Source organism: Nocardia alba NBRC 108234, assembly GCF_001612665.1.
Lineage (GTDB): Bacteria > Actinomycetota > Actinomycetes > Mycobacteriales > Mycobacteriaceae > Nocardia > Nocardia alba.
In genome coordinates this window covers 225,636-283,306 of record NZ_BDAX01000019.1, presented here as the reverse complement: position 1 = coordinate 283,306, position 57,671 = coordinate 225,636, and the positions used below count along the sequence as shown (strand labels likewise).

The 57,671-nt window shown below is 67.6% G+C and carries 45 protein-coding genes, 1 tRNA gene and 2 pseudogenes (2 of these 48 cut by a window edge); 20 read left to right on the top strand and 28 right to left on the bottom strand.

The features are described 5' to 3' along the window. On the top strand, positions 1-2,591 hold the 3' portion of the coding sequence (locus NA12_RS22255) for a serine/threonine-protein kinase (RefSeq protein ID WP_067454726.1). The gene continues 949 nt to the left of window position 1, outside the view; the window shows 2,591 of its 3,540 coding nt (coding positions 950-3,540); its start codon lies beyond the left edge, outside the window; it ends in the stop codon at positions 2,589-2,591. 124 nt (positions 2,592-2,715) lie between these two features. On the opposite strand, the gene NA12_RS22250 is transcribed toward NA12_RS22255, so the two are convergent. Together NA12_RS22250 and NA12_RS22245 are read right to left on the bottom strand one after the other, a co-directional pair. Continuing rightward, a complete protein-coding gene (locus NA12_RS22250) occupies positions 2,716-4,041 on the bottom strand; it encodes a class I SAM-dependent methyltransferase (RefSeq protein ID WP_067454519.1) in 1,326 nt (441 codons plus the stop codon). Further along, complete coding sequence (locus NA12_RS22245; protein WP_067454516.1) at positions 4,038-5,465, bottom strand: FAD-binding oxidoreductase; 1,428 nt, start codon at positions 5,463-5,465, stop codon at positions 4,038-4,040. Before NA12_RS22245 ends, NA12_RS22250 begins: the two co-directional genes overlap by 4 nt. 193 nt (positions 5,466-5,658) lie before the next feature. Between NA12_RS22245 and NA12_RS22240 the strand changes: the two genes are divergently transcribed. Continuing rightward, positions 5,659-6,093 carry an SRPBCC family protein gene (locus NA12_RS22240; RefSeq protein WP_067454513.1) on the top strand — a complete coding sequence of 145 codons (435 nt, stop codon included), beginning with the start codon at positions 5,659-5,661 and terminating at the stop codon, positions 6,091-6,093. Positions 6,094-6,113: 20 nt separating this feature from the next. Here the strand turns inward: NA12_RS22240 and NA12_RS22235 are convergent, their stop codons facing one another. Genes NA12_RS22235 through NA12_RS22225 form a run of 3 tightly spaced genes read right to left on the bottom strand, consistent with a single transcriptional unit; the run spans position 6,114 to position 7,912 of the window. After that, positions 6,114-6,464: a VOC family protein gene (locus tag NA12_RS22235; RefSeq protein ID WP_067454510.1), complete on the bottom strand. Its 351-nt coding sequence runs from the start codon at positions 6,462-6,464 to the stop codon at positions 6,114-6,116. Next, positions 6,464-7,291, bottom strand: coding sequence for a MerR family transcriptional regulator (locus NA12_RS22230; RefSeq protein WP_067454507.1), 828 nt, complete (start codon positions 7,289-7,291; stop codon positions 6,464-6,466). The genes NA12_RS22235 and NA12_RS22230 overlap by 1 nt, the downstream gene beginning before the upstream one ends. A 45-nt stretch (positions 7,292-7,336) precedes the next feature. Further along, a complete protein-coding gene (locus NA12_RS22225; protein WP_067454504.1) occupies positions 7,337-7,912 on the bottom strand; it encodes a hypothetical protein in 576 nt (191 codons plus the stop codon). Positions 7,913-8,312: 400 nt separating this feature from the next. Between NA12_RS22225 and NA12_RS22220 the strand changes: the two genes are divergently transcribed. Both NA12_RS22220 and recR read left to right on the top strand, forming a co-directional pair. Beyond that, positions 8,313-8,630, top strand: coding sequence for a YbaB/EbfC family nucleoid-associated protein (locus NA12_RS22220; protein WP_067454502.1), 318 nt, complete (start codon positions 8,313-8,315; stop codon positions 8,628-8,630). Next, positions 8,630-9,238 carry a recombination mediator RecR gene (recR, locus tag NA12_RS22215; RefSeq protein ID WP_067454499.1) on the top strand — a complete coding sequence of 203 codons (609 nt, stop codon included), beginning with the start codon at positions 8,630-8,632 and terminating at the stop codon, positions 9,236-9,238. The genes NA12_RS22220 and recR overlap by 1 nt, the downstream gene beginning before the upstream one ends. A gap of 32 nt (positions 9,239-9,270) precedes the next feature. Here the strand turns inward: recR and NA12_RS22210 are convergent, their stop codons facing one another. Continuing rightward, on the bottom strand, positions 9,271-9,912 hold the full coding sequence (locus NA12_RS22210) for a hypothetical protein (protein WP_067454496.1): 642 nt from the start codon (positions 9,910-9,912) through the stop codon (positions 9,271-9,273). A 148-nt stretch (positions 9,913-10,060) separates the two neighbouring features. Here NA12_RS22210 and NA12_RS35145 point away from each other — a divergent pair. The 6 genes and pseudogenes from NA12_RS35145 to NA12_RS22180 form a co-directional block, all read left to right on the top strand. After that, positions 10,061-11,374, top strand: a pseudogene (locus NA12_RS35145) (transglutaminase family protein); the annotation flags it as partial. Positions 11,375-12,034: 660 nt separating this feature from the next. After that, a pseudogene (locus NA12_RS35140) lies at positions 12,035-14,092 on the top strand (transglutaminase family protein); the annotation flags it as partial. Between the two features lie 271 nt (positions 14,093-14,363). Then, on the top strand, positions 14,364-17,648 hold the full coding sequence (locus NA12_RS22195; RefSeq protein WP_067454493.1) for a circularly permuted type 2 ATP-grasp protein: 3,285 nt from the start codon (positions 14,364-14,366) through the stop codon (positions 17,646-17,648). Next, on the top strand, positions 17,645-18,541 hold the full coding sequence (locus NA12_RS22190; RefSeq protein ID WP_067454491.1) for a transglutaminase family protein: 897 nt from the start codon (positions 17,645-17,647) through the stop codon (positions 18,539-18,541). Before NA12_RS22195 ends, NA12_RS22190 begins: the two co-directional genes overlap by 4 nt. 3 nt (positions 18,542-18,544) lie before the next feature. Then, positions 18,545-19,606, top strand: a complete 1,062-nt coding sequence (locus NA12_RS22185) for a zinc-binding metallopeptidase family protein (RefSeq protein ID WP_067454490.1) — start codon at positions 18,545-18,547, stop codon at positions 19,604-19,606. Between the two features lie 125 nt (positions 19,607-19,731). Beyond that, positions 19,732-20,613 (top strand): bile acid:sodium symporter family protein, encoded by an 882-nt coding sequence (locus NA12_RS22180; protein ID WP_067454487.1) that lies wholly within the window; start codon positions 19,732-19,734, stop codon positions 20,611-20,613. Between the two features lie 16 nt (positions 20,614-20,629). Here the strand turns inward: NA12_RS22180 and NA12_RS22175 are convergent, their stop codons facing one another. From NA12_RS22175 to NA12_RS22145, 7 genes are all read right to left on the bottom strand, one after another. Further along, positions 20,630-21,421: an ABC transporter ATP-binding protein gene (locus NA12_RS22175; RefSeq protein WP_067454484.1), complete on the bottom strand. Its 792-nt coding sequence runs from the start codon at positions 21,419-21,421 to the stop codon at positions 20,630-20,632. Further along, positions 21,418-22,479: a taurine ABC transporter substrate-binding protein gene (locus NA12_RS22170; protein ID WP_067454481.1), complete on the bottom strand. Its 1,062-nt coding sequence runs from the start codon at positions 22,477-22,479 to the stop codon at positions 21,418-21,420. Before NA12_RS22170 ends, NA12_RS22175 begins: the two co-directional genes overlap by 4 nt. Further along, positions 22,476-23,342, bottom strand: a complete 867-nt coding sequence (locus NA12_RS22165) for an ABC transporter permease (RefSeq protein WP_371856014.1) — start codon at positions 23,340-23,342, stop codon at positions 22,476-22,478. Before NA12_RS22165 ends, NA12_RS22170 begins: the two co-directional genes overlap by 4 nt. A 164-nt stretch (positions 23,343-23,506) precedes the next feature. Next, the gene (locus NA12_RS22160) at positions 23,507-24,223 is read right to left on the bottom strand and encodes a type 1 glutamine amidotransferase (protein ID WP_067454476.1); all 717 of its coding nucleotides are present in this window, start codon (positions 24,221-24,223) and stop codon (positions 23,507-23,509) included. After that, the gene (locus NA12_RS22155) at positions 24,220-25,455 is read right to left on the bottom strand and encodes a Mur ligase family protein (protein WP_084472991.1); all 1,236 of its coding nucleotides are present in this window, start codon (positions 25,453-25,455) and stop codon (positions 24,220-24,222) included. Before NA12_RS22155 ends, NA12_RS22160 begins: the two co-directional genes overlap by 4 nt. 118 nt (positions 25,456-25,573) lie before the next feature. Beyond that, positions 25,574-27,205 (bottom strand): hydroxysqualene dehydroxylase, encoded by a 1,632-nt coding sequence (locus NA12_RS22150; RefSeq protein ID WP_243654798.1) that lies wholly within the window; start codon positions 27,203-27,205, stop codon positions 25,574-25,576. Between the two features lie 310 nt (positions 27,206-27,515). Further along, positions 27,516-28,436 (bottom strand): EamA family transporter, encoded by a 921-nt coding sequence (locus NA12_RS22145; RefSeq protein WP_067454472.1) that lies wholly within the window; start codon positions 28,434-28,436, stop codon positions 27,516-27,518. Between the two features lie 71 nt (positions 28,437-28,507). Between NA12_RS22145 and NA12_RS22140 the strand changes: the two genes are divergently transcribed. Further along, positions 28,508-29,407 (top strand): LysR family transcriptional regulator, encoded by a 900-nt coding sequence (locus NA12_RS22140; RefSeq protein ID WP_067454469.1) that lies wholly within the window; start codon positions 28,508-28,510, stop codon positions 29,405-29,407. 58 nt (positions 29,408-29,465) lie between these two features. On the opposite strand, the gene NA12_RS22135 is transcribed toward NA12_RS22140, so the two are convergent. Further along, the gene (locus NA12_RS22135; RefSeq protein ID WP_424453535.1) at positions 29,466-30,908 is read right to left on the bottom strand and encodes a MinD/ParA family ATP-binding protein; all 1,443 of its coding nucleotides are present in this window, start codon (positions 30,906-30,908) and stop codon (positions 29,466-29,468) included. A 576-nt stretch (positions 30,909-31,484) separates the two neighbouring features. Then, positions 31,485-33,281, bottom strand: coding sequence for a 2-isopropylmalate synthase (gene leuA, locus NA12_RS22130; protein WP_067454463.1), 1,797 nt, complete (start codon positions 33,279-33,281; stop codon positions 31,485-31,487). Positions 33,282-33,579: 298 nt separating this feature from the next. Here leuA and NA12_RS22125 point away from each other — a divergent pair, with 298 nt between their 5' ends. From NA12_RS22125 to NA12_RS22115, 3 genes are all read left to right on the top strand, one after another. Then, on the top strand, positions 33,580-34,347 hold the full coding sequence (locus NA12_RS22125; protein ID WP_067454459.1) for a sulfite exporter TauE/SafE family protein: 768 nt from the start codon (positions 33,580-33,582) through the stop codon (positions 34,345-34,347). Between the two features lie 119 nt (positions 34,348-34,466). Continuing rightward, positions 34,467-36,077: a GMC oxidoreductase gene (locus NA12_RS22120; protein ID WP_084473010.1), complete on the top strand. Its 1,611-nt coding sequence runs from the start codon at positions 34,467-34,469 to the stop codon at positions 36,075-36,077. Positions 36,078-36,194: 117 nt separating this feature from the next. Next, positions 36,195-37,028 (top strand): ion transporter, encoded by an 834-nt coding sequence (locus tag NA12_RS22115; RefSeq protein WP_067454452.1) that lies wholly within the window; start codon positions 36,195-36,197, stop codon positions 37,026-37,028. Here NA12_RS22115 and NA12_RS22110 read toward each other — a convergent pair. From NA12_RS22110 to NA12_RS22100, 3 genes are all read right to left on the bottom strand, one after another. Further along, positions 37,015-38,217, bottom strand: coding sequence for a low temperature requirement protein A (locus NA12_RS22110; RefSeq protein ID WP_067454449.1), 1,203 nt, complete (start codon positions 38,215-38,217; stop codon positions 37,015-37,017). The genes NA12_RS22115 and NA12_RS22110 overlap by 14 nt on opposite strands. Before the next feature lie 66 nt (positions 38,218-38,283). Next, positions 38,284-38,742 (bottom strand): SRPBCC family protein, encoded by a 459-nt coding sequence (locus NA12_RS22105; RefSeq protein WP_067454446.1) that lies wholly within the window; start codon positions 38,740-38,742, stop codon positions 38,284-38,286. A gap of 97 nt (positions 38,743-38,839) precedes the next feature. Then, on the bottom strand, positions 38,840-39,412 hold the full coding sequence (locus NA12_RS22100) for a TetR/AcrR family transcriptional regulator (protein ID WP_371856013.1): 573 nt from the start codon (positions 39,410-39,412) through the stop codon (positions 38,840-38,842). A 71-nt stretch (positions 39,413-39,483) separates the two neighbouring features. Here NA12_RS22100 and NA12_RS22095 point away from each other — a divergent pair, with 71 nt between their 5' ends. The 3 genes from NA12_RS22095 (at position 39,484) to NA12_RS22085 (ending at position 42,498) form a co-directional block, all read left to right on the top strand. Next, positions 39,484-40,059, top strand: coding sequence for a dihydrofolate reductase family protein (locus tag NA12_RS22095; protein WP_067454440.1), 576 nt, complete (start codon positions 39,484-39,486; stop codon positions 40,057-40,059). A gap of 135 nt (positions 40,060-40,194) precedes the next feature. After that, positions 40,195-41,460, top strand: a complete 1,266-nt coding sequence (locus tag NA12_RS22090) for an aspartate kinase (protein WP_067454437.1) — start codon at positions 40,195-40,197, stop codon at positions 41,458-41,460. Between the two features lie 3 nt (positions 41,461-41,463). After that, positions 41,464-42,498 carry an aspartate-semialdehyde dehydrogenase gene (locus tag NA12_RS22085; RefSeq protein ID WP_067454434.1) on the top strand — a complete coding sequence of 345 codons (1,035 nt, stop codon included), beginning with the start codon at positions 41,464-41,466 and terminating at the stop codon, positions 42,496-42,498. Between the two features lie 131 nt (positions 42,499-42,629). Here NA12_RS22085 and NA12_RS22080 read toward each other — a convergent pair whose 3' ends face one another. The 7 genes from NA12_RS22080 to NA12_RS22045 form a co-directional block, all read right to left on the bottom strand. Continuing rightward, positions 42,630-43,982 (bottom strand): serine hydrolase domain-containing protein, encoded by a 1,353-nt coding sequence (locus NA12_RS22080; RefSeq protein WP_067454432.1) that lies wholly within the window; start codon positions 43,980-43,982, stop codon positions 42,630-42,632. A 75-nt stretch (positions 43,983-44,057) separates the two neighbouring features. Continuing rightward, a complete protein-coding gene (locus NA12_RS22075) occupies positions 44,058-45,296 on the bottom strand; it encodes an APC family permease (RefSeq protein ID WP_067454720.1) in 1,239 nt (412 codons plus the stop codon). Between the two features lie 732 nt (positions 45,297-46,028). Next, on the bottom strand, positions 46,029-47,726 hold the full coding sequence (atzF, locus tag NA12_RS22070; protein WP_067454429.1) for an allophanate hydrolase: 1,698 nt from the start codon (positions 47,724-47,726) through the stop codon (positions 46,029-46,031). A gap of 10 nt (positions 47,727-47,736) precedes the next feature. After that, on the bottom strand, positions 47,737-48,441 hold the full coding sequence (locus NA12_RS22065) for a GntR family transcriptional regulator (RefSeq protein ID WP_067454426.1): 705 nt from the start codon (positions 48,439-48,441) through the stop codon (positions 47,737-47,739). 374 nt (positions 48,442-48,815) lie between these two features. After that, positions 48,816-48,889 (bottom strand) — tRNA-Pro (locus NA12_RS22060). A 67-nt stretch (positions 48,890-48,956) separates the two neighbouring features. After that, a complete protein-coding gene (locus NA12_RS33765; RefSeq protein ID WP_132369753.1) occupies positions 48,957-49,958 on the bottom strand; it encodes a DUF8017 domain-containing protein in 1,002 nt (333 codons plus the stop codon). Positions 49,959-50,547: 589 nt separating this feature from the next. Further along, on the bottom strand, positions 50,548-51,510 hold the full coding sequence (locus tag NA12_RS22045) for a metallophosphoesterase (protein WP_067454417.1): 963 nt from the start codon (positions 51,508-51,510) through the stop codon (positions 50,548-50,550). Between the two features lie 175 nt (positions 51,511-51,685). On the opposite strand from NA12_RS22045, the gene NA12_RS22040 reads away from it, so the two are divergent. Continuing rightward, positions 51,686-52,150, top strand: a complete 465-nt coding sequence (locus NA12_RS22040; RefSeq protein ID WP_067454414.1) for a GatB/YqeY domain-containing protein — start codon at positions 51,686-51,688, stop codon at positions 52,148-52,150. Positions 52,151-52,200: 50 nt separating this feature from the next. Here the strand turns inward: NA12_RS22040 and NA12_RS22035 are convergent, their stop codons facing one another. Then, positions 52,201-54,579 (bottom strand): penicillin-binding protein, encoded by a 2,379-nt coding sequence (locus tag NA12_RS22035; protein ID WP_067454412.1) that lies wholly within the window; start codon positions 54,577-54,579, stop codon positions 52,201-52,203. A gap of 383 nt (positions 54,580-54,962) precedes the next feature. Between NA12_RS22035 and NA12_RS22030 the strand changes: the two genes are divergently transcribed. Beyond that, on the top strand, positions 54,963-55,286 hold the full coding sequence (locus NA12_RS22030) for a WhiB family transcriptional regulator (RefSeq protein ID WP_056821932.1): 324 nt from the start codon (positions 54,963-54,965) through the stop codon (positions 55,284-55,286). A gap of 113 nt (positions 55,287-55,399) precedes the next feature. Here NA12_RS22030 and bagB read toward each other — a convergent pair whose 3' ends face one another. Beyond that, positions 55,400-56,533 (bottom strand): ATPase BagB, encoded by a 1,134-nt coding sequence (gene bagB, locus NA12_RS22025; protein ID WP_067454409.1) that lies wholly within the window; start codon positions 56,531-56,533, stop codon positions 55,400-55,402. Beyond that, a complete protein-coding gene (bagA, locus tag NA12_RS22020; protein ID WP_067454407.1) occupies positions 56,530-57,567 on the bottom strand; it encodes an ATPase BagA in 1,038 nt (345 codons plus the stop codon). The genes bagB and bagA overlap by 4 nt, the downstream gene beginning before the upstream one ends. A gap of 59 nt (positions 57,568-57,626) precedes the next feature. Between bagA and sp36 the strand changes: the two genes are divergently transcribed. Beyond that, positions 57,627-57,671, top strand: partial view of a Sp36 family protein gene (sp36, locus tag NA12_RS33760; protein WP_101464811.1) — the start only. 117 nt of this gene lie beyond the right edge of the window; the window shows 45 of its 162 coding nt (coding positions 1-45); its start codon is at positions 57,627-57,629; its stop codon lies off the right edge, out of view.

Here is a 57,671-nt window from a genome sequence, read left to right as displayed (position 1 = left end):
TGGACTCCGAGGAGACCACCGACTCTGCCCCGGAGGTTTTGAAGTCGGTGACCGGCCGCCGCAGCTGGCCGCTGACCCTCCAACCCGCGGGCGCCTCGGTACCCCTGACGAGCTCGACGACCGGTACTTTTCCGCCGACCGCCGCCACCAAATTCCGTCCGCCCACACCCGCGCGCGAACCTTTTCCGCGCCAGCGCCTGCTCGACGTGCTCCGCGAGGGTGGCGCGCGCCGACTCGCCCTGATCCACGCGCCCGCCGGTTTCGGCAAGAGCACCATCGCCACGCAGTGGCGCGCCGACCTGGCCACCCGCGATATCCCGGTGGCGTGGCTGGGGGTGGATCAGGACGACGACAGCGAGATCTGGTTCCTCGCCCACCTCATCCAGGCCATCCGCCGGGTACGCTCCGACGTCGGCGCAGGCCTGGAGCAGGTGCTCGAGGAGCGTCCCGCCGACGCGGTCGCCTATGTGATCGCCACTCTGATCGATGAGATCCACGCGAGCGGGCGACCGGTGGTCGTCGTGGTGGACGACTGGCACCGGGTGCGCGACCCCGGCGTACAGCGCGCGATGGCGACCCTGCTCGACAACGGCTGCCACCACGTGCGGTTCGTCATCACCAGTCGCGATCAGTCCGGCTTGCCGATCAGCAGGTTGCGGGTGCGCGACGAATTGGTCGAGCTGGACGCGGCCGCGTTGCGGCTCACCGAAGCGGAGACCCGCCAGATCCTGGTGGAGCGCAACGGTTTCGCGCTCACCGACGAGCAGATCGAGCAGATCCACGTCGCGACCGACGGCTGGCCCGCGGCGATCCAGCTGGTGAGCCTCACCTTGCGCGGTAAAGCGGATCCGACCCAGTTGCTCGCGTCGCTGGCCGAAGGCGGGCACGGGATGCGGGAGTATCTGGCCGAGAACGTGCTCGACGCGCTGGCGCCCGAGCAGCTGGAGTTCCTGATGGCGATCTCGGTGGTCGAGCGGGTGAACGGGTCACTGGCCGCGCTGCTCGCCGACGTTCCCGATGGCGCCGCGATGCTGGCGCAGGCCGAACAGCGTGAGCTCTTCCTGCATCGGATCCAGCATGATCCGGAGTGGTACCGCATGCAACCGCTGTTCGCCGAGCATCTGCGCGCCCGACTCGACCGCGAACATCCCGGCCGTTCGAAAATGCTGCACCGCAAGGCCGCTCGCTGGTACGCCGAGCACCAACTGCTGCGTAAGTCGGTGGATCACGCGCTGGCCGCGACCGATCTCAAGCTCGCAGCCGACCTGCTCGAGAGCGGCGGCATGGACCTGATCGACGGCTCCCGGCTCGCCACCCTGCTCGGCACCGTCTCGAAACTGCCTGTGCAGCAGGTGACCTCACGTTCGAAGCTGTTGATGGCGGTGGCCAGGGCGAATATGAACATGCAGCAGACCAGCACGGCCCGGAGCGCGCTCGGTCGGCTCTCGAACCTGCTGGCCCGCAGCTCGCCGGGTGCGCCGGAGCTGACCGAACAGCGTTGCGTGGCAACCATTCTGGACGCGGCGGACCGGGTGGCCCACGATGACATCGCTGACGTGGCCGACCGTCTGGCCTCGGTGCTCGACGAACCCGACGACCTGCCCGCCTGGACGGTGTCGACGGCCGCCAACCTGATGTCGTTCGTCCGGCTGTGCGAGTTCGACTTCGACGCGGTGGCGCAGCTACAGGAGTGGGCCGCCGACTATCACGCGCAATCCAAGGACCCGCTCGGTCCGGTGTTCGGGCTGTGCGCGCTGGGCGACGCCGCCTACGAGCAACTCGATATCGGCACTGCCACCGCCACTTTCGAGCAGGCCTACGAGACCGCGCGGACCAAGTCGGGGCCGCGCTCGGACGCCGCCCGGATCGCGGCTGCCCTGCTCGGCGAAGTGGCCTATCGGCGAGGAGACCTGGCGCAGGCCGATCGGCTCCTCGACGAGAGTCTGCAGCTCGTCACCAGGGTGGGTCCTGTCGACTTCCTGATCGCGACGTTCGTGATCGGGGCCAGGGTGAAAGCGGCCCTCGGCGACCAGTACACGGCCTCGGCCCGCCTCGACGAGGGTGCGCGAGTGGCCGCGGAGAACGGGCTGGCGCGCCTGGACGCCCATGTGCGGGCCGAGCGGTCCCGGCTCGGGTTCCCCACCGGCGACGACAACTTCGTCCCCGATTCCTCCGGCAACGGTGCGCGGCGCAAGAAGGGCGCCGCCGCGCTGATCACCGAGGCGCGCGCGATCGCCGACATCCGAGTGCTGCTGGCCGAACAGCGGCTGCGCGCCGATGATCGCGCGGCACGTCATGCCAGGGTGATCTACGCGAAAACCCTCGAACAGGGCCGCCCCCGTGCGGAATTGGACGCGACCCTGCTGCTCGCGGAGTGCCTGGCCTCGGCAGGATGGGTCGGGGAGGCGACCGGTCTGGTGCTTCCGGTCCTGCGCACCTGTGCCGAACTGGGCTGGACCAGGCCACTGCTGGACGCCGGGCCCGGGGTGGTCGGCCTGCTCCACGTGCTGCGTACGCAATCCCATGACGGGCAGGACCATCCGATACTGCGCGACCTGCCCCGCCACTTCCTCGACGAACTACTGCTGTGACATAGGCGGCCGGCGCCGCGGTTCTCGGCCCTGTGACCCCGGTTCTTCCCTCCCTGCGGGTACTCCTTCGTCGCACCCTTCGGTCAGTCCAGAACCGGGGGCGGGCCGAGAACACGGCACCGCGCTACGGCTGCCACCAGGGGCGCAGCGGGACATCCCAGGCACCGTTCGTATCCAGCTTCACGCCGAGTACGTGGTGCAGCTGGATCACGTTGCGCTGGAAGCCCAGTCGACAGCCCGCCATGTACAGGCCCCACACCTTCGCGGTGCCCTCGCCGACCTCGGCCACGGCCGCGTCCCAGTTGGTGACCAGGTTCTTGCACCACTCGTGCAGCGTCAGCGCGTAGTGCTCGCGCAGATTCTCCTCGTGCAGCACCTCGAGGCCGACGTTCTGGATGTCGGAGATGATGCGGCCGGAACCGATCAGCTCCCCGTCGGGGAAGACGTAGCGGTCGATGAAATCGCCGGCCTTGGTGGTGCGGGTGTTGTCGTGGCGGGTGATGCAGTGGTTGAGGAACAGACCACCCACCCGCAGCTTGTCCTTGATGTAGCCGAAGTAGAACGGGTAGTTGTGCACGCCGATGTGCTCGGTGAGGCCGATCGAGGAGACCGCGTCGAATTCGCCCTCGGGGATGTCGCGGTAGTCGCTGTGCCTGACCTCGGCGAGCTCGCTGAGCCCTTCCTCGGCGATCTTCTGCTGCGCCCAGGCGGCCTGCTCGGCCGACAGGGTCGCCCCGATCACCCGCACACCGCGCGCGGCCGCGTAGCGGACCATGCCGCCCCACCCGCAGCCGATATCGAGCAGCCGGTCGCCTTCCTTCAGCCGCAGCTTCTCGAAGATCAGCCGGTACTTGTTCTCCTGTGCCTGCTCGAGGGTCCAGTCCTCGTCGCCGTACACCGCGCAGGTGTAGGTCATCGACGGGCCGAGGACGTACTCGTAGAACTTGTTGGAGACGTCATAGTGGTGGTGGATCGCCTCGGCATCGCGGGTCTTGGAATGGCGCAGACCCTCCAGCGCGATCCTGCGCCAGCGCGGCAGCGTTTCCTGCGGCGGGGGCGCGATCGGCTTGAGCCGGTCCCAGCCGAGCGACCGGGCGATGGTCACCAGTGAGAGTGCCGAAGGACGATGGAACTTCATGTCCTGCATGGCTTTCAAGATGTCGTACGGGTCGCCGGGATGCACCCCCTCGGCGATCATGTCGCCGGCGATATAGGCCCGCGCCATACCGAGGTCGCCGGGGGCGCCTGCCAGGTAGTTGATGCCGCGCGGGGTCTTGATCTCGAGCGAGTAGGCCGCGTCCTCCGGTCCGGTCGCGCTGCCGTCGTAGGCGGTCAGGCGGACGGGGATCTCGCCGTCTACGAGGCTCTCGACGACCTCGGCGATGTTGAGCCGGGTCCCCAGTTCGGTCAGGCCTGTGGCCCTGTCAGCTCGGTCCTTGAATGTCGTCACTTGCGTTGCACCGCCTTCGAATACAGATTCAGCAGTCGTTGGTCCGGGTCGTAACGGGTTTTCAGTTCGGTGTAGATGTCGCCGCCGTAGAGTGCGGCGAACTCGGCTTCGTCGTAGTAGGAGTCGGAGTAGAGCGACTTGTGTCCGTCGAACGCGGACACGATCTTCTCGATGGCCCGGTTGGCCGCCCCTTCCGGTTGATCTCGCTCGGTCGGCACCGCCGACCAGAATCCGACATTGACGTAGGTGCGCTGTGGCTCGAGCGGATACAGCGGCCACGGACGCGCACCGTCCGCCGCCGGTGCGTCGCCGAGCGCGCGCAGGCGCAATGGGCACAACCAGATCGGCTCGATCGGTATTTCCCGCAGGAACCATTCGACGAAGTCGGCGGTGTGCTGGACCGGAACCTCGATGTCCTGCACGACGCGTTCCTGCGGCGGGTTGCCCTTGCGGGCCTGTCTGCGGTCATCGATGTGATATTTGCGGTCGAGGGCGACCAGTTTCCAGTAGAAGCTGCTGCGGCGGCGCGACTTCGGCCAGAACCTGCGGATCTTCGGGTTCTGCGCACCGAACGCGCGTGAGCACCAGAACCAGTCGGTGTCCCAGCGCCACAGGTAATCGTGGATGGTCAGCCGGTCTCTGGTCACCCCGTCTGCGTGTTGCAGGGAGCGGTAGAAGATGTCCATGCCGGTGTAGTCGCTGACCGGGCCTGGCTCGTCGGTCTGCCTGCCCAGGGTGAGGTAACTCTCGTTCGCGCTGAACACCACGCCGTCGAGGTAGTCGACAGCTTCGCCGTCGAAGCGGCGTTCGACGACGATCCGATCGAGTTCGGCTTCCAGTTCGCGCAGGTCGTGGAAGCGCACGTGCCGCAGTTCCACGTACGGCAGCACCGGTTCGAGTTCGATCTTCAGCCGCACGGAGTATCCGAGCGTGCCGTAGGAGTTGGGGAAGCCGTGGAACAGGTCGGCGTGCTCGCCGGTGGGTGTCGCGGTGACGATCTCCCCCGACCCGGTCAATATGTCCATTTCCAGCACGGATTCGTGCGGTAGTCCGTTGCGGAACGAGGTCGATTCGATGCCGAGACCAGTCACCGCCCCGCCCAGGGTGATGGTCTTGAGCTGGGGCACCACCAGCGGCGCCAGCCCGTAGGGCAGGGTGGCCGCCACCAGGTCCTCGTAGGTGGTCATGCCCGCGACGTCGGCGGTTCGGGCCCGCGGGTCCACCGCGATCACCTGGCCGAGGCCGGACACGTCGAGCCCGGGCGCATCGGGAGCTGCCCTGGCCCGGAACAAGTTCGATGTCTTCTTCGCCAGCCGGACGACGGCACCGGGTGGGATGGCGCGATAGCTTTCCAGCAATCGCTGTACTCCCGCTCGATGCGCGGCATATCCGGACTCGCGTGTGGCCGGTTCGTGACCAGCCATGCCCAAAAGACTCACTGCCACCCTTTGACGCTAGTACGACCGTGTCCGCCGGGCCACCGGATACTTGCGTGCCGCGACAAAAAGTCACGCATATGTTCCCGTACCGGCCCAACCTGGTCGGGTGACATGCGCGGGGACAGGGCAGGATGTAACCCGGTCGAGATATCGCCACACCCCCAGCAAGGAGTCAACAGTGGGACAGGTCAGCGCCAGCAGTTCGATCGTCGTCGCCGCGGATCCGCAGCGCACGCTCGCCGCGATCAGCGATTATGAGACGGTCCGGCCGCGCATTCTTTCCTCGCACTACCGCGACTACAAGGTTGTCGAAGGTGGCAACGGCGCGGGCACCGTGGTGGAGTGGACGCTGCAGGCCACCGAGAAGCGCACCCGCAACGTGCGCGCGACCGTGACGGTGGCGGATTCGGTCCTCACCGAGCGTGACGCCAACTCCACCATGGTCAACACCTGGACGGTTACCCCCGACGGCACCGGCTCGAAGGTCACCGTCGAGACCACCTGGAAGGGTGCGGGCGGCATCTCGGGCATCTTCGAGGGCATCTTCGCCCCGCTCGGCCTGAAGAAGATCCAGGCCGAGGTGCTGGGCAACCTCTCGGGCGAACTGGCCTGAGTTCAGTTCACCGTGGTGGATCAGTCCTTGCCGATGTCGAAGAGGTTTCCTTCGGGGTCGGCGAGGGTGGTCCACTGGAGGCCGTACTCGTCGAAGTCGCCGATGTGCTTGCCGCCCAGACTGATCGCGCGCTCGATGTAGTCGGCCCACTCGGCGGTGTGGAAGTCCAGGTGGACCACATTCTTGCCGGGTGTTTTGTCCGGGACCTGGATGAACATCAGGATCGGGGCGAGACCGGCGGATTTGCCGACCGTGGCGAAGAACTGCGAAGCCTCCGGGTCGACGGGTACGTCGAGTAGCCCCGCGTAGAACTCCGCCTGGGCGGTGGCGTTGTGGCAGTCCATGGTGATGTTGGACAGGGTGATGGTCATCAGAGTTCTCCTTCGGTGATCGGCCAGCACACTTCGGTGCGGTAATCGGCCGGGTTATCGGTGATATCCGGGCCGACGAGATAGCGCTCGCGGACCGGTTCGTCGGGTAGCGCGGCGCTGTGCTCGGCGACGTGGCTGCCGAGCGCGCCGTAGGTGCGGTCGAAGTCTTCGAACGGGCCTTCGTGCACGGCGACGGCGAAGTGGCGGGCGGGGAAGTCGACGACGGCGAAGCCGCGGGTGGGAGTGAATTCGACCCCGGGCGGCAACGGCACATACGCGGTGACCGCGCCGTTGTCGTCGGTGAAGAACTCGTTCGAATACGTCGCGCCCGCAACACCTCCTGGGTTCACCCCGGACTCGAGCAGGATCAGGTACAGCTGTTCGAACGCCGTGCCGCACCAGTCGGCGATGTCGGTGTGTTCGACCTGGTCGGTGACGGTGAGTGCCGTGAACGCGGGCTCGACCCGGTAGTCGATCTCGATCGGTGGTGGCGGCGCGGTGAGCAGGGCGCGCAGCGAGACCACCACCTCACGGGTGCGTTCCAGCGCCGCTTCCATCCTGGTGAGATGGGCCCGCAAGGTGGTGTCGCGCTCAGCGGGATCGGCCGTGGCGAGCACGGTGCGGATCTCCGGTAGTGGCATGTCCAGGTCGCGCAGGCGCCGGATCAGATGCGCCCGCTCCACCTGGTCGGTGGAATATCGGCGATAGCCGGTGCCCACGTCTACCGCGGCCGGTTCGAGTAGCTCGATCTCGTGGTAGTACCGCAGCGTCTTGACGCTCAGATGGGTGAGGCGGGCGAACTCGCCGATCGCCACGGTTGCTGTCATGAGGTCCAGCGAACACCCTCCAGCGGGTGGAGGGTCAAGAAACGATCAGGCGGGCGTCAGGACGAAGGCGGCGAGCAGCGGCCACGAGCCCTCGCGCCACCACGTGTAGCCGAACCAGACGCCCGGGGTGACCTCGCGAATCTCGTCGTAGACCTGCGGGGTGGGTGACGGCGCGTAGTTCAGCGCCCAGGTGGGCGCGCCATCGAGGATCGACGGCGCTCGATAGACATCGGCCGGGAACGCCTCGATTCCGGAGGCGGTGACCCGGTTGGTCAGGGTGCCGCCGTCGGGCCCGGTGCGGAACACCTTGCCGATCCACAGCGCCGGGGCGGCCGCCTCGAGCTGCGGTGGGCGTGTCACCCACCCGTTGGTGAGGCCCATCGGGACCGAGCCCGCCTGCGCGTCACGGTAGATCTGGTCCTGCTGGGTGACACTGCACCGGGACCGCAACGAATCGATGGTCGCCGCACGATTGCCCGGATCGAGTACGCAGCCATTGCCGTAGTTGGTGACCCCGCCCCCCGAATCGGCCGACACGGCGGCCGGTGTGAGAAGTAGCAGGCCGGCCGCAGCGAGGAAAACGGCCGAAACCGACGAAAGGCGCGCACGGGATACATCCATCTGATCTCCTAGAGATTGCTGAATCATTGCCCTATCGGCCCTGATGGTATGCCCAAGCCCCCGCGCAGCCGTAGTTTCAGCGCCCGTTTCCCACGACCGACCGGCAAACGGCAAGTGCCCCCTCCCCGCACACGAGGGGAACGAGACGGAACGTCGAGCCCCCGCGCAGCCGTAGTTTCAGCGACCATTCCCCACGACTAAACTGACGAACGGCAAGCCCCGATCCCCGCACCCAACCCACCCCCACGGTTTTCGGCCGCCTCGCACCCGAGGGACGAGACGGAACGCCGAAGGCGCAGTATCGTCCCTCGGGTGCGAGGCCCCCCGGGCCGAAAACCCCCGCGGCGCCAGCCGCCAAAATTACAGGAGCGTTGTGCAACCCGGTGATGGTCAGTTCGATATGCAGGCACTGCTCGCTCAGGCTCAGCAGATGCAGCAGGCAGTGATGCAGGCGCAGGCCGAGCTCGCCGAGACCGAGGTGGCCGGTCAGGCCGGCGGCGGTCTGGTGCAGGCCACGATCAAGGTCAGTGGCGAGGTGATCGCGCTGACGATCGATCCGAAGGTGGTCGATCCAGAGGACGTCGACGGGCTGCAGGACCTGGTGATCGGCGCGATCAACGACGCCATGAAGAACGCGCAGCAGCTCGCGGCCGAGCGTCTGGGCCCGCTGTCGCAGGGCCTCGGCGGCGGTTCGATGCCCGGTCTGCCCGACTTCTGATGTATGAGGGGCCGGTTCAGGATCTGATCGACGAGCTGGGCAAACTGCCCGGCGTCGGACCGAAGAGCGCACAGCGCATCGCGTTTCATCTGCTGGCTGTGGAGCCGCCGGATATCGACCGGTTGCAGGCCGCGCTGCAGAAGGTGCGCGACGGCGTTCAGTTCTGCGTGTCGTGCGGCACCGTCGCCGATGGCGAGCTGTGCCGGATCTGCGCCGACCCACGCCGCGACCGCACGATGATCTGTGTGGTCGAGGAACCCAAGGATGTGCAGGCGATCGAGCGCACCCGCGAGTTCCGTGGGCGCTACCACGTGCTCGGCGGTGCCCTCGATCCGCTCAGCGGGGTCGGGCCTGATCAGCTGCGGATCAGAGAACTGCTCACCCGCATCGGCAATCAGGAGGACGGCATCGATGTGAGCGAGGTGATCATCGCGACCGACCCGAATACCGAGGGTGAGGCGACGGCCACCTATCTCGTGCGGATGCTGCGCGATTTCCCCGGGCTCACCGTCACGCGATTGGCCTCCGGCCTGCCGATGGGCGGCGACCTGGAATTCGCCGACGAACTGACCCTCGGTCGGGCGCTGTCGGGCCGACGGACGCTGTAGCGGGCGCCGCGCCGGTCACGTTCGTGCTCGGATCAGAGTTCGACCCGGGTCCAGGCGACGCCGTCGGTGGTGGCGGGCTTGCCGTTGGCCCAATCCCAGATGATGCGGGCGACCTGCGCCGGGTCGTCCAGGGTGGTGCCGAAATGCCGGTCGGGCGCGCCATCGCGATATTCGAGGGTGTAGGGGCCGCCCGCGTCACGGTAGGTCTGGATGTAGCGCTGTTCGCCCTGCTCGACGATGAGGTACGGGTTGGGCGCGGCCAGCCCGGCGACCCAGTGATGCGCCAATTCCTCGGTGAGATAGGGGAATTCGCCCGCGCCGCCGTGAGTGACATTGATCGGGATGTGGTCGGCCGGGTCGATGAGCCAGCTCAGCTGTGGATCGTAGACGGCGTAACCACGCGGGGTCGCGAGGTCGAAGAGCAGATTGCGGACGAAGCCGATGGCGTCGTACGGGGAGGGGACGTAGAGCGTGTCGCCGCTGGGTCCGCCGACGGGTTCGACGCTGAGGAACGAGTCGTCCGCGGGCAGTTCGGCGTTGCGCGCGTTCAGCTCGGCCGCGATCTCGGCGATCGGCGCGGACTCGGTGAGGCCTTCCTGAGCGGCCAGGTACGCGTCGATCTCGTCGACGGAGCTGGCGACGCCGGACGGCAAGAGGATGTGGTCGTAGCTCACCCGGCCAGCCTACGGGCCGCGGGACCGGTCGTAATCGATGTGGTCCCCGCCCCGCGCTATTACCAGCGTGTTTCGAAAGGGGGGCCGGTCGGGAAACTCAGGTTTCGTCGACCCGCGCGCTGTCGGGGATATGTGGTCAACTTGGTGAATGGGCATCAAGGTGTCACTCGAGCACCGCACGGCATATTCCTTCGATCGTCTCGTCGAGGTGCATCCGCACGAAGTGCGGTTACGCCCCGCGCCGCACTCGCGGACGCCGATCGAGGCGTATTCGCTCGAGGTGTCGCCGGCTGAACACTTCGTCAACTGGCAGCAGGACGCGTTCGGCAATTTCGTTGCGCGCCTGGTGTTTCCGAACCCCACCAGGGAGTTGTCGATCACCGTCGGGTTGATCGCCGACCTCGAGGTGGTCAACCCGTTCGACTTCTTCATCGAGGACTACGCCGAGTTCTTCCCCTTCGAGTACGACACCGCACTCGCCGAGGATCTCGCGCCCTATCTGCGGCGCGTCGACGAGGCGGGGCCTGGCAGCGGTCCGGGGGAGTTGTTGCGGGAGTGGGCGCGGGCACACCGACCGCAGGGCCCCACCCGGGCCATCGACTATCTCGTGGAACTCAACTACGCGCTGCGCAACGCCGTCGACTACACCGTGCGTATGGAAGCGGGTGTGCAGACACCCGATCACACATTGCGCACCGCGCTCGGATCCTGCCGCGACTCGGCCTGGCTGCTGGTCGGCGTGCTGCGTGAACTGGGGCTGGCCGCCCGCTTCGTCTCCGGCTACCTGGTTCAGCTCACTTCGGATGTGCCGTCGCTGGACGGTCCGTCTGGCCCCACCGCCGACTTCACCGACCTGCACGCCTGGACCGAGGTGTATCTGCCCGGCGCGGGTTGGGTCGGGATGGATCCCACCTCCGGCCTGTTCGCGGGCGAGGGCCACATCCCGCTCGCCGCCACGCCGCATCCCGGCGCCGCCGCCCCGATCTCCGGAGCGACCGGGATCACCGAGGCCACCCTCGATTTCAGCAATGTGGTCCGTCGGATCCATGAGGACCCGCGAGTCACGCTGCCCTATACCGAGTCCCAGTGGGAGCGCATCGTCGCCTCCGGCGCCGCGATCGACGCGCGGATGGCCGCGGCCGATGTCGGCCTCACCATGGGCGGCGAACCGACCTTCGTCTCCATCGACGACCAGATGAGCGCCCAGTGGACCACCGCCGCCGACGGTAGGCACAAACGTGAGCGCGCCGTCGACCTCGCCGACCGGCTCCGCTCGATCTACGCGCCGACCGGCATCGTGCAGTACCGCCAGGGCAAGTGGTATCCCGGAGAACCGTTGCCCCGCTGGGAGATCGCGATCGCGTGGCGGGCCGATGGCGAGCCGATCTGGCAGCGTCAGGATCTGCTCACCGACCCGTGGACGCCGGTGGCGCAGCACACGCCGGAGCGGCCGGGCGCTGATGAGAGCACAGGGCACTCGAACGGCTACGCACCGGCCGGCGCCGAGGTGGCGAGCGCTGTTGTCGCGTTGGGTCTGGCGGACGAGTCCGACGGGGACGCGGCCGACACTGTGCCCCGCTCGGACGACGCGAGGTCGGTTCTCGACGCGCCGCCGCCCTCGGACGACATGGTCGCGGTCTTCGAAGCACGTCGCCGGGTCGGCGGCGACGACATCGCTGCCGCTGTTGTCGCGCTGGGCCTGGCCGACGACGACGATGTCCGGCGCGACGGTGAGCCGGGCGGTACCGATGCCGATGTGCGAGATCGGGTGGAGGTCGAGTTCCAGGACGGATCGGCGCTGATCGACGAGCCTGTCGAACTGATCGTCGCCGAACATCGGCGCGCCGCCGAGATTCAGCAGGCCTGCGCCGAAGCCGGTGTCCCCGCGGTCCCCGCGAAACCGGCCGAGGTGTCGAAGAAGGAAGCCGAGCAGTCGGTCGAAGCGGCCGCGAAGGCTGAGGCCGAACTGCGAAAGGCAATGCGCAAGAGCAGATTTCGCGGAAACAAGGACAGAGGCAGTGCGCCGCCGCCGTCGGCGTACCCGCCCATCCAGCTCGCCCGCTCGCAGCCGCTCAACTCCGCCGCCGGGGTGATCCCCGTCCGGGCGCCCGCTGCCGATATCGGCGCGGCCAAGGCGTTGGTCGCCGAGATCGCGGGCACCCTCGGGTTGCCCGATCGCCAGGTGCGCCCCGCGTTCGAGGATCCGTTGGCGCGGTTGGCGGCGACCGTGAACGCGCCGTACGGTGATCCGCCGCCCGCCGATATCGATCCGGCCGAGGACTCGCCCGAGGTGCGGCGCGTACTGCTCGAGAGCCTGGAGGAGTCGGTCGATCAGCCTTCGGCGTATGTGCTGCCGATTCACCGGCGGGCCGACGGCGTCGGCTGGGCCAGTGCCGACTGGCAACTGCGGCGCGGGCGGGCCGAGGGTGGGCGCGGCCGGATCGTGCTGGCCGACGGCGATTCGCCTGCCGGACTTCGCCTTCCGATCGGGTCGGTGTCCTGGCACGCGCCGCCGGTCCTGCCCGACAGCGACCCGCTCTACCAGCAACCGCTGCGCACGGAGCGGGTCGAACCGCCCGCCGCGGTGGAATCCGCCGATTTCACGCCGACGACCGCGCTGGTCGCCGAGGTGCGGCAGGGGCGACTGCACGTGTTCCTGCCGCCGGTCACCGAACTCGACGACTTCCTCGATCTGATCGCCAAGGTCGAGGCGGCGGCGGTGGCGATCGGGCAGCCGGTGGTGCTCGAGGGCTACGCACCGCCGAGTGACGCACGGCTGCAGACGTTCTCGGTGACGCCCGACCCCGGAGTGATCGAGGTGAACATCATGCCGACCAGCTCGTTCGCCGAGCAGGCCGAGGTGCTCGACACCCTCTACGAGCAGGCCAGGTTCGCCCGGCTGAGCACCGAGTCCTTCGACGTGGACGGCACCCACGGCGGCACCGGCGGCGGCAACCACATCACCCTCGGTGGGGTTACCCCGGCGCGTTCGCCGATGCTGCGCCGCCCTGACCTGCTGGTCTCCATGCTCACCTACTGGCAGCGTCATCCCGCGCTGTCATACCTGTTCGCGGGTCGTTTCGTCGGCCCGACCTCGCAGGCGCCGCGCGCGGACGAGGGCCGCGAAGGAGCGCTCTACGAACTCGAGATCGCCTTCGCCGAGGTCGCCAGACTCACCGCCGAGCAGGCCCCCGGGCCGACGCCGTACGAGATCCAGTCGGCCCCATGGCATATCGACCGCGCACTGCGCCATCTGCTCACCGATCTCACCGGCAACACCCACCGTGCCGAATTCTGCATCGACAAGCTGTACAGCCCCGACTCCGCGCGTGGTCGGCTCGGGCTGCTCGAGCTGCGCGGATTCGAGATGCCGCCGCACTTCCAGATGGCGATGGTGCAGTCGCTGCTGGTGCGCGGCCTGGTCGCGATGTTCTGGGACAAGCCGCTGCGCGCGCCGCTGATCCGGCACGGGGCCAACCTGCACGGCCGATACCTGCTGCCGCACTTCCTGATGAACGACATCGCCGAAGTCGCCGCCGACCTGCGCGCGGCGGGCGTCGACTTCGACACCGCCTGGCTCGACCCCTTCACCGAATTCCGTTTCCCCCGCATCGGCACCGCGATGATCGGTGAGGCGGAACTGGAACTGCGCGGGGCGATCGAACCGTGGCTCACCCTCGGCGAGCAGACCACCGGCCAGGGCACCGCCCGCTACGTCGACTCCTCGGTGGAACGCTTGCAGGTGCGCTTGGTCGGCGCCGACCGTGGCCGCTACGCCCTGACCTGCAACGGCATGCCGGTTCCCCTGCTGGCCACCGACAAATCCGACGTGCAGGTGGCAGGCGTGCGCTACCGCGCCTGGCAGCCGCCGAACTCCCTGCACCCCTCGATCACCGTCGACGCACCCCTGGTGTTCGACCTGGTAGACGTCGCCACGGGCATCTCCCGCGGTGGCTGCACCTATCACGTCGTGCACCCCGGCGGCCGCGCCTACGACGACGCACCTGTGAACGCCGTCGCCGCCCAATCGCGCCGCAACCGCCGTTTCGAGGCAGCCGGCCACACGGTGAACCCCATCGATCCGGCCGAACTCCGCGCGAAAATCGCGGCACAGTCGACCGATGTCGGCGCACCAGGCATCCTTGACCTACGCCGCGCGCGAACAGTGTGGGGCCAGTGATCGGGAGGTTTCGAAAAATCGCGGCACCAGCGCCGCGCGAACAGCCGGTCGGCTCGCGGTTGCCGGATCGACGCGATGCGTGCGGTGTCCGATCGGTGTTACCGACTCGACCAGGTAGGCAATGGAAGTCAGTGGCCCTGGGTTTTGCGGCCGTCCCGATTCTGGACTGACGGAGGGAGGGAGCGCAGCGACTGACCGGAGGAGGGAAGAATCGGGACAGCAGGGGCCGCAAAACCCCGCGGCGCCAGCCGCAAAAAATACAGGAGGCTCGGTGGCTCAGCGCGATGAAGCGCAACGGGGCGGGAATCGGCCGGGATCGGGTGTTCGCGCTCAGGTCGCCGAGCAGTTCGCGCGGTATCGGGCTGACAGTTCGGCGGGTGCCCGCTTCGACGAGTGCGGTCGGCCCACCAGGGGCTATTACGACGAATTGGTCGACGGCCGTGGGCGAGTGCGATCGATGTGGTCGGAGCTGTCGGCCGATTTCATCGACCAGGGGATCGGCGGGATCGATCGGATCGATCGCCGGGTGCGCAGGCAGATCGAGGACGACGGTGTCACCTACACCGAGGTGGGTCTCGGCGGCGAGGACGACACCGCGATACCGCAGCCGTGGCGCCTGGATCCGATTCCGTTGCTGGTGTCCGCCGAGGACTGGACCCGCCTGGAAACCGGCCTGGTGCAGCGCTCGCTGGTGCTCGACGAAGTGCTCACCGATGTCTACGGCCCTCGCAGGTTGTTGAGCTCGGGCCTGTTGCCGCCGGAGGTGGTGTTCGGCAATACCGGGTATGTGCGGGCCGCGCACGGCATCACCATCCCCGGCACCCATCAGCTTTTCCTGCACGCGTGTGACATCAGCCGGTGGAGCGACGGACAGTTCCGGGTGCTCGCCGATTGGGCGCAGGCGCCCTCGGGCGCCGGGTACGCGCTGGCCGACCGTCGGGTGGTGGCCTCGGCCATTCCCGAGGCGTTCGAGCACGCGGGACCCCGACCGCTGAGCCCGTTCGCGCGGGCCATGCGGTTGATGCTGGAGGAGGCGGCGCCCGAGCTGGCCGACGAGGAAGAGCCGGTTGTTGTCGTCCTGAGTCCGGGTTCGCATTCCGAAACCGCTTTCGACCAGGCTTATCTCGCGCAGATGCTCGGTTTCCCGCTGGTGGAGAGCTCGGATCTGGTGGTGCGCGACGGTGCGCTGTGGATGCGCTCGCTGGGCAGTTTGGAACGGGTCGATGTGGTGTTGCGGCGTGTCGACGCCGAGTTCTCCGACCCGCTGGATCTGCGCCCCGATTCGCGCCTCGGCGTGGTGGGGCTGGTCGAGGTGCTGCGCCGCGGTGCGGTGACGGTGGTGAACACCCTCGGGAGCGGGCTGCTGGAATCGCCCGCGTTGAGTCCGTTCCTGCCCCGCATCGCCCGCTCGGTCTTGGGGGAGGACCTGCTGCTCGGCGCCACCCCCACCTACTGGGGCGGCGACGACACCGAGCGTGCGCACCTGGTATCGCACGTCGGCGACCTGGTGATCCGTTCCGCTGTCGATGGCGCGACGATCTTCGGCCCGAGTCTGTCGGCGGCCGAACGCACCGACCTCGCCGCTCGGATCGAGGTCGAGCGGTGGAAATGGGTCGGGCAGGAACCCGCCGAGTTCTCGGTGGCGCCCGCCGTCGACGGTCCGGCGGGATTGGCGGCGGCCCCGGTGGGCATGCGGTTGTTCTCGCTGGCCCGACGTGGCGGCTACACGGCGATGACGGGTGGGCTCGGGCAGCAGCGCATGCGGCTCGAACCGACCCGCAGTGTGATCAAGGTGGCCGCCAAGGACGTGTGGGTCCGCGCGGCCCCGGCCACCGTGCCCGCGGTGGGTTCGGAAGCCCCGCACGAGGAACGGTTGCGCAGGGCGGTGCCTGTTGTCGAGGCGATCAGTTCGCCGCGCGTGCTCAACGATCTGTTCTGGATGGGTCGCTACAGCGAACGCGCCGAGTCGGTGGTGCGACTGCTCGCCGCCACCCATGACGTCTATCAGGACTATCGCTACCGCCCCTGGCTCGACGGCGGCGAGGCGTTGCCGATCCTCATGCGCGCGCTGTCGATCACCACGGGAACTCTCGCTCCACAGTCGGTGCTGCCCGACGGGATCGGTCAGTTGGTGGCCGTGCGGTCGGACGCCGCCACGACGGAGGGTTCGAATGCGGATGTCGAGCAGGGTGATTCGCCTGTCGGCATCGAAGATCGCACCCGCGCGTCCGACGTGCCGCCGCCGTACTCTCCGTCGAGCGACGAAATATCAACGGATGCGATAGATGACGACTCGATAGCAGATCTGCCGGCATCGCAGGCTGCCGAGCAGGACCAGCCCGCTGGGCAGGACCAGTCTGCTGGGCAGAGCCAGTTTGCTGGGCAGAGTCAGTCAGCCGGGCAAACTCAATCTGCCGGACAGAGTCAGTCGGCTAGGCAGGACGAGGTCGCGGGGCGGGATCAGGCTGTCGATCAGAGCCGGTCCGCTGGGTTTGATCAGTCACCCGTGGAGGAGGCGGAACTCGATTCCGGGGACGGTGAGGCGGAGGCGCCGTGGGAGCGGGCGGGGACCAGCGCGTTGGCTCGTGCGTTGCGCACCACCGGTGTCACGCCCGAGCGGGGTGCGGAGCCGATACCCGAGCCGGAGCCCGAGCCGGTTCTCGCGCGGTCGCGGCAGTCGCAGGGGCAGTTCACCCATCGCGCGATGGATTCCGGTGGCGACGGCGTGGGCGCGCGGCGAGCGGTGGCCGGTGCTTCCGCCGAGGGGTTCCAGTACCTCGCCTCGTTGACCGGTGATCGCGAGCTGGCCGGGTCGCTGGCGTACGCGGTGGATCACTACGGGTCCGCCGCGCGTGCGGTGCGCGATCAGCTGTCCAGTGATACCTGGATGATCGTCGGCGCCGTCGATCGCGCGCTGGCCGAATTCCGCAGTGCCGCTACCGAACAGGAGACGGCGCTGTCGTCGGTGCATTCGTCGGCGCTGGCGGCGTTGCTGTCACTGTCGGGGATCGGCGCGGAGTCGCTGGTGCGCGACACCGGCTGGTACGTCATGGATATCGGCAAACGGATCGAGCGCGGGCTGGCGGTGACCTCGCTGATCAATGCCGCCCTGGCGCGCAAGACGTCGGCCCAGGCGCAGGGCGTGATCGCGGAGGCCGTGCTCACCGCCACCGAGTCGGCGGTGAGTTACCGTCGCCGCCATCGTGGTTCGGCGCACGTCGCCGCGCTGGCGGGACTGCTGCTGTTCGATCCGGGCAACCCGCGTTCGCTGATCTATCAGCTCGACCGGCTCGAGGCCGACTTCCAGGCGCTGCCCGGCGGTTCCGGCGCCTCGCGTTCGCAGCGCCTGCTCGCCGATGCCCAGCGCATGCTGCGCCGCGTGGACCCGGCCGACCTCGAAGAGACCGACGACGAGGGCATACGCACCGAACTGGTGGAACTGATGGAGGGGGTGCACTTGCGACTGCGCAAGCTGGCCGAATCGTTCGAGACCACCAAACTCGCTGTCCCGCTGGGTATTCAACCGCTGTGGGGCAACACCAGGATGGTCGGATGACCCGGCGATACATGGTGGTGCACCGCACCACCTACAGCTACTCCGACGAGGTGACCAGCTCCTACGGTCGCGCGTACCTCACCCCGCGCGAATATCCGGGCCAGCGCCTGCTCGAGCACGAGATCTACATCGACCCGGTACCGTCGGACCGCTCGGTGGGCACCGACGTCTACGGCAACACCACGACGTATTTCCACGTGACCTCCGAGCATCGCAATCTCGAGGTGACCGGCGAGTCCCTCGTCGAGGTCGACAGCGAAGACCCGGCGGCGATACCGGGCGCCGAGATGGCATGGGAGTCGGCGCGTCCCACCGCCGCCACCGGTCCACTGGCCGTCGAGTTCACCCTCGATCTGCTACCGCCCGAGATCACCCCCGACGTCATCGCGTACGCCGCGCAGAGTTTCCCACCGGGTCGGGCGCTGCTCGAAGCCGTGACCGAGCTGAACACCCGCATCCACCACGACTTCCAGTACCGCTCGGGCTCCACCACGGTGAGTACCAGCGTGGCCGACGTGTTCGCCGCCCGCGAAGGCGTCTGCCAGGACTTCGCCCGAATCGGTGCGGCTTGCCTGCGCGCGCAGGGGTTGGCCTCCCGTTACGTGTCCGGCTATCTCGCCACCGACCCGCCGCCGGGCAAGGAACGGATGGTCGGCGTCGATGCCACCCACGCCTGGGCCGCGGTATGGCTGCCCGGTGCCGACGACTCCGATCGCACCGGTCGCTGGATCGCCTTCGACCCCACCAACGATCAATTCGCCGACGAGCGGTACGTGACGGTAGCCTGGGGCCGCGACTACCAGGACGTTCCGCCGTTGCGTGGCATCATTTACACCGATGCCAAACAGTCCACAATCAAAGTGTCGGTCGATGTAGCTCCGGTGGAGGTGTAGTCCGTGCGTGACTTCGTGTGTCCGAATTGTGGCCAGCAGCTGGCTTTCGAGAACTCGCTCTGCCTATCGTGCCGCAGCGCACTGGGTTTCAGCACGAATGAGCGCACGCTGGTGGTGATCGGCGACCCGCCGGGCGATGCGGCGGTGGATCACGCGGCGGGCGTGGTCGACGGCGATCGCTTTCGGCTGTGCGATAACCTGCATGTGGCGCAATGTAACTGGCTCGTCGACCGGGACGCCGATGGTCCGGCGCTGTGTGAGTCGTGCCGGTTGACCAGGACCAGGCCCAACGATTCCGACACCGTCGGTCTCGCCTCGTTCGCCGAGGCCGAGGCGGCCAAGCGTCGGTTGATCTTCGAGCTGATCGAACTGGGCCTGCCGATCGTCGGGCGCGAGGAGGATCCCGAGCGCGGGCTGGCCTTCGATCTGCTGTCGAGCCGCGCGAAAGACGTGCTCACCGGCCACTACAACGGGGTGATCACCCTGGACCTGGCCGAGGCCGACGACCCGCACCGCGAGCAGTTGCGCATCGAGATGGCCGAGCCGTATCGCACGCTGCTCGGCCACTTCCGGCACGAGATCGGGCACTACTACTTCTCGGTTCTGGTCGCCGACGACGCCGCGCTGCGGCGCTTCCGCGATCTGTTCGGCGATCCGTTCGCCGACTACCAGGCGGCGCTGGATCGCCACTATTCCGAGGGAGCGCCGGCCGGCTGGCACCGCGACTACGTCTCCTCCTACGCCACGATGCACGCTGCGGAGGACTGGGCCGAGACCTTCGCCCACTACCTGCACATTCGCGACACCCTCGACACCGCGGCGTCCTTCGGCCTCGCTCCCGCCGGCGCGACCCTGGACCGTCCGCAGATCGGTCGCGCCGGATTCGACCGGATCATCGAGCTCTGGCTGCCGCTGACCTGGTCGCTGAACATGGTCAACCGTTCGATGGGCCACGACGACCTGTACCCCTTCGTCCTGCCGGAGCGGGTGCTGGAGAAAATGCGGTTCGTCCACGACCTGTGCGCGGGCAGCCTTGCCACCACCTCGGAGGCTGTCGCCTCGTAGCGGTGACGCGTTGTCGATTCCGCTGCGACGAGCGTCACAGCTCGGTACTCTTCGTTGATTGAGACGTCTGCGTCTCAATCCGGTCGGCGTATCGATCCGGACTGCTCGACGAGAAGTGTGTGGCTATGAACTCTCCGCTGGTATCTGTCGGTCTGCCGTTGGCGCTGGCGGTGATCATGTTCGGCCTCGGGCTCTCGCTCACCGGCGCCGACTTCGCCCGCACCGCGAAAACACCGCGCGTCGTCGCCATCGCGCTGGCCTGCCAACTGCTGGTGCTACCGGTGGTCGCGTTCGGGCTGGTGCTGCTGTTCGGGCTGCCGCCGATCCTGGCGGTGGGCATGATGCTGCTCGCCGCCTCGCCCGGCGGAACCACCGCGAACCTGTTCAGTCATCTGTTCCGTGGTGATGTGGCGTTGAATGTGTCGCTGACCGCTGTGAATTCGATCATCGCGGTCGTCACCGTGCCGTTGGTGACGAACTTCGCCATCGGCTACTTCGAGCCGAGCGGCGAGGACGGTTCCGTCGGATTGCAGCTGAGCAAGGTGATCCAGGTGTTCGCGATCGTGCTGGTCCCGGTCGGTCTCGGCATGCTGGTGCGCCGCTGGTCGACGGAGTTCGCGGACCGGATGGACAAGCCGGTGCGCATCGGCTCGGCGATCACCTTGCTGCTGGTGATCGTCGGCACCATCGTGAGCGAACGGGATACCCTCGCCGGTTCGCTCGGCGACGTCGGCGCCATCACCGTCGTGTTCTGCCTGATCAGCCTGTTGGTCGGCTACTTCCTGCCGCGTCTGCTCGGCGTCGCCGACCGGCAGGCCATCGCCTGCTCGTTCGAAGTCGGCATCCACAACAGCACCATCGCCATCACCATCGCGATCAGCGTCCTCGACAGCACCGAACTGGCCGTGCCCGCGGCGGTCTACGGCGTGCTGATGTTCCCGTTGGCCGCGCTCGTCGGCTGGCTCATCACCCGTCGGCAGGTGCGCGCCGAGGTCGCCGCGAAGTGAGTCGCGCGCGAGGCCGTCAGGCGTGCGCCGCGTAGATGTGGCGTGCCAATTCGTCTCGCAGAGTAGCGAACTCGGGGAGCGCGCGGACCGTGGCGAAGTCCGCGCCGTCGTCGAACGACGGTGTCACGTCGTGCACGATGCGGCCGGGCTCGGTGCCCATCACCAGGATTCGGGTGCCGAGCAGAATCGCCTCCTCGATGCCGTGTGTGACGAACAGGACCGTCTTGCGACGGTCGCGCCACAGAGTGAGTAGTTCGCGCTGGAGCCGTTCCCTGGTGAGCGCGTCGAGGGCGCCGAAGGGTTCGTCCATCAGGACGATGCCGGGATCGTTGACCAGTACCCGGGCTATCTGCGCGCGCTGCTGCTGTCCACCGGAGAGTTCGTAGGGTCTACGGTCGCCGAGCTGGTCGAGACCGACCAGCTCGAGCAGCCGCTGGGCCTGTGCGCGCCGTGTCTGCTTCGGCACCCCTCGGACTTTCGGACCGAACTCGACATTGGCGCGGACCGAGAGCCAGGGATAGAGGTTCGCCTGCTGGAAGACCACGCCGCGGTCGGGGTCGGGCCCGTCGACCACGCGATCGCCGACCCGCACCTGCCCCGCCGTCGGTGCGAGGAATCCGGCGAGGATGTTCAGCAGGGTCGACTTGCCGCAGCCGGAAGGGCCGATGACACAGACGAATTCGCCGGGTTCGATGGTGAGATCGGTCGGCGCGAGCACCTGAACGTCACCGTCGGGGCCTGGGTAGCTCTTGCTCACCCCGGTCAGCGTCACCCGCTCGGCATCGCCGGTCACCGGCCCCGCGGTCACGAGCCGGCGCCCGCCGCGGCGGTGGCGGAGATGCCGTCGCGGTACTGCTGCACGGTGCCGACGGCGGCGATACCGCCCTGGCTCAACAGGAATCGCGCGGTACCGGCGAGATCGGCGCTGAAGCCGCCGCCCAGGTACTTCGCCCCGGCCTGCTCGGCAGCGGGCAGATACTGGTAGCCGGCGAGCTGCGGAACCACCTTGTCGGGAGCGATGCCCAGTTGCGCGCCGATCGACACCGCCGCCTCGGCCTGCTGGTTCTTCAGCTGCCCGACGGCATAGTCCTGCACCTTGGCCCATGCCTTCGCGAACGCGGCGTTGTCGGCGAGGAATTTCTTGTCGGCGATGGCGAGGTCATAGGTCGGCGCACCGGCCGCCGCGGTCTCGGCACTGCTGGTGAGCACCGTGCCGCCCGCCGCGGTGAGCTTGGACAGCGTCGGGTCCCAGACCCACGCCGCGTCGATCTGATTGCCCTGCCACGCACCGGGAATCGCGTCCGGCGCGAGGTTGATGAGTTCTACCTTGCCGGTGAGTCCGGCCCGGTCGAGCGCCGCGAGCAAGCTGTAGTGGGAAGTGGAGCCGAAAGGCGTCGCGACCTTCCTGCCGGCCAATCCGGCCAGCGTGGTGATCGACTTGTCCCGCACGACAAGCGATTCCGAGGTGCCGATCACGTCGTGGATCCACACCACCTGCACGGGCAGGTTCAGCGGCGCGGACAGCGCCTTGGTGGCCGGGCTCGAACCGAGCGTGCCGATGTCGAGGCCGCCCGCGCCGAACGCCTGCACCACGTCGGCGCCGGAGGCGAACTGGCTCCAGGTGATCTTCGCGTTCGGCAGGCACGCCTGGAGCAGGTTGCGGTCCTTCACCAGCAGGTCGCCGTTGGGGATGGCCTGGAAGCCGAGGCGGACGGTGCTGGTGACGCTCGGGTCGGCGGCGAACGGGCAGCTCGCGGCGGCGCCGGTGGCGTCCTCGCGTCCCGATTCCACGCAGCCCGCGGCCACGGCGACCACGGCGGAGAGAGCGGCCGAGGTCGCGACGACCCTGCGCAGTGCGGATTTCATACTTTGCCTTTCCATGGAACAGCTTTGGCGCCGATGAGCACGATCACCGCGTCGAGCAGCATCGCCGCCACGCCGATCACGATGATGCAGGCGATGGTGAGCGGCGTATTCAATTGCGTGCCCGCGATATACGCCAGGCCGCCGATGCCGGGGATGCCGTTGTTGAGTTCGGCCGCGACGACCGTGGTCCAGGCGAAGGCCGTCGCGATGCGGATGCCGCTGATCACGTTGGGCAGGGTCGCAGGCAGCACGACCAGCGAAACCACCTGTGCGCGAACGGCACCCAGGGAACGCGCGGCATTCAGGTAATCCTGTTTCACGCCGAGCACGCCGTCCAACGTCGCGATGACGATCGGTGGGAACGCGGCGAGGAACAGCAGCCAGATCTTGGCGGTGTCGCCGATGCCGAACCACACGATCAGCAGGCCGATGTACCCCAGCGGCGGCAGGGCGCGCAGAAAATTCAGAATCGGTTCGGTGACCCACCGCACCGGCGCGACCATCCCCATCACGAACCCGACCAGCGGCCCGACCACGATCGCCGCACCCACCCCGATCGCGATCCGCTGCAGGCTGGCCAGTAGGTGTTCCCAGAGGTAGTAGTTCTGCTCGCCGACCACGAACCGATCAACGCCATCGGCGATCCGATGGGTGGAATTGGCCCGCACGAAGGCGTCCCACACCGCTCTCGGCGACGGCAGATACAGCGGGTCGACCAATCCGGCCGCCGTCACCGCCGTCCAGCCGGCCAGTACGGCGCCGAGTGCCACCACGGCGGCCAGCGCCGATCCACCCCGCCGCGGCGCCTTGGCGGAACTGGGTTTCGCACCGGCCGCCGCGTCAGCTTTCACCGTCGACACCACTGCGGTCACCCAGCGCTCCTCACCTCCGGTGCCACGGCGGATTCGCCGAGCACCTGCGAAGGGAGACGCTATCGGCGCAGGTAGCCGTCGAGGGAGGTTAAAAGTCGCGCTGAGCGGAAGTCATGCGGCCACGTTCACCGGTCGTGATTCGCTGCGGTGCTGACTCAGGCGCGCAGGCGCTCCTTGCGCAGGCGCTCGACCTCGGGGAGGTCGAGGGGAGCCAGGTCGGTGGCGGGGATGCCGAGCGCCATGGCGATCAGGAGATCGGCCAGTTCGGGGTTGCGGGCCAGCGCGGGGCCGTGCAGGTAGGTGCCGAAGACCGAGCCCTGGACCACGCCCTCGGTGCCGTCGCCCACCCCGTTGCCGACGCCGCGGGTCACGCGCGCGAGCGGTTTCGCGTCCGAGCCGAGAGTTGTTCCGCCCCGGTGGTTCTCGAAGCCGGTGAGTGGCGCGGTGAGCCCGGGGACCAGCGGCGCGGTGGTGACCTCGCCGATGGCGCGCACCTTCTGCGGCGCGGTGGTGACGTCGAAAAGGCTCACGCCGTCGACCTTTTCGCCCGCCGAGGTCTCGTACCAGTTGCCGAGCACCTGGATGGCGGCGCAGATGGCGAGCACTGGTGCGCCCTTGGCGGCCGCCTGCTGCAGGCCGGGGTACTTCTGGAGATGGCGGGTGGCCAGGCGCTGCGCGGAGTCCTCGGCGCCGCCGAGGGTGTAGATGTCGAACGAATCCGGCACGGGATCAGCGAGGGTGATGTCGATGATCTCGGCGTCGTAGCCGCGCATCCGCAGGCGCTGGCGCAGGACGAGGGCGTTGCCGCCGTCGCCGTAGGTGCCCATCACATCGGGCAGGACGAGGCCGATACGAAGCGTCGACTCGCTCATTTGCGGCCTTCCAGGTCACGGTTGAGATCGCGGAACGCGGTGTAGTTGGCCAGCACCTCGACGTGTCCGGCGGGGCAGGAGGCGATGGCGCGCACCGGATCCGGGACGAGGGTGTGCTCCACGCCCGCGTAGGTCAGGCGTACGGCGAGGTCGGTGGCACGCTCGCCGGAGGCGACCACCTGCACGCCCTCGAAGTGCTCGAACCGCACATCCCACAGCCAGGACAGGTCCTCGCCGTCGGGCACCTGACCGTTCACCGCGATCACCAGACCGGCCGAGGACGGCTCGATCATCGACAGCGCTTCCTGCCAGCCCGCGGGGTTCTTGGCCAGCAGCAGCCGCGCGTCGTGGTCACCGACCGTGACGGTGCGGTAGCGACCGGCGATCTCGCGCACGGTGCCGGTGGCATCGGTCGCCTTCGCGGGCTCGGCACCAAGGGCAACCGCCGCCGCGACGGCCTGGGCCGCGTTGCCGCGGTTCGCGCGACCCGGCAGCGCCAGATGCAGCGGAGCGCGGAAACCGTCAGGGCCGCACAGGTCTTCGCCCTCGAGCCACCACTCCGGTTGCGGGCGATGGAAATCGGCGCCGGTCGAGCGCCAGTTCTCACCCTCCCAGACGATCGGCTCGCCGCTGCGCGGACAGCTCGTGGCGTCGACGGCCCAGCCGCTGCCCGCCGACACCCACACCACATTCGGGTGGTCGTAGGCGATGGAGGCCACCAGCACGTCGTCACAGTTGGCGATGACGACCGCGTCGGGATGACGCAGGAGCCCGGCCCGCAGCTTGCGTTCGATCATGTTGATCTCGCCGACCCGGTCGAGCTGGTCGCGGCTGAGATTGAGCAGGACCACCGCGGTCGGGTCGAGCGCGTCGCTCACGTGTGGCAGGTGCAGCTCGTCGACCTCGATCGCGGCCAGCGCCACCCCCGGATGCAGGCTGAGCGCGGCCACGATGCCGGCGTCCATATTGGCGCCATCGGCCTGGGTGGCGACGGCGCCGAGCGTGCCGAGCGCGGCGGTCGCCATCCTGGTGGTGGTCGATTTACCGTTCGTGCCGGTGATCAGCACTGTCCGCCTGCCGCGGCCGAGCTGCGTCATGATCGACGGATCGATCTTCAACGCGATCAGGCCGCCGATCATCGAACCCTTGCCGCGACCCGCCTTCTGCGAAGCCCACGACGCCGCCGCCGCCGCTCGCAGGGCCAAGCGCCCACGCACCGAGATGTCTGCCACGCCGCGAGTCTAGGTGCGCGGTGTTACGCGGTGTTACGCGCCGCGTGCGAGCGGGTGTCACTCGGTGCTACCCCACGCAGTCCGGACGCGTGCGACGTGCGGTTTCGGTGCCCGCCGGTCAGCTGCGGTCGTCGAACAGATTGGGTAGACCCTTGGCGTAGCGGTCGGCGTCGACGATGCGCAGCGGCTCGAGTTCGGGCGTGCGGCGCAGTCGGAAAGCACGGCAGCGCGGTGCGGACGAGCCCGCCACGTCCAGCAGCGCGTTCACCGCGGCACGGGCCGACTCGTTGGCGCCCTCCATGGTCGCCAGGTCCACATCGGTGCGCACGTAGTCACCGGCGAGGAAGAGATTCTCGATCGACCCGTGCGGCTCCGGGCGGGCGTCCCATGAACCGGCGGTATTGATGAGCAACGGGTCGGCATTCACGTTGTGCGTGCCCTGCCAGGTGATTCCCGGATCGAGAAACCAGGAATGCACGTCGGCGGGGCGCAGCAATTGTTCGCGATCGTTGAGATGGCTGCTCAACTGTGCCCAGACTTCGCGGAATATCTCCTCGTGGGTGCACGCGGTGGCGGGTTTGCCGTACAGCATTCCCGGCGAATTCCAGTCGGAGATATCGATCGAGAGGCAATCGGCCACCGAACCGTCGCCGAAAGAGGGCAGTTTATCGGTCCACAACTGATTCTGGCTGATCGAGGTGAGCGACCACGGCGAATCGACATAGGCCGTGTGGCCGCGCGAAATATTCAGGGGCGCACGGAAATAGATCTGCATTCCGTTCATCCAATCGACGAAGAGCCGATCGGTCGCGGCGAGTTCCGGCGCTGCGGCGAGCACCTGCGACGACCACAGTTTCCGCGCGTGCTCCACCGGCAGCGCCACCACGAAATAGTCGGCGTCGACGGCATGCGCGCCCGTCGCATCGGTGATCCTGGCCGCTCGGATGCGCCGGTCGCGCACCTCGAGTTCGCTGACCCGCGCGCCGAGCTCGAAACGCACTCCCAGCGCACGCAGGTGGCGCACCCACGGGTCGATCCAGGCGGCATTGGTCGAGTTGTTGAGCACGCGGTCGAGGCCGCCGTCGTTGCCGAGGCCGAGCGGGTTGCCGAGGAACTGTTCGCCCATGCTGCCGATGGTGCGCGTGCTGGCCAGGTTCTCCTTGGCGGCGACCATGATGGAGGTCAGCGAACGGGACACGACCGCGCGGAACTCGTGCGACCGTTCGTGCCCGTCGACGAAGTCGTACCAGGAGGTGTGCTCCCACTGACCGAGGCGGCGGGCATCGCAGCTGGTGTTGAACACCATCAGCCGGTTGGCGAAGAACAGACCTTCGGCCGCCGACATCTTGGCGGTGGTGGTGATGGTGGCGGCTATGGTCTCGCGGATCGAATCCGGCGTGGTCTGCGCCGCGGCGATGCTGCCGGGCAGCGCGAACGTGATGTCGTCGCCGTCGACACGGGAGAACCTGGCCTCCGGCACGGTGACGAGGTTGTTCCACACTCCGTCGGGATTGCCCGGATGCGGTATGCGGCGCATCGTGTCGGGCAGGTTCTGATAGAAGCCGGGGAAGAAGCGAAACCCGTGCTCACCGGGTAGATCCGGCCTGCCGTCACGGCCGGTGCCCGGCACGCCCATGCTGCGCGCCTTGCCGCCCAGCGCACGCGCCTCGTAGACGGTGACCTCGAATCCGCGTTCGGCCAATTCGTGCGCGGCCGTGAGCCCGGCGACTCCGCCGCCGAGGACAGCCACTCGACGCCCCGGTGGCGCGGCGAATCCCGGCGCTCCCGCTACGGCCCCCGCCGATATCACCCCCGCTGCGACCGTGCCACGAAGAAGGGTCCTTCGAGAAACGGGCCACCGCTGTTCCGCCATACGCTGTTCAGCTGCCTTGCTCGAGTATCGCCTGGGATTTGCTACCACTCTAGAGCGCGGTGAAGACCTGGCTGTATCGACCCATGCGTCGTTCACGAGCTCGAACTGACCGGGGTCGAACGGAAAACACCGCGTACGACCGGTCACATGTTAGCCAGCGCTCGCGCGATCGTGGTCGAAATCGGGTTCAGGCCCTGGCCAATGCGGGGGCGGGCAACGGCGCCTTCGGGAGGCCACGGCCGGTGGTCGCCGCGAACGCGCCCGCGATCACGACAGCCCCGCCGATCAGGGCGGCCGCCGACGGCTGTTCGTCGAGGACAGCCCAGGCAGCGCCGATGCCGACCACCGGCACGAGTAGCGACAACGGCGCCACGGTGCCCGCCGGATAGCGGCTCATCAGATAGGTCCACAGACCCGAACCGCACACGGTCGCGAGGACGGCGATGTAGGCGAGGGCGCCCAGCGCGGGCAATCCGTCGGCCGAGAACGCGGCACCGACCGCGCGAAAACCGGTGCCAGGCCCCTCGACGGCCATCGACAGCGCCAGCATCGGCAAGACGGGAACCACCGACATCCACAGGGTCAGGTGCAGCGGGTTGTAGCCGGGGGAATCGGCACCGGCCATGCGGGCGCCGAGATTGCCGAATGCCCAGCCCAAGCCGCCCGCCAAGGTGAGCAGGACCGGCAGCAGAGTGGCGTTGGCCATGCGGTCCGCGCCGATGATGACCATCCCGAATACGGCGATCGCGAGTCCGGCGACCTGGACCGGCCGTAGGCGTTCGCGCAGCAGCACCGCGCCGAGCAGCACCGTGAACGGTGCCGACGACTGCAGCACCAGGGAGGCCAGGCCCGTCGGCATGCCGGTGCGCATCGCCGTGAACAGGAACGCGAACTGCAGGATGCCGAAGCCGGTGCCGTAGAGCAGCAGCCAGCGGGTGCGCACGGCCGGGCGCGGGATGAAGATCAGCACGGGGATCGCGATGACGGCGAAGCGCAACGCGACGAAGAAGAAGGGCGGGAAGTGGTCGAGGCCGATCCGAATGGCCAGAAAGTTCAGGCCCCAGAGCACGACGACAGTCAGTCCGAACAGGCGATCACGGGAGGTCACGCCCTTATCGTGCGGGCCGCTAAAGATCAGCACAATCGAATAAATATGGATGGATAACGTAGTTTTACTTCATGTTCTCGATCGAGCGACTGCGGATTCTGCGCGAGCTGGCCGACCGCGGCACAGTGGCCGCGGTCGCCGAGGCGTTGTCGATGACGCCGTCGGCGGTCTCGCAGCAGCTGAAGGTACTGGCCAGGGAAGCCGGCGTGGCGCTACTCGAACCGGACGGCCGCCGGGTGCGGCTCACCGACGCCGGGCAGGCACTGGTGTTGCGGGCCGACGACGTGCTCGCCGCGATGAACCGGGCCACCGCCGAGATGGCCCACTACCGGGGCTCACCGCGCGGGCAGGTGCGGGTGGCGTCGTTCCCGTCGGGTGCGGCGCTGCTGCTGCCGCCCGTGCTCGCGGCCCTGGCGGGCACGGGGGTCGAGCTGGTCGCGGGCGACGAGGATCTCCCGCCGAGCGAGGCGTCGAAACTGCTGGCCGACTACGACATCGTGCTCACTCATCGCGATGAACGTGGGCCCTCGCCCGCCGGGCCGAGACTGGCGGCGCGCGTGCTGATGCGCGAGCCGATCGATGTCGTTGTCGCGCCGGATCATCCGCTGGCCGGGCGCTCGTCGGTGCGTCCGGAAGAACTCGCCGAGGAGACCTGGGTGAGCGTGCGCGGCGGGTTCCCGGTCGACGATGTACTAGAGTCCATCGCCACCGTCACCGGGGTACGGCCACGGATCGCGCAGCGGCTCAACGAGTTCCGGGTGATCGAAACGCTCGTGGTCTCGGGCTACGGCGTCGCGCTGATGCCGCGCTACGCCGTAGCCCACCCCGACCTGTCGGTACTACCGCTGGCCGGGGTCCGCGCGGCCCGGGTCTACGAGATCGTCACCCGGCCACAGGCACACCGCAGCCCCGCCATCGCCACTGTGCTCGACGCGTTCGAGGCCGCGGCGGGCGAAGTGATCAGCCGCTGACTGACCCGGTGCCTGTCCGCTCCAACGACGTTCGGTTGCCGGGTAATCCGGTGTTACGTCAGAACTGACCCTGCTGGTACTGCTGGCCCTGGTAGGGCTGGCCCGGTTGGTATGGCTGCTGCTGGAAGGACGGCTGACCGTGGTAGCTGAAATCGTCGGCGACCATCGCGGCCAGTTCGAGCAGGGCCCGCCTGGTCGGCTTGCTCACCAGTTCGAGGTCGATTTCGGCGCCCTCGGCCAGGTGATCGTCGAACGGGACGATCTGCACGGCACGGGTGCGGTCGAGGAACAGCTTGCGCAACTGATCCAGGTCGACCGTGGAAGCGCCACGGCGCGAGGCGTTCACGACGACGACGGTCCGTTCGACCAGCTTCGAATAGCCGTGGTGGTCGAGCCAGTCCAGCGTCGCCGAGGCGCTGCGCGCACCGTCGATCGCGGGGGAGGTGACCAGCACCAGCGAGCTCGCCATGTCCAGCACGCCCGACATCGCCGAGTGCATCAGACCGGTACCGCAGTCGGTGAGAATGATGTTGTAGAACGACTGCAGGATGCCGATGGCCTTGCGGTAGTCGGCCTCGCTGAAGGCCTCCGAGACGGCCGGATCCTGTTCGGAGGCGAGCACTTCCAGTCGGCTCGGGGCCTGCGAGGTGTGTGCGCGAACATCCGAATAGCGGGTGATCTGCTGGTCTTCGAGCAGGTTGCGCACCGTCGAACGGGTCTGGCGCGGCACCCGGTGCGCGAGCGTGCCGAGGTCGGGGTTGGCGTCGATGGCGATGACGCGGTCACCGCGCTGGGACGCGAAGGTGGAGCCGAGGCCGACCGTGGTGGTGGTCTTACCGACCCCGCCCTTGAGCGAGAGGATCGCGATCCGGTAATCGCCGCGCACGGGCTGGTTGACCCGCTCGCCGAGATCGCGGTAGACGACATCCGCCGCCGACTCGCCCGGGTTGATCACACCGCCGGACACCTTGTGCACGGCCTTGCGCCACCCGCTGCGCGGCGACTTGCGTGCGCGCTTGAGCAGGTTCAGATCGTTGACCGAGTGACCGGGCTGCGGTGCCTGCATGTGCTGGGGCTGGAACGGCTGCTGTTGCTGCGGAGCCGGTCCGCCTCCCCACTGCTGGCCGGGCGGCGGACCCGGCTGGCCGAGCTGGCCCGGGAACTGCCCGTGCTGACCGGGGAACTGGCCCTGATCGGGACCGGGGCCGGGCGGCATTCCACCCTGCATCGGCTGCTGGTACATCGGCGGCGGCGGAGGCGCCCAGCTGTAGATGGGCTCGGCCTGGGGACCTTGCTCCTGGGCCGGAAACTGCTGCTGCTGTTCGGGACCGGGGTACGGCTGACCCTCGGCGCCCGGATACTGCGGCGCCACACCGGGATGCGGCTGCTCGCCGGTCGCGTGGGGACCGGGGTAGGGCTGTTCGACGGGCGGCTGGCCGGGCAGCCACGGCTGCTGCTCAGCCTGCTGACCCGGCCACGGCTGCTGCTCGGGGGCGTTCATCGGCGGCTGCCCGCCGGTGTGCTGATACGGATCCGGCACCGAGTACGGAGCACCCTGCGTGAACTGGCCCGGCGGTACGAAACCGGCGGGCTGGTACACGGTCTGGTCGGCGAGGCCGGCCGGACCTGGCTCCGCGACGGAATGCTCGCCGGTCGACGGGTCGACGGCTTCACCGGCCGACTCGGCGGCGGTGTCGGCGGGCTCGATGTCGTCTGCGGTCGCGGTCTGCACTCCGGAGGGACCGGACGCAGCTTCGGACACGTCAGCCGACGGACTCTGCAGCCACGGCGGCGAGGTCGGATTATGGTCGTTGTTCGTCACAGTTCCCCCACTTGCTCGCTGAACGAGCAGGAAAGCTCGGCGCTGAATATGCCCTAAAACGCTAACACGGAGGCAATTTTCGCGCGTCGGGGGCAGTGGCTCGCATGCCCCGGAGCGAATTCGAATGTGCCCAGCTCAACCGGTATATCCGGTGCGGAGCCTGCCGGTAGAACCGAAGTTGTCCACAGGCTCGCCGAATCTGTCCACAGGGATAAAAGCGGCCGGGACGCGAGGTCCCGGCCGCCATAGAGCAAACTACTGCGCCGCGCGGTTGACCGCCGAGACGACCGCCCGCAGCGAGGCCGTGGTGATCGAGGTGGCGATACCGACGCCCCACACGACCCGGTCGCCGATGGCTACCTCGACGTAGGCCGCGGCCTGCGCGTCGTCGCCCGCCGACATGGCGTGCTCGCTGTAGTCGAGTACCCGCACATCGAAGCCGACGGTCGCGATCGCGTCGACGAAGGCCGCCAGCGGGCCGTTGCCGGAGCCGCTGATCTCCTGCTCGACGCCCTCGACCTTCACGGTCGCGACGATCGAGTCGACGCCGCCGTCGGTCTCGGCCGCGGTGACCTTCTGCTTGATCCGCTCGAGCGGCAGGATCGGGTTCAGGTACTCGGAGGCGAAGACGTCCCACATCTCCTTGGGCGTCACCTCGCCGCCCTCACCGTCGGTGATCGCCTGGATCGCCTGCGAGAACTCGATCTGCAGGCGCCGCGGGAGCACCAGGCCGTGATCGGTCTTCATGATGTAGGCGACGCCGCCCTTGCCGGACTGCGAGTTCACCCGGATCACGGCCTCGTACGTGCGGCCGACGTCCTTGGGGTCGATCGGCAGGTACGGGACCTCCCAGACGATGTCGGCCACGTCGGCGCCCTGCGCGTCGGCGGCGGCCTTCATCGCGTCGAGGCCCTTGTTGATCGCGTCCTGGTGGCTGCCCGAGAAGGCGGTGTAGACCAGGTCGCCGCCGTAGGGGTGACGCTCGGCGACGGCCAGCTGGTTGCAGTACTCCACCGTGCGACGAACCTCGTCGATGTCGGAGAAGTTGATCTGCGGGTCGATGCCGCGCGAGAACATGTTCATGCCCAGGGTGACCAGGCAGACGTTGCCGGTGCGCTCACCGTTGCCGAACAGGCAGCCCTCGATGCGGTCGGCGCCGGCCTGGTAGCCCAGCTCGGCGGCCGCGACGGCGGTGCCGCGGTCGTTGTGCGGGTGCAGCGACAGCACGATGGAGTCGCGACGGGCCAGGTTGCGGTGCATCCACTCGATCGAGTCGGCGTACACGTTCGGCGTGGCCATCTCGACGGTCGCGGGCAGGTTGATGATCAGCGGCTTGGCCGGGGTCGGCGCGATGATCTCGGAGACCGCGTCGCAGACCTCGCGGGCGTAATCGAGCTCGGTGCCGGTGTAGGACTCCGGGCTGTACTCGTAGCGCCACTCGGTATCGGGGTAGCGCTTCTCGATCTCCAGGCACAGCGCCGCGGCGTCGGTGGCGATCTTCTTCACCGCGTCGCGATCGGCGCGGAAGACCACCCGACGCTGCAGGATCGAGGTGGAGTTGTAGAAGTGCACGATCACGTTCGGTGCGCCGGCGCAGGCCTCGAAGGTGCGCTCGATCAGTTCGGGGCGGCACTGGGTGAGCACCTGGATGGTGACATCGGCGGGGACCGCGCCGTCCTCGATGATCTCGCGAACGAAATCGAAGTCGGTCTGGCTCGCGGCCGGGAAACCGACCTCGATCTCCTTGTAGCCCATCCGCACCAGCAGGTCGAACATGCGGCGCTTGCGGGCCGGGCTCATCGGGTCGATCAGGGCCTGGTTGCCGTCGCGCAGGTCGACGGCGCACCACGCGGGGGCGCGATCGATGATCTTGTCCGGCCAGGTGCGGTCGGGCACCGTGATGGGCTCGACCTCTTCGGCGAAGGGGCGATACCGGAACGACGGCATCGAGGAGTTCTTCTGGGTGTTCCAGACGGGCTGGTCGGCCGGTGCGGGTTTGCCGGGGGCCGAAATGGTGCGCGAAGCGGATACGAATGCGTCAGCCGAGGACATGCAAGTTTCTCCGTGGGTGTGAAGGATTCCCTGTAGGGGAGCGGGTCGACCGGCGCGTTGGAACCCCGCGACGGGAGCCGGTCCGTATCAGAACCCGTCGCGGCGGCCGAGAAGAAGTGCCCGCTGCAGCATGATCCTCCGATCCTACCGCGTGCCCACCCCCGCTTGTCAGCGGCCTGGACCAATTCGGTGAATCGAGTCCGCCGCCCTCCGCTCACCGGTTGACCAGTACCGTTTCCCCCATAACGCACGCTTGTACGGACCTTCGCGTCCGACGAGACGTACCAAAGGAATTCGAATGACTTGGTTACAACAGGTGGCCATCTTCGCCGCGGGGATCGCGGCGGGCGGCATCAATACGATCGTCGGATCGGGCACGCTGATCACCTTTCCCACGCTGCTCGCGTTCGGGTTGCCGCCGGTGACGGCGAATGTGTCGAACACGATCGGTCTGGTCCCCGGCTCGGTGAGCGGGGTCATCGGATATCGGCGGGAACTGCGCGGGCAGCGGACCCGGCTGCTGCAGCTGGGCACCGCGTCGCTGCTCGGCGGCATCACGGGCGCGATCCTGCTACTGACGATGCCCGCGGAGGCGTTCAAGGCGATCGTGCCCGTCCTCATCATCGTGGCGCTGGTCCTGGTTGTCGTGCAGCCTCGGCTGGCCGCGTGGGTGAAGAAGCGGCGCGAGGACGGCGATGCGGCGGCGCCGGAACACGGCGGCCCGATTCTGTTGATCGCGGTCTTCGCCACCGGCATCTACGGCGGCTACTTCGGGGCCGCGCAGGGCGTGCTGCTGATCGGTCTGCTCGGGGTGTTCGTGCACGAGGACATCCAGCGGCTTAACGGCGTGAAGAACGTCCTCGCCCTGATCGTCAACGGGGTGTCGGCGGCGATCTTCATCGCGATCGCCGAGGTGAATTGGCAGGTGGTCGCGTTGATCGCGGTCGGCTCGATCATCGGCGGGCAGCTCGGCGCGAAGGTCGGGCGGAAGTTACCGCCGAATGCGCTCAGGGGGGTGATCGTGGTTGTCGGCACTATCGCGGTGATCCGCCTGCTCACCAGCTGAGGTCCCACCCCCGCACCACGCGCCGCCGTGACATGTGACAAATGCCCCTACGACCGGGCGATTGTCCGGTTTGCAAGGTATTCTTCGCGTCGGCCATGCGTGATGAGGGAGGTGGCCTGGTGCACAGACGTGCCTTTTTCAAGGCGGCGGGGCTGGCGGCTGTTGCCGGTGCTGTGGGAACGACGCTGGCGCACGCGCCCGCTACGGCGGATCCGCGCGAGGCGATGTTCCGGTCCTGGGTACCGGAGATCTTCGCGCCCATCCCGGACGCACCCGCGCATACGCAGGCCATCGTGATCGGATCCGGCTTCGGCGCCGCCGTCACCGCGCTTCGTCTGGCCGAGGCGGGGATCGCCAACACTGTGCTCGAGCGCGGTTCGCACTGGCCGACCGACCCGTGGCGCGAGATCTTCACCGGCGACGACCTGCCCGACGGCCGCGGTTTCTGGCATCGCACCAGCTTCACCGGCGTCACCAAGGTGCCGATGAGTTTCAGCGCGTTCGGCGGAGTGCTGGATGTGACCGAGTATTCCGGGCTCGACGTGTGGCGGGCCGCCGCGGTCGGAGGCGGCTCGGTGATCTTCACCGGGGCCATGATCGCTCCGGAACGCAGGCTGTTCGACCAGGTCTTCGGTGGCGTCGTCGATTACGGCGAGCTGGACAGCGTCTACTACCCGCGGGTGCGCCAGATGCTGCGCCTGGACACCATGCCGGCCGACATCTACAACTCCTCGCCGTTCGCGCACGCGCGTGCCTGGGACGCTCAGGTGCGAGCTGCCGGATACCAGCCGCTGCCCAACGACTCGATCTTCACCTGGGACGTGCTGCGCAGCGAGCTCGCCGGAAAGTCTCGCGCGTCGGCCACCTCGGCCCGCTCGAACCTCGGCAACTCCAACGGCGCCAAGTTCGACCTCAACCAGAACTACCTGCGCTACGCCCGCGAGACCGGCAGGTCCCAGGTCTTCCCCGGCCACCGCGTCGACGCCATCGCCCAGGAAGCGAACGGCAGGTTCGTGGTCACCGTGTCGAAGCTGGCCCCGACCGGTCAGGTGCTGAGCACCCGCAACCTGACCTGCGACAAGCTGTTCCTCGGCGCGGGCTCCGTCGGCACATCGGAGCTGCTGGTCCGCGCGCAAGCCACCGGCGCGCTGCCCAATCTCAACGAGCACATCGGCGACGGCTTCGGCACCAACGGCGACGTGGTGCTGGCCCGGGGCGCGAGCGCCATCGCGGGCCAGGGTCAAGGCGTGCCGAGCGCCAGCCGGATCTACGACGAGTCCAGCGTCCCGCTCACCCTGGAGAACTGGTACATCCCCGGCATCCCGTTCGAGACCGGTGCGCTGGCCTCGCTGGGCATGGTCCTCGACCCGACCCGCGCCCGTTTCGGCTATCACGCGGCCTCGGGCGGTGTCGGCCTGAACTGGTCGGCCCGAACGCAGGACGCGGTCGCCGGGGCGGCCCGTGCGGTCGATCGCCGGATCGCCGATCGCGCGAACGCGATCGCCGAGTACGGCGCCCTCGGCTACGACGCCAACGCCCAGTTCACCGCGCACCCGCTCGGCGGCGCGGTCCTCGGCAAGGCCACCGACGCTTTCGGCCACGTCCACGGACACCCCGGCCTCTATGTGATGGACGGCGCCGCGATTCCCGGCAGCACCGCGACTGTCAACCCGTCACTGACCATCACCGCGCTGGCGGAACGCAATATCGAGGCCGCCCTGCGGGGCTGAACACGCCACCGACCGGCGTCGGTAACTGCCCGCGTGAGGTCGGCCGACCAATTAGCGTGGGCAGCGCTATCAAGGCCGACCTACGCGGCGCCGACCGCCAGATATTCAGGAGCAACAGTGGCTTCACCGGGGATCGAACGGGTCGAGGCCCTGCCGGACGTGCGCTCGAAGACGCCGACGCTGCGTACCGACATCCTCATGCTGATCCTCGCGATCATCTCGGTGGTGCTGGTCGTGTGGATCACCTTCTTCCACGTCAGCGCCCCGACCTATCACGCGATCGTCATCGTCGACACCTCGATCTGCGCGATCTTCCTCGTCGAGTTCGTCTGGCGCTGGCGGCGGGCGGGCTGGCCGTGGTCGTTCCCGTTCATCTACTGGTACGAAGTCCTCGGCATGATCCCGGTGACCAGCCCGCTGTTCCGCGGGTTCCGGCTGCTGCGGATCGTGGTGATCTTGATCCGGCTCGGCCGGGTGGCCGACCGGGCGATGGGGGAACGGGTCACCGCGACGATCGTCAACCGGTTCGTCGGCACGATCGTCGATGTGATCAAGCGCCCGATGACGATCGCGATTCTCGACGAGGTCTCCAAAGTCCTGCGCGCGGGCCACTACACCCAGAACATCTCCGCCGCGCTGGAGGAGAACCACGCCGAGGTCGACCAGCTGATCATGGACCTGATCAAGAACGACCCGCAGACCGGCAAACTGCGCTACCTCCCGTTCCACGACGACATCATCCGGCTCGTCGCCGACACGGTGTACCGGATGCTGCGCCAACTACTCGACGACCCGCGCACCGACGAACTCGTCGCCGACATGCTGCGGGAGAACCTCGACCAGATCAACGACGCGGTGCGGGCCGGGGTGACGGTGCCGCCCTCGCATCGAGGGGCGACGCCCGCCGAGCACGGCGTGCGCCACCACCTCGGTCAGATCAAGCGTGTCTGATCCGGTCGCGCGGCTGGGCGAAGCGCAGGGTCTCGAAGATCACCAGCGCGGCCAGCAGCGCGCAGAGCAGGGCGAGCGAGGCGAGCGCGGGCAGGTGCGCGGCAACCGGGATCAGCGCGAAAAGTAGCGCCGCGGTGATCACCCGGGCAATCGACACCGATTTCGTGGCGAAGTACTTCGCCGCCACGACGCCGAGAATGAACAGGGCCGGTCCGGCGTAGAGCGCGCCGAGCGGGATGCCGTAGAGCGCGTCGGTGAGCGTGTGGTGTGAGGAGTCGCCGACGTAGTACAGCACCTTCTTCAGCCCGAGCGAGAGCGCGATGACGCCGACGATCATCGGGAAATGCCCGTAGGTGTAGCTGTTCTGCGCGATCTTGATCTGGTGCGCGCCCCTGGCATGGGCGAAGCTGTGCTCGATCGAGATCGCGGCGACGTCGAAGTAGAGCCACCACAGCAGACCCGATACCGCGAGCCCGAGCATCGAGCCGAGCGCGATCGGCCAGGAGATCGGCAGGCCCGCCACCCCGATGCCGATCGAGACGATCGATTCGCCGAGCGCCACGATGACGATCAGCCCGTAGCGTTCGGCGAAGTGCTTGGCCGAATTGATTCGCCAGTCGGTTCCCGCGATGAAGGTCCACACCATGTCGCCGACGATGGCGGCGACCCACAGCAGGATCTGGGTCAGGCCCGTGGTCATCGCCGCGATCACCAGCAGCGTGGTGCCGATGGTGATCGAACCCAGCGCCCAGCGCAGCAGTTGCCCGCGCAGCTGGGAGTCCTCGGCGCTGATCGCCCAGAAGATGCCGACGTGTACCAGCCGCACCACCAGATAGGCGATGGCGAAGACCAGCGGCCCGAACCAGCCGCCGGGCAGATCGCTGAACGCCTCGGGAATCGTGAGCGCGGCGATGAACGCGCCGCCCATCGCGACGAACATGCCGACCCGCGCGATGCCCTCGTCGGCGCGCACCACATTGCCCAGCCACGAGTAGGCGATCCACAGCCACCACATCAGGGCCAGGACCAGCGTGGCCCGCAGCATGTTCGCCGCGGTGGTCTCGTCGGCGGCCAGGTCGGTGACCATCGTGAAGGCGAACACGATGACCAGGTCGAAGAACAATTCGAGCTGGGTCACCGAGCTGTCCGCGGTGACCGGCCGGAACCGGAGCCGTCGATTTCCGATCATGGCGTCAATCGTCGCACCCACGGCCACGATTCGCGCGCGAGGCCGGTTGTTTCGCGGACGGCGCAACTAGCCGACCGCGAAGCCGCCGACCTCTGGATACCGCTCGGCGAAGTCGATGAAGTTCGCGACCGTCTCCTCGTGCAGTTTGCGCAGGGTGCGGTTGAACAGGATGCCCGGTATGGGCAGCGGAAGCGAGAGCTCCACGTGGTAGTCGACCTCGGTACCCTCGGGGGCTTCGACCAGTTCGATCCAGCCGCCGCCCTTGGAACCACGACTGCTGTCGACGACCCGCCATTCCGAGCGGTACCGCTCCCAGGAGTATTCGAGGACCTGGGCGTCGGAGTTGCCGAGGAAGTGGGCGGTGGCGAAAACTCGGCGCGGCTTGCCGTCGGCATCGCGCGGCCCGACTCTGACATCGCTGAGCGAAGTCGACCACTCCGACATCAGGTCAACGGCCAGCAGTGCGTCCATCACTTGGTCTATCCCGGCGTCAACGGTGAATCGGATGTCGATCTTCGAGCGCATCTGTGTCTATCCTCCGAACCCCCGCAGCTTTCGGCCCGATTGTGCACAGTGGTGCCAGTGATCGTCAACACGTCTACGGTCTGGACATATGACCGGGTCAGCTGCTTATCACACGCTCGACGGCCGTTTCGATCAGCGCCATACTCTCCCGTTCGGAGAAGATTCCGGGCAGCGTGAGGTGTTCGACGATGAGCCAGTTGAGCGCCAGATAGAGCAGTAGTACCGACTCCGCGTCGCCGGGCAGCCCGGACGCCAGATGGTTGCGGACATTGAAATCGATGTCGGCCCGGACGCGTTCGGTGAGCACCGTACGCAGTTCGGGGCGCCGGGTGGCCTCCAGGCGAAGTTCCAGCAGGGCGAGGTAGGCCTTGCGATGCGATTCGATCCGCCCGACCACCTCTTTCATCAGCGCGGTGATGTTCTCGATGTCCTTCGGCCCGTCGCTGACCAGGGCCATCGTCTCCTCGCTCGGTTGCACCACCTCGTAGAAGCGGACACCGGCCTGGGTGAGTAGCTCGTCGCGGTTGGCGAAGTAGTTCGACGCCGTGCCCGCGGGGACGCCCGCCTGTTTGTCCACCGCGCGGAAGGTGAGGCCGCGAGCGCCCTCGTCGGCGAGCACCTCGATGGCCGCGTCGAGTAGCGCTTGTCGTCGTTCGGGATTAGTTCGCACTTGACACCACTCCATCTGTAGTACTACGTTCAAACCACTTCAATCAGAGTACAACACCTGAGGCGGTAACCATGCGAAAGCTCGTCTACTACATCGGCGTCTCCCTCGACGGCTACATCGCGGGCCCCGGCGGTGAGTACGAGTTCTATCCGACGCCGCCGGAATACTCGGGCTGGCTCAACGCCGAATTCCCCGAGGCCGTCCCGGTCCACCTGCGCCCGCACTTCGGCATCGACGTCGACACGCCCAACAAGAGCTGGGACACGATGCTCATGGGTCGCGGCACCTACGCGGCGGCCTACGACGCGGGCATCCTCAGTCCGTTCGCCCACATGCGGCAGTTCGTCTTCTCCTCGTCGTTGGGTCCGGTAGACGCCCCCAACGTCGAGATCGTCGACGGCGATCCGGTCGAATTGGTGCGCGAACTCAAGCGGCACGACGGCCTCGATATCTGGTTGTGTGGCGGCGGGAACCTCGCGGGTCAACTGCTCGGCGAGATCGACCAACTGATCATCAAGAGCTATCCGGTCATCGCGGGCGCGGGTATCCCCGCCTTCACCGGCGTCTTCCAACCGACACTTTTCACCCCGACCCGACGGAAGGAATTCGACAGCGGCGCGCAGGTCACCTGGTTCGATCGAAGCTGAATTCGGCGGTTATCCACAGGTGACAAGCCTGTGTCGTTTTCCACAGGGTAGGTAGGTAGCAGCCGAACCGGTGGCCCGAGCCCGGTACTCTTGGTCGCTGATACCGACCTGACACTCGATCGTGAAGGACCTGCTGTGGCTCTCGTAGTTCAGAAGTACGGAGGATCCTCGGTGGCTACCGCCGAGCGGATCCGGCGCGTCGCTGAACGGATCGTGGAGACCAAGAAGCAGGGGCACGACGTAGTCGTCGTGTGCTCGGCGATGGGCGACACGACCGATGAATTGCTCGATCTCGCGGAGCAGGTGGCCCCGGCGCCGCCGGCTCGCGAGATGGACATGTTACTCACCTCCGGCGAGCGCATCTCGAATGCCTTGGTGGCCATGGCAATTCACACGCTCGGCGCCGAGGCTCGCTCGTTCACCGGTTCGCAGGCAGGCGTGATCACCACCGGCGCGCACGGCAACGCCAAGATCATCGACGTGACTCCCGGCCGCCTGCAAGAAGCACTGGCCGAAGGTCAGATCGTGCTGGTGGCCGGCTTCCAGGGTGTGAGCCAGGACAGCAAGGACGTCACCACGCTGGGCCGCGGCGGTTCCGACACCACCGCCGTCGCGCTGGCCGCGGCGTTGAAGGCCGATGTCTGCGAGATCTACACCGATGTCGACGGCATCTTCTCCGCCGACCCGCGCATCGTCCCCGACGCCCAGAAACTCGACAACATCTCCTACGAGGAGATGCTCGAGATGGCGGCCTGCGGGTCGAAGGTGCTCATGCTGCGCTGCGTGGAGTACGCGCGCCGCTACAACGTTCCCGTTCATGTTCGGTCGTCCTACACCGACAAGATCGGCACCACTGTTTTCGGATCGATGGAGGACATTCCCGTGGAGCAGGCAATCCTGACCGGCGTCGCACACGACCGCAGCGAGGCCAAGGTGACCGTCGTCGCCCTGCCCGACGAGCCGGGCTACGCGGCCAAGGTGTTCCGCGCGGTGGCCGACGCCGAGATCAACATCGACATGGTGCTGCAGAACATCTCCAAGGTCGACACGGGCAAGACCGACATCACCTTCACCTGCCCCAAGACCGACCTCGTCCGCGCGGTGCAGAAGCTCACCGAGCGACAGGACGAGATCGGCTTCGCCGAGATCCTCTCCGATGACCACATCGGCAAGGTCTCCCTGGTCGGCGCGGGTATGAAGTCGCACCCGGGCGTCACCGCCACCTTCTGTGAGGCGCTGGCCAACGCGGGCGTCAACATCGACCTGATCTCCACCTCCGAGATCCGGATCTCGGTACTCGTGCGTGACACGGAACTGGATGAAGCGGTGCAGGTGTTGCACAAGGCATTCGATCTCGGCGGCGACGAAGCCGCTGTCGTCCACGGCGGAACGGGGCGTTAAGCAATGGGTGTACGTGTAGGGGTCGTCGGCGCGACCGGTCAGGTCGGCGCCGTCATGCGCAAGCTGCTCGAAGAGCGCGACTTCCCGGCCGATGAGGTGCGGTTCTTCGCGTCCTCGCGTTCGGCGGGCAAGACGCTGCCGTGGCGCGGCGGTGAGATCGTCGTCGAGGACACCGAGACGGCCGATCCGTCGGGTCTCGACATCGCGCTCTTCTCCGCGGGCGCCACCATGTCGCGAGTGCAGGCCCCGCGCTTCGCCGCGGCGGGCGTCACCGTGATCGACAACTCCTCGGCCTGGCGCAAGGATCCCGATGTGCCGCTGGTGGTGTCGGAGGTCAACCCCGAGGCCACCCGCAACCTGCCCAAGGGCATCATCGCCAACCCGAACTGCACCACCATGGCCGCGATGCCGGTGCTCAAGCCGCTGCACGATGTGGCCGGTTTGCAGCGTCTGATCGTGTCGTCCTACCAGGCTGTCTCCGGATCCGGGCTCGCCGGTGTCGAGGAACTCGCCTCGCAGATCCGCGCGGTATCGGCCGACGCGGAGAAGCTGGTGCACGATGGTTCGGCCGCCGAGTTCCCCGCGCCGAACAACTACGTCGCGCCGATCGCCTTCAACGTGATCCCGCTGGCCGGCGGCCTGGTCGACGACGGGTCCTTCGAGACCGACGAAGATCAGAAGCTGCGCAACGAGAGTCGCAAGATCCTCGGCCTGCCCGACCTGCTGGTGAGCGGTACCTGCGTGCGTGTTCCGGTCTTCACCGGGCACTCGCTGTCGATCAATGCCGAATTCGCCGAACCGATTTCGGTGCAGCAGGCCAAGGAACTGCTGGCCGAGGCGGCGGGCGTACGTCTGGTCGACGTGCCGACTCCGCTGGCCGCCGCGGGCCAGGACGACTCGCTCGTCGGCCGCATCCGCCAGGATCCGGGCGTGCCGAGCGGTCGTGGTCTCGCACTGTTCATCTCGGGTGACAACCTGCGAAAGGGTGCCGCCCTCAACACGATTCAGATCGCGGAAGTTCTGCTCGCGAACCGCTGAGTTGGGTTTGTCGGCGCGCTGGCGCGCGCGTGTTCGCGGCCCTGAGGGGCCGCGGACCGGCCACTTCGTGGCCGCCGCTCCCTAGGGGTCGCGGGGACGGGGTTGGGAGTGCGGTTGTTCGTGGGTCGGGTTCAGCGGATCGGGCGGATGCCGGGGGTGCGGGGGTCGTTGCCGACGCAGGCGAGGATGGCGCAGCCGGGGGGGATGCTGGCGAAGGGGGCGGCCAGTGGTTGGTTGAGGCAGTTGAAGACGGTGCAGCCGGGATAGGCGCCGGGGCCGATGCCGAAGACGGCCAGCAGGATGTTGGCGTCGATGAGTTTGGCCGCGTCGAATTCGAGCGAGGGCTCGACATAGGGTGCGGTGACCGGCACCTGGGTGTCGGTGACGGCGGCGAACAGACGGCGGAAGAACTCGTGGGGCAGTTCCACAGCGTGCGCGAGAATGCCGCTCGGGCCGTAGGCGGTCTGGTTGCCGAAGGGGCCGGTCCACATCACCGTCAGGTCGAGGCTCGGCAGGAAGAACACGTTCTGCAGGCCGAGCCCGGACATGAAATAGCTGTCCGCGGGCATGAAGGCGGGGGATTCGCTGCACTCGGCGCCGAGCCAGAACAGGTAGCCGTAGCAGCTGTTCGCCTTCGACGGTGTACGGGCTTTGCGCAGATAGTCCGAGGAGAGCACGCGGTCGGCGCCCCAGCGGCCGTCGTTGGCGACGAGCAGCCCGATCTTGGCCAGGTCGTTGGGAGGCAGCATGAGATGGGCGTAACCGTAGGTGTGGCCGGATCGGTCACTGGCCCAGTAGTAGTCGCTGCGCGGGATGCCGAGCGGGTCGAACAACTCCCGCTGCGCGAACTGCTGCAGTGGTTCGCCCACGGCCAGCTCGATCACGTACGACAGCAGGTCGACATTGCGCTGGCTGTAGCTGAACGTGGTGCCGGGCGGGTTGGTCAACTGCACCGACAGTGCCTGCACCGCCGAGTGCGGGTCGATCGGGATCACCGCGGTGACGCCCTCGGACAGCACGCCCACCTGCATTCCGGAGGTCTCGGTGAGCAGGTTCTCGACGGTGATCGACCGGTGCGCCGCGTCGCCGAGGCCGGGCGGCAGATAGCGGTCGATGGGAGCGGTGATGTCGATTTTGCCTTCGTCGGAGGCGATTCCGGTCAGCATCGACACCACCGACTTGGTGACGCTCCAGATGTTCCACGGTGTATTGCCCGTCTCGTGGTTGCGCAGCCCTTCGCCGACGAGGCAGTTGTGCCGGAAGATCTGGACATTGAGCCGGTTGCGCGTCGCCGCGAACTGCAGTGCCGCTTCGAGTTTCACCGAGTCCATCCCGACCTGAGCGGGCTCGGCCCGTTGCAGGTCGCGACCCGAGGTCACCGCACAGGTCGTTGTCGGCGCCGCGTCGGCCGGTACGGCGAATAGGCACGCCGAGGTCAGCACCGCAGCGATCGTTCCCGCGAAAACGCTCGTGATGTGCCGCATGCGGCCGAGAGTAGCCCGTGCCACGCACCGTAACCTGTATAGCGCGGCCGCGAAACGCACTGATCAACGGTATGTTCACCGCGCCGCAACACTGCGAAACCCATACACCCCCGCACCGACGGCGAGCACGCCGAGCCCGGCCAGTACCGACCCGATCGGCAACGCGAATCCGACCACCACGCAACCCACCGCGCCGAGCACCGGAACCCAGCGACTCGGTCGCCCCTCGGCGCCGGTGAGCGTGGCCGCCGACAGGTTGGCGACGAGGTAGTACGCGAGCACCGCGAACGACGAGAACCCGATCGCCGCGCGCAGATCCATGGTCGCCGCGAGTACCGCCACCACCACACCCACCGCGAGCTCGGCCCGATGCGGGACCGCGTATGTCGGATGGATCCGGGCCAGGGCCCTCGGCAGGTGGCCGTCGCGCGCCATCGCCAGCGTGGTTCGCGAGACTCCCAGGATCAACGCCATCAGCGAACCCGCCGCCGCCAGCACCGCACCCACCCGAACCACCGGCGCCAACCCGCCCGCGCCCGCCGCCTCGACGACCTGTGCGAGCGGGTCATGCGCGGCGGCCAGCCCGCCCGACCCCAGCGTCAGCAGCGCGGCCACCGCCACCAGCGCGTATACCGCCAGCGCCACGGCCAGGGCGAGCATGATCGCCCGCGGAATGGTCCGTTCGGGCGCGCGCACCTCCTCGCCGAGGGTGGCGATCCGCGCGTACCCGGCGAACGCGAAGAACAACAACCCCGCCGCCTGCAAGACCCCGTACGGCCCGATCTCCCTATCGAGAACCGTTGCCCCTGAATGATTTCCGCCGATCCCCACCACTACAACCGCTGCCAGCACCGCCAACACCACCCCCACGATCACCCGCGAAGCCAGCGCGGACTTCTGCACTCCCACATAGTTGATCGCCGTCGTCAGCACCACGGCCCCCACCGCCACCGCGTGCGCTTGGCCCGGCCAGGCGTAACTGCCCACCGTCAACGCCATCGCCGCACACGACGCCGTCTTCCCGACCACGAACCCCCACCCCGCCACGTACCCCCAGAACGCCCCGAGCCGCTCGCGCCCGTACACATACGTCCCCCCGGACACCGGATACAACGCGGCCAATCGCGCCGAGGACATCGCGTTGCAGTAGGCGACGACCGCCGCCACCCCCAAAGCCACGAGCAACCACGACCCACTCACCCCCGCCGCGGGCCCCAACGCCGCGAACACCCCGGCCCCCACCATCGCCCCCAGCCCCACCACCACCGAATCCCCCAACCCCAACCCCCGCTGCAACCGCCCATCCGAAGCCATGACCCCATCCTCGAGCACGCGCGCGAACAGCGCGACCCGGATACGACAAACGCCGCCAGGTCGATGAGGGTGACCTGGCGGCGTTCGAGTCGATAGGCCGCCTCGAGGACGGCCCGTCAGGGTGCCGACGCCCCACAAGCGCCTCTCGGCGGGTGGTCGCTCGTAGCGACAGATGGGGTGAGGCCCGGGGCTGTTCGGACGTCGACAGTGGTTTCAACGGCCACTGTCGGTGAACTATTCCGGCCGCTGGATGTGATCCGCGCAACCGCACGAGGCAGGTCCGGCGATGCGCGGACCTGCCTCGTGTCGAGGGCCGTGTTCATGGCTTTCTCGTGGACGGAGTCAGGGGTCAGAAGTTGCTGAACCAGTACAGCAGGCAGGCCAGCACCCAGACGATCGCGGTTTCCATAGTCGATCTCCTTGCGTCGGTCCATCCATCATCGCCGAAAACCCGCCTTCGCCGACAAGTTGTTCTTAAGAAGCTCTAGAGACCGACACCGCATTGTTGCTTCAGACACCGGAACAACCGGGTCCGATCGGTCTCGAGGGGTGATCGGTCGGACCCGGCGGTGCAGACCAGAAGGTGGCTCTTCCAGACGCTGAAGACGCACTGCCGACGGTAACCACACCGACGGGCTGGGCCGACGCTGTTCCACGTTGTGTCGATGAGTACGCGTGCCGGGCCGGTCGGTCGAGGGGTGATCGGCCCGGACGTTTGCGTAGGGATGGTGGTCACCGATCCCGTAGGTAGGCCACCCAACTCCCGTACGGGGTGATGTCGGTAGCGGCGACGGCGGCGTCGTAGCTGCAGGCGAAGCCGACCACCGCGCGTCCGTCGGCGAGATCGATACTGGTCAGCGCCATCGGCGGCGGAAGTTCGGCGAGGAATCGGCCGAGGCCGGCGGGGGAAACCAGGAACAGTTCGCCGAGAATCGGTGCGCCCTGTCCGGCACCGTGGCGGACCAGGCCGGGTTTGGCCGGGGAGGTATCAAGGGCGGTGAGGCGGTAGGCATCGGTGGTGGTGATCTCGCCCGCGAAGCGCGCGCCCAGCTGTTCGAGTTGCCAGTGCAGCGGCTGGCCGCGTAGGTGGGCGCCGAAAACGGCAAGGGGCACACCGGTTTCCACGAGTAGCGGTGCGGGGGTGCCGGTGATGCGGGCGCAGAGGTCGATCGCGAGTTGGTCGGCGAAAGCGGGGACTACCACCGTCACGCCGAACGGGAGACCGTCGGCCGCGGGTTTGCCGGGAATCGCGACGGCGGCGAAGTCGAGCAGGTTGCAGAAGTTCGTGTAGGTGCCGAGGCGGCGGTTGATCGCGAGCGGGTCGGCTTCGACGTCGGCGATCGAAGGGTGCTCGGTGGTGGTGGGGAGCAGCAGGCCGTCGAAGTCGTCGAGCAGTGTTGTCGCGATGGTGCGGGTACGGGCCAGGGTGTCCTGGTCGTGGGCGTAGACGTGTGCGCCGAGTTCGCTTGCAGCACTGACTATTCCGGCTACCGTAGGGTCGAGACCCGGTGCGCCCTTGTCGACGAACTCGCCGACCGCCGCGTATCGCTGCGCGACTATCGCGCCGTCGTAGAGCAGGCGGGCCGCGTCGAGAAGCGGTGAGATGTCGATTTCGGTGATCCGCAGGCCCTGATCACGCAGGGCGGCAACTGTTTCGGCGAAGGCAGTGCGGTAGGCCGGGCTCAGCGGTTCGAGGTCTTCGGGGCGGGGGATCGCGATCTTCGGCTCGGCGGAGGCCGAGAGACGGATGTCGGCGGGCCATTCCCGACTGCGCGGATCTCGGGAATCCCTGCCCGCCATGATCTTTGTGGCGGTGACGGCCAGGTCCAAGTCGGCGGCGAAAATGGTGACCGCGTCATAGTCGGCGCAGGCGGGAACGACGCCATGGGCGGGGATCACGCCGAGGGTGGCCTTGATGCCGACGATCCCGTGTAGTGCGGCGGGCACGCGGCCCGAACCCGCGGTATCGGTGCCGATGGCGAGGTCGGCGATACCGAGCGCGACAGCCACCGCCGAGCCCGAACTCGAACCGCCCGAGATCAACTCGGGATGCAGCGCATTGCGCACGGCACCGTAGGGACTGCGAGTGCCGACGAGACCGGTGGCGAACTGGTCGAGGTTGGTCTTGCCGAGAACCAGTGCGCCCGCCTCTACCAGCCGCTGCACGGCGGTGGCGGTTTCGGTTGCCTCGTAGGCGAATTCGGGGCAGGCAGCGGTGGTGGGCAATCCCGCCACGTCGACGTTGTCCTTCACCGCGAGGAGCAGGCCCGCCAGCGGGAGTTCCTCGCCCCCGGCGACCCGGCGTTGCAGCTCGCCGGCTTCGGTCGTCAGCACCGCCTGCGAACGCAGCGTGATCCAGACCTCCGGCCGATCCACCTCGGCGATCCGTGCGTAGGCGGCGGCGACCCGCTCGGTCGGCGTTACAGACATTGACGCTCCTCTATTCACTCAGAGACATGGCGGCGACAGCACGCGAGATCCGGTCGAGCACCACATCCAGCGAGTCGCCGATGTGGGTGTGCAGGAGCCGCTCGGCCAGGGTGAGATCGCCGGCGAGGACGGCGTCGAGAATGCCGAGGTGCTCGCTGATCGTGGTCTCGATGCGGTTGTTGATCATGAAGTCGTACATGCGCACATGCCGGATCCGGGAGTTCACCGCCACCAGGGCGCGCACCATCTCGGCATTGCCCGCCGCGGTCAGCAGGGCGACGTGGAATTCCTCGTCGACGACGACGAAACCCGGCTCCTGGGCGGGCGGGTCGGCCTGCAGAGTGAGCCACCTGTGCCGCTCGGCGCGTAACAGGGCCGCGTCGTGTGTGATCCGCGGATCCGATCTGACGCGCGTCATCCCACCCAGTTCCAGGGTCAGGCGCAGCTCGTAGAGATCGCGAATCCGCGCCACGCTCGGCCGCACCGGGCTGAACCCGAACTCCTCTCGTTGCAACAACCCGTCCGAGCAGAGCATCGTGAGCGCCTCCCGAACCGGCGTACGGGAGATCCCGAATCTGGTCGACAGCTTCGGCTCGGTGAGCCGCTGCCCGAACCGGATATCCCCGTTCATCAACTCGCCCCGCAACGTCGAATACACGACATCGCGCAACGGCCTTCCCGAGCCATCACCCGGTGCATCCACCCTTGTCGACATGGGTGTATACGCTATCGACCGCTAATTTCTATCAAGTGACAGAAAGTAAGCGCCACGTTATCGCTTGCTCACACCGGCGTCCTCACCATCCACGGCCGCGCGTGGGGAGAACTTCTCAACCAACCTCGAACACGCAGGTAACCCCACCCGCCATGCCGGCGCCCACACTCGAACCACGACCCGACCCCCACCTCCGCTCACCCCGGAAGGGTGACCATGTGCCCCACCATCCTGGCCCTCATCCTCGGCCTGATCTCCGTCACCGCCCTCACCATCTGCTGGCCGAACCCCCTCGACCGCAAATCCCCACAGACAAGCGAAGAGCCCCTGACCAGTGAACTGATCAGGGGCTCTTCTGTGTCTCAACCAACACGTCGGGGTGACAGGATTTGAACCTGCGACCTCTTCGTCCCGAACGAAGCGCGCTACCAAGCTGCGCCACACCCCGTGAGGCGAACCTGAAGTAGCTTACAACGTGGGGTCGGGAAACGTTAAATTGGCTGGTCAGGTGGGGGTTAGTCGAGGGATCTGATGGAGCTGAAGATGCGTTTGGCCTCGGCGGCGCCGATGGCGCCGGGGACGCCGGTGTCGGCGATCATCACCATGACGAAACTGCCGTCCTTGGCGCCTTTGAAGGCGTAGGTGTAGACGGAGTAGGTGGCGGCGCAGCCGGGTTTGGGTGCGGGGACCGTGCCGGTGGTCTCGACGAACATGCCGTCGGTTTTGCCGTCGATCGACTTCAGGGGCTGGGCGGGGCCGGGGGTGCCTTTGGAGCCCTGGTAGGCGAGGGGAGCGGCCTTGGTGCCGAGTTCGGCGGCCGCCGCCGCGTTGTCGGCGTTCTTCGAACCGGTGAGCAGCGACATGGTGCGGGTGGAATTGGGGCAGTAGTCGCGGCCGTCGGAGGCGTAGCCCTTGCCGACCACCGAGTCGCCGGGAGGTTCGCCGACGCCGCCGATGGTGGTTTCGGTGGCGACCTTCCAGCCCGCGGGGACGTCGTAGGCAGCGCCACGGTCGGGGGAGGCGACTACCTGGTAGCCCTCGATCACGGGTTTGCGGTTCGATGCGGCGCCCGAGGGCGAAGGGGTGGTGGTGCTGGGTTTGGGCTTGCTCGACGAGGTCGGCGCCGGTGTGGTGGACAGCGCGCTGACCATCGACGGGGTGGCTCCCGCGGTTGTGGTCGGTGCGTCGTCGCCGCGGGTCAGCGCGACCGCGGTGATCGTCGCGCCGACCAGGAGCAGTGCCGCCACGCCTGCCGCGGTCCAGATCGCCGCCTTGTTCCCGGATTTCGGGTTGGACGGGAAAGGCTGGCCGTACGCCTGGACCCCGTTGTGATCCAGCGGCGGGATCTCGCCGTACTGCTGCGGTACCGGCTGTTGCCATCCTGGTGCGCCGATCCTGGTCGGATCGGCCTGCCCGGCCGGTACGCCCCACTGGTGCTGACCGGGCGGATTCGCCGGAGCCCCCGCTCCCCACTGCTGGCCACCGGCGGGAGCGCCCCACTGCTGAGCTGGTGGCATCGGCGCACCCCATTGACCCGGCGGCTGTTGCCCGGCAGGAGGATTCATGCTCGGCTGCCATTGCTGGTTCGAAACAGGTTGTCCGCCAGGCAAATTCGCGCCGGGTGGCCCCGGCTGCCACTGTTGGCCGGGGGGCTGTTGCCCAGCAGGCGGATTGGTGCCATGCCACTGCTGGTTCGAACCCTGCTGACCCACAGGTGGATTCGCTCCCGGCTGACGAACTCGGGTGGGGTCGGCCTGCCCCTGGTATCCCGCAGAAGGGTTACCGGAATTCTGCCAGTCCTGTGGACCCGCCGGCGTCCACTGCGTCGGTTCAGGAAGCCCGGGTGGTGGGCCGGAACCGTCCCAGCGCAGAGTCGGCGGCAGGCCGGTGCTGCCCGGCGTCCACACCGCAGTGGGATCGGGTGCGCCCGGATTCGGCGGTTCCGCATTCTGATCCGGCGAACCGGGCCGCCGCCACTGCTGGTCGGGCTGGTTCGGTGCGCCGGGTCCGCCGAATACGGTCGGGTCGTCGCGCCTGTCGTCGGATCCACTGCTCACGGTCGTCTCCTGATGACACCTCAATGACAATGTCGTTCGGAGCCAGACCCTAGCGGGCTACGGCCTCCGAGGTCGAAATGCCGAAGCCGGTGTCAGCGGAGGGCCGCTTGGGCTGGGCGCCGACCAGGGTGAGCAGGGTGGCCTCGGGGCGGCAGCAGAAGCGGTAGGGAGCCCACGGCGAGGTGCCGATGCCCGCTGAGACGTGCAACTGGGTGTGCTCGCCCCATTGGGAGGCGCCCTTCACCCGCGACTTGTCGATGCCGCAGTTGGTGACCAGCGCGCCGTATCCGGGAACCACCAGCTGCCCACCGTGCGTGTGACCGGCCAGCACCAGGTCGTAGCCGTCTTCGGCGAAGCGATCGAGCACGCGCGGCTCAGGCGAGTGCGTGACGCCGATGCTCAGCTGCGCCAGCTGGTTCGGTGCGCCCGCGACCGTGTCGTAGCGGTCGCGCTGCAGGTGTGGGTCGTCGACGCCGGCACTGGCGATGCGAATGCCCGCCACTTCGAGGTCGCGCCGGGTGTGGGTCAGGTCGAGCCAGCCGCGTTCGGTGAATGCCGCGCGCAGGTCCTGCCACGGCAGCGGATCACCGTAGACGCGACGGTGATCTTTCTTGAAATACTTCAGCGGATTCTTCGGCACCGGCGCGAAATAGTCATTCGAACCGAACACGAACAAGCCGGGGCGAGCCAGCAGCGCACCGAGGGATTGCACCACCGCGGGCACGGCCTTGGGATGGGAAAGATTGTCGCCGGTATTCACGACCAGGTCGGGTTCGAGGCGGTCGAGTTCGCGCAGCCACTGCTGTTTGAGCTGCTGACCCGGCATCATGTGCAGGTCGCTGACGTGCAGAATGCGCAATGTCGGCGACCCGGGCGCGAGCACCGGCATCGTGGCTTCGCGCAGGACGAACGCGTTCCGTTCGATCAGCGTGGCGTAGCCGATACCCGCGACGGCGGCCCCGGCGGCTCCCAACGCGGTTCGGCGGACAGCGGACGTCGAGATAACGGGCATTTGTCCAGCATAGGCGACCCCCTCCCGGATCGGCGCGTGTGTTTCCGCACAAACGGTCTGGAATTTCTCTACCCGCCCGATTTCGGACCGAGTGGAGAGCGCGACCGAGCGGGGAACAGGGCCGATAGGAAAAATGTGATGGGACTGGTCGGAGCGAACGACTACGGTAAACCGCATGTCGGAACTGAAAGCCAAGCTGCGCGCGGATATGACCACCGCGATGAAAGCCAAGGACAAACTGCGTCTCGCGACCCTGCGGATGCTGCTCGCCGCTATCCAGACTTCCGAGGTCTCCGGTACGGAGGCGCACGAACTCTCCGATACCGATGTCGTGTCGCTGCTGCAGAAGGAAGCGAAGAAGCGCAACGAAGCGGCCGTGATCTACGAGCAGAACGGCCGCGGTGAACTGGCCGCGAACGAGCGCGCCGAGGAACAGATCATCGAGGAGTACCTGCCGACCCAGCTCGACGACGCGGAGGTGGCGCAGGTCGTCGATACCGCGATCGCCCAGATCGCCGAGCAGCTCGGTGAGCGTCCGCACATGAAGCAGATGGGCCAGGTCATGAAGGCCGCCACCGTGCTGGCCGACGGCAAGGCCGACGGCTCACGGCTCTCGGCCGCGGTCAAAGCCCGCCTGTAGAAACGCGCGAAGGCCGCCGTCCGAATCGGACGGCGGCCTTCGTCGGGTGACTAGCGCGGCACCGGGATGGGGATGGGTGGCAGGCGCGGAATCTGCGGCAGCCCCGGAAGCGCGGGCGCGGGCGCGGCGGGTGGGGGAGTCGTCGGCGCGGGCACTCGAACGGAGCCGTCACTGATGTAGATCGTGACCACCGAGCCCGGAATGGCCGAGCCGTTCGGCGAACTGCCCATCACCGTGCCCTTGGCCTGCGAACCGGCGCCGGTCACCGCGGAGACCTGGAAGCCGGAGCTGGACAGGATCGAGGTGGCCTCGCCCTGCGACTTGCCCGCCACATCGGGAACCTGGGAGTTGTTCGCGCCACGGACGTACTTGTCGTCCAGCGGTGGCAGACCGGGCGGCGGGAACCGGTCCATCAACGGCTTGATCGCGTTGAACCAGGTGCGGGCGGGCTCGTTACCGCCGAACAGTCCGGAGGCATCGCTGGCGCCGCAATTGCGCAGCGGGAACGAGCAGATCTCGCCGGGGGTCGGGCTGTCGCCGTAGACGTAGACCGACGACGCCAGCGCGTTGGTGAAGCCGAGGAACGCCGAGGAGCGGTGGCTCTCGGTGGTGCCCGTCTTGCCCGACATCGGCGCCGACCACCCCGCGGCCCGCGCCGCGCCCGCGGCGGTACCGCTGATGTCGTCCTTGCTCATCGCGTTGGCGAGGGTATTGGCCAGACCGGGGTCGACCACCTGCTCGCAGGCCTGCTGGGTGAGCGGAACGGTCTTGCCGCCGCGGTCGACGACCTCCTTGATCGGCGAGGGCGGGCACCATTTGCCGCCGGAGCCTAGCGTGGCGGCCACATTCGACAGTTCGAGCGGGTTGATCGCGAACGGGCCGAGGGTGAACGAGCCCATGTTGTTGTTCTTGATGTGGTCGGCCAGGCTGGCGTTGCCATGGCCGGAGGTGCCGGGATCGGTGTAGGACCGCATACCGAGGCGCACGGCCATATCCACCGCGGCCTCGACGCCGACGTCCTGGATCATCTTGACGAAGGCGGTGTTGGGCGAGGTCGCGAGCGCGTCGGTCACCGACATCGACCCGGGGTAGTTGCCCGCGTTCTTGACACACCACGAGTCGGCCGGGCAGCCCGGCGAGTTCGAGTAGCCCATGCCCCTGGCGGCGTAGGTGCCGGGGACATCCACCTGGGCGGCGATGCCCAGGCCCTTCTCCATCGCGGCGGCGGTGGTGAAGAGCTTGAAGATCGAGCCCGCGCCGTCACCGGCCATCGAGTACGGCTGGCCGAGCAGTGTCTCGTTGGCGTCGCGGTTGAGGCCGTAGGTGCGGCTCGACGCCATCGCCAGGACGGGGTGCGAATCCTGACCGGGCGCGACCACCGACATGACCTCGGCGATGTTGTCGAGGTTGGGGTTGGCCTGTTCGTTCACCGAACGCTTGACCGATTCCTGCAGCACCGGATCGAGCGTGGTCTTGATCAGGTAGCCGCCCTTGTCGATCTGTTCGCGACTGATCCCGGCCTCGGCCAGGTACTGCAGCGCGTAGTCGCAGAAGAAGCCCTTGTCGTTGGCGGAGATGCAGCCGCGCGGCAGACCCTTGGGTTCCGGCAGCACACCGAGCGGCTCGGCCTTGGCCTTGCGGAACTCCTCGGCGCGGTGCGGGATGTTCTGGATCAGTGTGTCGAGCACGGTGTTGCGACGGTCGGTGACGCCCGCGATGTTGGTGTAGGGGTTCAGCTTGGAGCTGGACTGCACCATGCCCGCCAGCATCGCCGCCTGGGTGATGCTGAGCTGGGCGGCATCGACGCCGAAGTAGGTCTGGGCGGCGTCCTGGACGCCGTAGGAACCGTTGCCGAAGGGCACCAGGTTCAGGTAGCGGGTGAGGATCTCGTCCTTGGACAGTTCACGGTCCAGCGTGAGCGCCATCCGGATCTCGCGCAGCTTGCGCGCCGGCGTCGTCTCGATCGCGGCGCGGCGCTCGGCGTCGGTCTTGGCGACGACGAGCAGGTTGAAGTTCTTCACGTACTGCTGGTCCAGCGTGGACGCGCCCTGCTGCACGGCACCGGAGGAGGTGTTGGTGAGGAACGCGCGCAGCGTGCCCTGCCAGTCCACGCCCTTGTGATCGGCGAAGCGTTTGTCCTCGATGGACACGATCGCCAGTTTCATGTTGTTGGAGATCTTGTCGCTCGGCACTTCGAAGCGGCGTTGCTCGTAGAGCCACGCCAGCGGCGACCCGTTCGCGTCGACCATGGTCGACACGGCGGGGACCGTGCCCTCCACCAGTTCGGCGGAGACATTGTCGACGGCGTCGGCGGCGCGGTTGGAGATGAACCCGAATCCACCGGCCAAGGGGAACAACAGCCCAGCGACAAGCACGGCGGCCAGCGCGACGCTGCCGGCCAGCCTCGCGAGCGTTTGAGTGATCGGCACGATCCCAGACTAGAGGGTGGGGTGGTGAGGTTCACTGCTGTGCTGCTCGACTGCTTGTCGGCCCCGAATGTCCGGGCGGTGCCAGGGGGGTTGCTCGGGCGTGTCAACAAAATGATCACATCGGCGTGTCGCGGACGGCCACGCCGGTGATCAGCACTACTGCGCCGTTCTGACCTGATTTGAATGGACGCCCGTACCAAAAAATCGGGGGGCGGTCTTGCGTAACCGCCATACCTTTACCTAGATTGAGAACCCAGTGTGATAGAGCTAACACTCAAAGTGGAATGTGGTGCGGGACGCAGCGGTAGTTGGGTTGCTGTGATCCGCGCTCGCGATTCTGGAGCGCCGCGCAACGGTGTTCGGACTGCAAAGGGGCACATCAAATGCACATCACAACCCCCATCGCTCGACTGGATGTAGAGCAGGCCGAGGCAAGGATCGCTTGGGTTGCCCAGGCGCGATGCAAGGAAGTGGACCCTGATCAGCTGTTCGTTCGCGGTGCGGCACAGCGCAAGGCGGCAACCATCTGCCGTCACTGCCCGGTGCTGATGCAGTGCGGTGCCGATGCTCTCGACAATCGCGTCGAGTTCGGTGTGTGGGGCGGGATGACCGAGCGACAGCGGCGTGCGCTGCTCAAACAGCATCCCGACGTGACGTCGTGGGCTGAATTCTTCAACGCCCAGCGCCAGCACCAGGTGGCTATCTAGCAGACGAGACCGGACCGTTATCACAAACGGCGCCGAGACCGCGTGGAATGCGGAATCGGCGCCGTTCGTGAGTGTTACCGGATTGTGAGCTATAGCGGATTTGCCTGAATCGATCAAGCCGAAGCCGGGGTACCGGCCAGTTGGTCGCCGACCGCGCGCAACGCCTCGAGATCCGAGACCTCGAACGGCAGCGAGGTTACCGAGACGATCTTCACGTGCGGATGCGCACCGGTGAAGCGATGCAGCAGCCGCTGCTCCCGCGCCGCCGTCGACACCCGATCGGCGTGGATGCGCAGCACCGACGCGGTCAGCGGATTCGACTCCGCCAACTGATCGGCGACGGTCAGCGCGTGATCACCGGACAGCTCCGACAACACCGGATGGGTCCGGTTCAGCACCAGACCGGCCAGCGGCATCCGCTCGGTCGAGAGCCGGTCGACAAAGAACGACGCCTCGCGCAGCGCGTCCGGCTCGGGCGCGGCGACCACCAGGAAATGGGTGCCTGGCTTGGACAGCATCACGAAGGTGCGCTCGGCCCGATCCTGGAACCCACCGAACAACGACTCCAGCGACTGCAGGAATACCGAGGCGTCCTTGAGCATCTGCCCGCCGACGATCGTCGAAACCCCGCGCATCGCCAGGCTCATCGCGCCGGTGACGATCCGGCCGACACCGCGCCCCGGCGCCATGATCAGCCGGATCATCTTGCCGTTGAGGAACGTGCCGAGGCGCTTCGGCGCGTCGAGGAAATCGAGTGCGTTGCGCGAGGGCGGGGTGTCGACCACGATCAGGTCCCACTCCTTGCGCGCGGCCAGCTGACCGAGCTTCTCCATCGCCATGTACTCCTGCGTGCCACCGAACGACGACGCCACCGTCTGATAGATCGGGTTGGCGAAGATCTGCTCGGCCTTGTCCGCGCTGGTGTGCTCGAGCACCATGTCGTCGAAGGTGCGACGCATGTTCAGCATCATCGCGTGCAGCTCTCCGGGCACCTCGTGGTCGAGCTGCACGCGCTGCGGGGAGTTGTCCAGCTCGGCCACACCGAGCGACTGCGCCAACCTGCGCGCCGGATCGATGGTCAGCACCACCACCTTGCGACCCGACTCCGCGGCCCGCAGCGCGATCGAGGCCGCGGTGGTGGTCTTGCCGACCCCGCCTGACCCGCAGCACACGATCACCTTGGCGTTCGGATCGGCGATGATCTCGGAAACGTCCAATAAGTTCGGGGTGGAAACCTGCTCGCTCATCGGACTCCCTGCGCGGATAGCTGTTCGGCCAATTCGTAGAGGCCGCCCAGGTCGACGCCGTCGCCGAGGGCAGGCAGGGACAGCTGAGGGACATCGATGCGCGCCAATTCGGCGGCACTCGCGTGCTGCGCCGTGAGCACGGTGGCGTGGTCGACGGTCTCGGCGATCAGGCCGTCGAAGTCTTGTTCGGACAGCGTGATGCCCGCCTTCGTCAGGTCGGCGGCGATAGCGGCGGTGTCGAGTTCGCTCGCCACGGCCGCGTCGCGCTGGGCGGGGGTGAGCTCGGCGGTGGCCGCCCGGTTGACGATCACCGTGCCGATCCGCAAGTCGTCGGCGATGAGCTCGGTGATCGCGTCGGCGGTCTCCTGCACCGGCAGCGCCTCGAGCAGGGTCACCAGGTGGATCATCGTCTGATCGGAGTGCAACAGTTTCGACACGCCCTCGGCCTGCGAGGCGATCGGACCGCCCTTGGCGATCTCGGCCATGGCCGTGGTGACGTCGAGGAAACTGGCGATCCGGCCGGTCGGCGGCGCATCCACGACGATGTCGTCATAGGCGGGCCTGCCGTTCTTACCGACCCGGACCACGCACTCCTTGATCTTGCCGGTGAGGATCACATCGCGCAGACCGGGCGCGATGGTGGTGACGAACTCGATGGCGCCCATCCGGCGCATCGCCCGGCCCGCGAAGCCGAGGTTATAGAACATGTCGAGGTATTCGAGGAACGCGTACTCGATGTCCAGTGCCAGCGCCGTCACCTCGCCGCCGCCGTCGGCGCTGGCGATATGGGTCTCGGTGGGGGGCAACGGCGGCCGATCGAACAGTTGCGCGATGGACTGGCGACTCTCGACCTCTACCAGCAGGACTTTGCGGCCACCTGCGGCGAGCGCGAGCGCGAGCGCGGCGGAAACGGTCGACTTGCCGGTGCCTCCCTTGCCGGTCACGTAATGCAAGCGGGCCTTGGCCGCGCGCTGTGGCCATCCGGTCAACGGTTCGGGAACCGACGAAACCGGTTCTACTGTTGGTGCTCCCACGCCGCCGAGCCTATAACCCGTTTCTCACAGGCGTTCGGGGTGAGCCCTAAACTCACACCATGAGTGAAGTCACCCTGTGGGAGTACGCGACCGTGCCGCTGTTG

What these genes read in the sequence shown, in the direction of transcription:
- NA12_RS22245 (WP_067454516.1), bottom strand. Translation starts at nt 5,465, where the DNA reads ATGGCTGGTCACGAACCGGCCACACGCGAGTCCGGATATGCCGCGCAT.
- NA12_RS22235 (WP_067454510.1), bottom strand. Translation starts at nt 6,464, where the DNA reads ATGACCATCACCCTGTCCAACATCACCATGGACTGCCACAACGCCACC.
- NA12_RS22230 (WP_067454507.1), bottom strand. Translation starts at nt 7,291, where the DNA reads ATGACAGCAACCGTGGCGATCGGCGAGTTCGCCCGCCTCACCCATCTG.
- NA12_RS22225 (WP_067454504.1), bottom strand. Translation starts at nt 7,912, where the DNA reads ATGGATGTATCCCGTGCGCGCCTTTCGTCGGTTTCGGCCGTTTTCCTC.
- NA12_RS22220 (WP_067454502.1), top strand. Translation starts at nt 8,313, where the DNA reads ATGCAGGCACTGCTCGCTCAGGCTCAGCAGATGCAGCAGGCAGTGATG.
- recR (WP_067454499.1), top strand. Translation starts at nt 8,630, where the DNA reads ATGTATGAGGGGCCGGTTCAGGATCTGATCGACGAGCTGGGCAAACTG.
- NA12_RS22190 (WP_067454491.1), top strand. Translation starts at nt 17,645, where the DNA reads ATGACCCGGCGATACATGGTGGTGCACCGCACCACCTACAGCTACTCC.
- NA12_RS22180 (WP_067454487.1), top strand. Translation starts at nt 19,732, where the DNA reads ATGAACTCTCCGCTGGTATCTGTCGGTCTGCCGTTGGCGCTGGCGGTG.
- NA12_RS22170 (WP_067454481.1), bottom strand. Translation starts at nt 22,479, where the DNA reads ATGAAATCCGCACTGCGCAGGGTCGTCGCGACCTCGGCCGCTCTCTCC.
- NA12_RS22160 (WP_067454476.1), bottom strand. Translation starts at nt 24,223, where the DNA reads ATGAGCGAGTCGACGCTTCGTATCGGCCTCGTCCTGCCCGATGTGATG.
- NA12_RS22140 (WP_067454469.1), top strand. Translation starts at nt 28,508, where the DNA reads ATGTTCTCGATCGAGCGACTGCGGATTCTGCGCGAGCTGGCCGACCGC.
- NA12_RS22135 (WP_424453535.1), bottom strand. Translation starts at nt 30,908, where the DNA reads ATGAACGCCCCCGAGCAGCAGCCGTGGCCGGGTCAGCAGGCTGAGCAG.
- leuA (WP_067454463.1), bottom strand. Translation starts at nt 33,281, where the DNA reads ATGTCCTCGGCTGACGCATTCGTATCCGCTTCGCGCACCATTTCGGCC.
- NA12_RS22125 (WP_067454459.1), top strand. Translation starts at nt 33,580, where the DNA reads ATGACTTGGTTACAACAGGTGGCCATCTTCGCCGCGGGGATCGCGGCG.
- NA12_RS22110 (WP_067454449.1), bottom strand. Translation starts at nt 38,217, where the DNA reads ATGATCGGAAATCGACGGCTCCGGTTCCGGCCGGTCACCGCGGACAGC.
- NA12_RS22105 (WP_067454446.1), bottom strand. Translation starts at nt 38,742, where the DNA reads ATGCGCTCGAAGATCGACATCCGATTCACCGTTGACGCCGGGATAGAC.
- NA12_RS22095 (WP_067454440.1), top strand. Translation starts at nt 39,484, where the DNA reads ATGCGAAAGCTCGTCTACTACATCGGCGTCTCCCTCGACGGCTACATC.
- NA12_RS22085 (WP_067454434.1), top strand. Translation starts at nt 41,464, where the DNA reads ATGGGTGTACGTGTAGGGGTCGTCGGCGCGACCGGTCAGGTCGGCGCC.
- NA12_RS22080 (WP_067454432.1), bottom strand. Translation starts at nt 43,982, where the DNA reads ATGCGGCACATCACGAGCGTTTTCGCGGGAACGATCGCTGCGGTGCTG.
- NA12_RS22075 (WP_067454720.1), bottom strand. Translation starts at nt 45,296, where the DNA reads ATGGCTTCGGATGGGCGGTTGCAGCGGGGGTTGGGGTTGGGGGATTCG.
- atzF (WP_067454429.1), bottom strand. Translation starts at nt 47,726, where the DNA reads ATGTCTGTAACGCCGACCGAGCGGGTCGCCGCCGCCTACGCACGGATC.
- NA12_RS22065 (WP_067454426.1), bottom strand. Translation starts at nt 48,441, where the DNA reads ATGTCGACAAGGGTGGATGCACCGGGTGATGGCTCGGGAAGGCCGTTG.
- NA12_RS33765 (WP_132369753.1), bottom strand. Translation starts at nt 49,958, where the DNA reads ATGCCACCAGCTCAGCAGTGGGGCGCTCCCGCCGGTGGCCAGCAGTGG.
- NA12_RS22045 (WP_067454417.1), bottom strand. Translation starts at nt 51,510, where the DNA reads ATGCCCGTTATCTCGACGTCCGCTGTCCGCCGAACCGCGTTGGGAGCC.
- NA12_RS22040 (WP_067454414.1), top strand. Translation starts at nt 51,686, where the DNA reads ATGTCGGAACTGAAAGCCAAGCTGCGCGCGGATATGACCACCGCGATG.
- NA12_RS22030 (WP_056821932.1), top strand. Translation starts at nt 54,963, where the DNA reads ATGCACATCACAACCCCCATCGCTCGACTGGATGTAGAGCAGGCCGAG.
- bagB (WP_067454409.1), bottom strand. Translation starts at nt 56,533, where the DNA reads ATGAGCGAGCAGGTTTCCACCCCGAACTTATTGGACGTTTCCGAGATC.